The sequence below is a fragment of the Paraburkholderia sp. 22099 genome (assembly GCF_052045835.1).
In the GTDB taxonomy this organism is placed as follows: Bacteria; Pseudomonadota; Gammaproteobacteria; order Burkholderiales; family Burkholderiaceae; genus Paraburkholderia; species Paraburkholderia terricola.
The window spans coordinates 1-56990 of the sequence record NZ_JBQEPU010000014.1; the positions used below are offsets into that span (position 1 = coordinate 1).

General features: G+C 62.2%; 51 protein-coding genes and 2 pseudogenes (1 of these 53 running past the window's edge). 30 read left to right on the forward strand and 23 right to left on the reverse strand.

The window, feature by feature from the left end:
• The coding region (locus ACTJLC_RS14990) for an NAD-dependent epimerase/dehydratase family protein (protein ID WP_440844515.1) at window positions 1–117 on the reverse strand (117 nt) is incomplete at its 3' end.
• A gap of 560 nt (window positions 118–677) precedes the next feature.
• Between ACTJLC_RS14990 and ACTJLC_RS14995 the strand changes: the two genes are divergently transcribed.
• Both ACTJLC_RS14995 and ACTJLC_RS15000 read left to right on the forward strand, forming a co-directional pair.
• Entirely contained in the window at window positions 678–1604 is a 927-nt protein-coding gene (locus tag ACTJLC_RS14995) for a GlxA family transcriptional regulator (protein ID WP_310133914.1), read from the forward strand.
• Between the two features lie 274 nt (window positions 1605–1878).
• Window positions 1879–2289, forward strand: coding sequence for a hypothetical protein (locus tag ACTJLC_RS15000; RefSeq protein ID WP_244745635.1), 411 nt, complete (start codon window positions 1879–1881; stop codon window positions 2287–2289).
• Between the two features lie 186 nt (window positions 2290–2475).
• On the opposite strand, the gene ACTJLC_RS15005 is transcribed toward ACTJLC_RS15000, so the two are convergent.
• The 3 genes from ACTJLC_RS15005 to galU form a co-directional block, all read right to left on the reverse strand.
• A complete protein-coding gene (locus ACTJLC_RS15005) occupies window positions 2476–2850 on the reverse strand; it encodes a hypothetical protein (RefSeq protein WP_244745636.1) in 375 nt (124 codons plus the stop codon).
• 198 nt (window positions 2851–3048) lie between these two features.
• On the reverse strand, window positions 3049–3576 hold the full coding sequence (locus ACTJLC_RS15010) for a hypothetical protein (protein ID WP_440844419.1): 528 nt from the start codon (window positions 3574–3576) through the stop codon (window positions 3049–3051).
• Window positions 3577–3656: 80 nt separating this feature from the next.
• Window positions 3657–4538 carry a UTP--glucose-1-phosphate uridylyltransferase GalU gene (gene galU / locus ACTJLC_RS15015; RefSeq protein ID WP_244745640.1) on the reverse strand — a complete coding sequence of 294 codons (882 nt, stop codon included), beginning with the start codon at window positions 4536–4538 and terminating at the stop codon, window positions 3657–3659.
• Window positions 4539–5521: 983 nt separating this feature from the next.
• Between galU and ACTJLC_RS15020 the strand changes: the two genes are divergently transcribed.
• From ACTJLC_RS15020 to ACTJLC_RS15035, 4 genes are all read left to right on the forward strand, one after another.
• On the forward strand, window positions 5522–5944 hold the full coding sequence (locus tag ACTJLC_RS15020; protein ID WP_310134029.1) for a DUF2844 domain-containing protein: 423 nt from the start codon (window positions 5522–5524) through the stop codon (window positions 5942–5944).
• Window positions 5945–5954: 10 nt separating this feature from the next.
• Window positions 5955–7235 (forward strand): DUF3443 domain-containing protein, encoded by a 1281-nt coding sequence (locus tag ACTJLC_RS15025; protein ID WP_310133919.1) that lies wholly within the window; start codon window positions 5955–5957, stop codon window positions 7233–7235.
• Between the two features lie 820 nt (window positions 7236–8055).
• Complete coding sequence (locus ACTJLC_RS15030; protein ID WP_310133921.1) at window positions 8056–10308, forward strand: YjbH domain-containing protein; 2253 nt, start codon at window positions 8056–8058, stop codon at window positions 10306–10308.
• A gap of 136 nt (window positions 10309–10444) precedes the next feature.
• Window positions 10445–11176: a hypothetical protein gene (locus tag ACTJLC_RS15035; protein ID WP_083082023.1), complete on the forward strand. Its 732-nt coding sequence runs from the start codon at window positions 10445–10447 to the stop codon at window positions 11174–11176.
• Between the two features lie 74 nt (window positions 11177–11250).
• Here ACTJLC_RS15035 and ACTJLC_RS15040 read toward each other — a convergent pair whose 3' ends face one another.
• A complete protein-coding gene (locus ACTJLC_RS15040; RefSeq protein WP_310122204.1) occupies window positions 11251–11769 on the reverse strand; it encodes a hypothetical protein in 519 nt (172 codons plus the stop codon).
• Window positions 11770–11905: 136 nt separating this feature from the next.
• The gene (locus ACTJLC_RS15045) at window positions 11906–12349 is read right to left on the reverse strand and encodes a VirK family protein (RefSeq protein WP_186814004.1); all 444 of its coding nucleotides are present in this window, start codon (window positions 12347–12349) and stop codon (window positions 11906–11908) included.
• 323 nt (window positions 12350–12672) lie between these two features.
• Here ACTJLC_RS15045 and mqo point away from each other — a divergent pair, with 323 nt between their 5' ends.
• The 4 genes from mqo (at window position 12673) to ACTJLC_RS15065 (ending at window position 17622) form a co-directional block, all read left to right on the forward strand.
• Complete coding sequence (gene mqo / locus ACTJLC_RS15050; RefSeq protein WP_310133924.1) at window positions 12673–14388, forward strand: malate dehydrogenase (quinone); 1716 nt, start codon at window positions 12673–12675, stop codon at window positions 14386–14388.
• Between the two features lie 27 nt (window positions 14389–14415).
• The gene (locus tag ACTJLC_RS15055) at window positions 14416–14916 is read left to right on the forward strand and encodes a lipocalin-like domain-containing protein (protein ID WP_310133926.1); all 501 of its coding nucleotides are present in this window, start codon (window positions 14416–14418) and stop codon (window positions 14914–14916) included.
• 313 nt (window positions 14917–15229) lie between these two features.
• On the forward strand, window positions 15230–15520 hold the full coding sequence (locus tag ACTJLC_RS15060) for a hypothetical protein (RefSeq protein WP_310133929.1): 291 nt from the start codon (window positions 15230–15232) through the stop codon (window positions 15518–15520).
• Between the two features lie 167 nt (window positions 15521–15687).
• Window positions 15688–17622 (forward strand): putative bifunctional diguanylate cyclase/phosphodiesterase, encoded by a 1935-nt coding sequence (locus ACTJLC_RS15065; RefSeq protein ID WP_310122213.1) that lies wholly within the window; start codon window positions 15688–15690, stop codon window positions 17620–17622.
• Window positions 17623–17634: 12 nt separating this feature from the next.
• On the opposite strand, the gene ACTJLC_RS15070 is transcribed toward ACTJLC_RS15065, so the two are convergent.
• On the reverse strand, window positions 17635–18258 hold the full coding sequence (locus ACTJLC_RS15070) for a TetR/AcrR family transcriptional regulator (protein ID WP_073428781.1): 624 nt from the start codon (window positions 18256–18258) through the stop codon (window positions 17635–17637).
• Window positions 18259–18404: 146 nt separating this feature from the next.
• Between ACTJLC_RS15070 and ACTJLC_RS15075 the strand changes: the two genes are divergently transcribed.
• Complete coding sequence (locus ACTJLC_RS15075) at window positions 18405–18824, forward strand: hypothetical protein (protein ID WP_310133931.1); 420 nt, start codon at window positions 18405–18407, stop codon at window positions 18822–18824.
• 19 nt (window positions 18825–18843) lie between these two features.
• On the opposite strand, the gene ACTJLC_RS15080 is transcribed toward ACTJLC_RS15075, so the two are convergent.
• Window positions 18844–19803 carry a LysR family transcriptional regulator gene (locus ACTJLC_RS15080; RefSeq protein WP_083082034.1) on the reverse strand — a complete coding sequence of 320 codons (960 nt, stop codon included), beginning with the start codon at window positions 19801–19803 and terminating at the stop codon, window positions 18844–18846.
• 152 nt (window positions 19804–19955) lie between these two features.
• Between ACTJLC_RS15080 and ACTJLC_RS15085 the strand changes: the two genes are divergently transcribed.
• The 4 genes from ACTJLC_RS15085 to ACTJLC_RS15100 all read left to right on the forward strand — a co-directional run bounded on the left by ACTJLC_RS15085 (window position 19956) and on the right by ACTJLC_RS15100 (window position 25837).
• On the forward strand, window positions 19956–21698 hold the full coding sequence (locus tag ACTJLC_RS15085; protein ID WP_244745666.1) for an IlvD/Edd family dehydratase: 1743 nt from the start codon (window positions 19956–19958) through the stop codon (window positions 21696–21698).
• Between the two features lie 181 nt (window positions 21699–21879).
• Window positions 21880–23232, forward strand: a complete 1353-nt coding sequence (locus ACTJLC_RS15090; RefSeq protein WP_083083035.1) for an MFS transporter — start codon at window positions 21880–21882, stop codon at window positions 23230–23232.
• Window positions 23233–23495: 263 nt separating this feature from the next.
• Window positions 23496–25187 (forward strand): purple acid phosphatase family protein, encoded by a 1692-nt coding sequence (locus ACTJLC_RS15095; protein WP_440844425.1) that lies wholly within the window; start codon window positions 23496–23498, stop codon window positions 25185–25187.
• Window positions 25188–25396: 209 nt separating this feature from the next.
• Complete coding sequence (locus tag ACTJLC_RS15100; RefSeq protein ID WP_083082040.1) at window positions 25397–25837, forward strand: hypothetical protein; 441 nt, start codon at window positions 25397–25399, stop codon at window positions 25835–25837.
• Between the two features lie 231 nt (window positions 25838–26068).
• Here ACTJLC_RS15100 and ACTJLC_RS15105 read toward each other — a convergent pair whose 3' ends face one another.
• Both ACTJLC_RS15105 and ACTJLC_RS15110 read right to left on the reverse strand, forming a co-directional pair.
• A complete protein-coding gene (locus ACTJLC_RS15105) occupies window positions 26069–26503 on the reverse strand; it encodes a YeeE/YedE family protein (protein WP_154872353.1) in 435 nt (144 codons plus the stop codon).
• 1 nt (window position 26504) lies between these two features.
• On the reverse strand, window positions 26505–26939 hold the full coding sequence (locus tag ACTJLC_RS15110; RefSeq protein ID WP_310133938.1) for a YeeE/YedE family protein: 435 nt from the start codon (window positions 26937–26939) through the stop codon (window positions 26505–26507).
• Window positions 26940–27130: 191 nt separating this feature from the next.
• On the opposite strand from ACTJLC_RS15110, the gene ACTJLC_RS15115 reads away from it, so the two are divergent.
• Window positions 27131–27724 carry a nucleoside 2-deoxyribosyltransferase gene (locus ACTJLC_RS15115; protein WP_310122225.1) on the forward strand — a complete coding sequence of 198 codons (594 nt, stop codon included), beginning with the start codon at window positions 27131–27133 and terminating at the stop codon, window positions 27722–27724.
• On the opposite strand, the gene ACTJLC_RS15120 is transcribed toward ACTJLC_RS15115, so the two are convergent.
• The 7 genes and pseudogenes from ACTJLC_RS15120 to ACTJLC_RS15150 form a co-directional block, all read right to left on the reverse strand.
• On the reverse strand, window positions 27702–28463 hold the full coding sequence (locus ACTJLC_RS15120) for an enoyl-CoA hydratase (protein WP_310133940.1): 762 nt from the start codon (window positions 28461–28463) through the stop codon (window positions 27702–27704). The genes ACTJLC_RS15115 and ACTJLC_RS15120 overlap by 23 nt on opposite strands.
• The gene (locus ACTJLC_RS15125) at window positions 28460–29626 is read right to left on the reverse strand and encodes a CaiB/BaiF CoA transferase family protein (protein WP_440844429.1); all 1167 of its coding nucleotides are present in this window, start codon (window positions 29624–29626) and stop codon (window positions 28460–28462) included. Before ACTJLC_RS15125 ends, ACTJLC_RS15120 begins: the two co-directional genes overlap by 4 nt.
• 164 nt (window positions 29627–29790) lie before the next feature.
• Window positions 29791–30680, reverse strand: a pseudogene (locus ACTJLC_RS15130) (LysR family transcriptional regulator).
• 276 nt (window positions 30681–30956) lie between these two features.
• Window positions 30957–31427, reverse strand: a complete 471-nt coding sequence (locus ACTJLC_RS15135) for a hypothetical protein (protein ID WP_073428769.1) — start codon at window positions 31425–31427, stop codon at window positions 30957–30959.
• A gap of 693 nt (window positions 31428–32120) precedes the next feature.
• On the reverse strand, window positions 32121–32972 hold the full coding sequence (locus tag ACTJLC_RS15140; RefSeq protein WP_440844431.1) for a carbohydrate ABC transporter permease: 852 nt from the start codon (window positions 32970–32972) through the stop codon (window positions 32121–32123).
• The gene (locus ACTJLC_RS15145; protein ID WP_310122236.1) at window positions 32969–33859 is read right to left on the reverse strand and encodes a carbohydrate ABC transporter permease; all 891 of its coding nucleotides are present in this window, start codon (window positions 33857–33859) and stop codon (window positions 32969–32971) included. Before ACTJLC_RS15145 ends, ACTJLC_RS15140 begins: the two co-directional genes overlap by 4 nt.
• Before the next feature lie 163 nt (window positions 33860–34022).
• A complete protein-coding gene (locus ACTJLC_RS15150; protein ID WP_310122238.1) occupies window positions 34023–35255 on the reverse strand; it encodes an ABC transporter substrate-binding protein in 1233 nt (410 codons plus the stop codon).
• Between the two features lie 484 nt (window positions 35256–35739).
• On the opposite strand from ACTJLC_RS15150, the gene ACTJLC_RS15155 reads away from it, so the two are divergent.
• The 3 genes from ACTJLC_RS15155 (at window position 35740) to ACTJLC_RS15165 (ending at window position 38617) form a co-directional block, all read left to right on the forward strand.
• A complete protein-coding gene (locus ACTJLC_RS15155) occupies window positions 35740–36513 on the forward strand; it encodes an SDR family oxidoreductase (protein WP_440844434.1) in 774 nt (257 codons plus the stop codon).
• 63 nt (window positions 36514–36576) lie between these two features.
• Window positions 36577–37659, forward strand: coding sequence for an ABC transporter ATP-binding protein (locus ACTJLC_RS15160; RefSeq protein WP_083082061.1), 1083 nt, complete (start codon window positions 36577–36579; stop codon window positions 37657–37659).
• A 94-nt stretch (window positions 37660–37753) separates the two neighbouring features.
• A complete protein-coding gene (locus ACTJLC_RS15165) occupies window positions 37754–38617 on the forward strand; it encodes a MurR/RpiR family transcriptional regulator (RefSeq protein ID WP_073428761.1) in 864 nt (287 codons plus the stop codon).
• A 133-nt stretch (window positions 38618–38750) separates the two neighbouring features.
• On the opposite strand, the gene ACTJLC_RS15170 is transcribed toward ACTJLC_RS15165, so the two are convergent.
• Both ACTJLC_RS15170 and ACTJLC_RS15175 read right to left on the reverse strand, forming a co-directional pair.
• Window positions 38751–39653: an IclR family transcriptional regulator gene (locus tag ACTJLC_RS15170; RefSeq protein ID WP_440844436.1), complete on the reverse strand. Its 903-nt coding sequence runs from the start codon at window positions 39651–39653 to the stop codon at window positions 38751–38753.
• Window positions 39650–40549: an IclR family transcriptional regulator gene (locus ACTJLC_RS15175; RefSeq protein WP_440844438.1), complete on the reverse strand. Its 900-nt coding sequence runs from the start codon at window positions 40547–40549 to the stop codon at window positions 39650–39652. The genes ACTJLC_RS15170 and ACTJLC_RS15175 overlap by 4 nt, the downstream gene beginning before the upstream one ends.
• A 235-nt stretch (window positions 40550–40784) precedes the next feature.
• Here ACTJLC_RS15175 and ACTJLC_RS15180 point away from each other — a divergent pair, with 235 nt between their 5' ends.
• The 5 genes from ACTJLC_RS15180 (at window position 40785) to ACTJLC_RS15200 (ending at window position 46067) form a co-directional block, all read left to right on the forward strand.
• On the forward strand, window positions 40785–41744 hold the full coding sequence (locus tag ACTJLC_RS15180) for an MBL fold metallo-hydrolase (protein ID WP_083082097.1): 960 nt from the start codon (window positions 40785–40787) through the stop codon (window positions 41742–41744).
• A gap of 41 nt (window positions 41745–41785) precedes the next feature.
• Window positions 41786–43495: an FAD-dependent oxidoreductase gene (locus ACTJLC_RS15185; protein ID WP_440844441.1), complete on the forward strand. Its 1710-nt coding sequence runs from the start codon at window positions 41786–41788 to the stop codon at window positions 43493–43495.
• A gap of 44 nt (window positions 43496–43539) precedes the next feature.
• Window positions 43540–43776 (forward strand): DUF2783 domain-containing protein, encoded by a 237-nt coding sequence (locus ACTJLC_RS15190; protein ID WP_083082100.1) that lies wholly within the window; start codon window positions 43540–43542, stop codon window positions 43774–43776.
• Window positions 43777–43959: 183 nt separating this feature from the next.
• Entirely contained in the window at window positions 43960–45288 is a 1329-nt protein-coding gene (locus tag ACTJLC_RS15195; RefSeq protein ID WP_440844443.1) for an MFS transporter, read from the forward strand.
• A gap of 83 nt (window positions 45289–45371) precedes the next feature.
• On the forward strand, window positions 45372–46067 hold the full coding sequence (locus tag ACTJLC_RS15200; RefSeq protein ID WP_310122254.1) for a 4'-phosphopantetheinyl transferase family protein: 696 nt from the start codon (window positions 45372–45374) through the stop codon (window positions 46065–46067).
• On the opposite strand, the gene ACTJLC_RS15205 is transcribed toward ACTJLC_RS15200, so the two are convergent.
• Together ACTJLC_RS15205 and ACTJLC_RS15210 are read right to left on the reverse strand one after the other, a co-directional pair.
• The gene (locus ACTJLC_RS15205) at window positions 46064–46936 is read right to left on the reverse strand and encodes a hypothetical protein (RefSeq protein ID WP_440844446.1); all 873 of its coding nucleotides are present in this window, start codon (window positions 46934–46936) and stop codon (window positions 46064–46066) included. The two genes, ACTJLC_RS15200 and ACTJLC_RS15205, sit on opposite strands and share 4 nt — an antisense overlap.
• A gap of 12 nt (window positions 46937–46948) precedes the next feature.
• Entirely contained in the window at window positions 46949–47428 is a 480-nt protein-coding gene (locus tag ACTJLC_RS15210; RefSeq protein ID WP_440844448.1) for a hypothetical protein, read from the reverse strand.
• A 404-nt stretch (window positions 47429–47832) separates the two neighbouring features.
• Between ACTJLC_RS15210 and ACTJLC_RS15215 the strand changes: the two are divergent.
• Window positions 47833–49070, forward strand: a pseudogene (locus ACTJLC_RS15215) (YbfB/YjiJ family MFS transporter).
• Window positions 49071–49079: 9 nt separating this feature from the next.
• Here the strand turns inward: ACTJLC_RS15215 and ACTJLC_RS15220 are convergent.
• Entirely contained in the window at window positions 49080–49553 is a 474-nt protein-coding gene (locus ACTJLC_RS15220; RefSeq protein ID WP_440844450.1) for an Lrp/AsnC family transcriptional regulator, read from the reverse strand.
• Window positions 49554–50155: 602 nt separating this feature from the next.
• Window positions 50156–51211 carry a LacI family DNA-binding transcriptional regulator gene (locus tag ACTJLC_RS15225; RefSeq protein ID WP_440844452.1) on the reverse strand — a complete coding sequence of 352 codons (1056 nt, stop codon included), beginning with the start codon at window positions 51209–51211 and terminating at the stop codon, window positions 50156–50158.
• Between the two features lie 194 nt (window positions 51212–51405).
• Between ACTJLC_RS15225 and ACTJLC_RS15230 the strand changes: the two genes are divergently transcribed.
• The 5 genes from ACTJLC_RS15230 to ACTJLC_RS15250 form a co-directional block, all read left to right on the forward strand.
• Window positions 51406–52431: a TRAP transporter substrate-binding protein gene (locus ACTJLC_RS15230; protein WP_440844454.1), complete on the forward strand. Its 1026-nt coding sequence runs from the start codon at window positions 51406–51408 to the stop codon at window positions 52429–52431.
• A 79-nt stretch (window positions 52432–52510) separates the two neighbouring features.
• Window positions 52511–54397 (forward strand): TRAP transporter large permease, encoded by a 1887-nt coding sequence (locus ACTJLC_RS15235; protein ID WP_440844456.1) that lies wholly within the window; start codon window positions 52511–52513, stop codon window positions 54395–54397.
• A 93-nt stretch (window positions 54398–54490) separates the two neighbouring features.
• Window positions 54491–55030, forward strand: coding sequence for a VOC family protein (locus ACTJLC_RS15240; protein ID WP_440844458.1), 540 nt, complete (start codon window positions 54491–54493; stop codon window positions 55028–55030).
• Complete coding sequence (locus tag ACTJLC_RS15245) at window positions 55027–56325, forward strand: ribulose-bisphosphate carboxylase large subunit family protein (RefSeq protein ID WP_440844460.1); 1299 nt, start codon at window positions 55027–55029, stop codon at window positions 56323–56325. The genes ACTJLC_RS15240 and ACTJLC_RS15245 overlap by 4 nt, the downstream gene beginning before the upstream one ends.
• Window positions 56322–56990, forward strand: the 5' portion of a protein-coding gene (locus tag ACTJLC_RS15250) for a four-carbon acid sugar kinase family protein (protein WP_440844462.1). 732 nt of this gene lie beyond the right edge of the window; only the first 669 of its 1401 coding nucleotides appear in the window; its start codon is at window positions 56322–56324; the stop codon falls past the right edge of the window. The genes ACTJLC_RS15245 and ACTJLC_RS15250 overlap by 4 nt, the downstream gene beginning before the upstream one ends.

The following is a 56990-nucleotide window of genomic DNA, read 5'->3' on the forward strand; positions in this document are numbered from 1 at the left end:
CAGATTGCCGGCGTAGGTCAGCTTGTCCACATTCAGCACCGCTTCGTCCGACGCGTTGAGCCAGTCGAGCACGAAATTGGCGCCGATAAAGCCGGCACCGCCCGTTACCAGGATCATGAGGCTTCCTTTGGACGCTTACGTCCGTATTCGTTTGCTTCTCTGGAACGTCTTGGCATGACTTGTTCACCGATTAAAAAAGCGCTTCGAGGTTGCTACTCTGCGTTTGGAGTTCGATATTCAAGCTGAAGCGCTAATGCACAAAAGTAGCTCGTTGCTGCCCAAGGTGATGCAGGGCGGAATCCGCCGTATCCCTATGTGGCTGCTCGTTGAGCATGCATCATTACCAATCGATAGTCACTGTAGGGAGATGTGGCGAAGAACGACCAGATAATTTCATTTTTCGACAACGCCGGATTGAACTGCCCCGGTTATTGGAAAGCTGTCAACGCTCAAGGGTATGGAATCACGAAGGTTGCATGCACCGTCTGAACTGGCGTCTACTGGGCATATATCGGCCGGCTCAGCATTCTTATCATCACGCTTTCCTATCTCCGCCAAAGTGTTGGCGTATCAAGCCGCAAAAATCGGAGTTCGGCATGAGGTGTGTAGGATTGGTCAACCGTAAAAAACTAATAGAGACAGTTGGAACAATAGACTAGTCTTCGATGGACAGTTTGATGAAAAACTATTCGAGAGACTATCGTCGCTATGCGACGCAGCCTCGCGGCTTGACTGACGAACACACCGTTAGGCGTGTCGGACTTACGCTATTTAACGGCTTTTCGTTACCGGAAACCGCCTTGGTATTGGAAGCTTTCCATTGTGCGAATGCGATCATCAAGGCTGATGGAATCGATGGGTTGCGCTTCGATGTCTATCTGTTATCGGTTGCGGGAGGCAAAATTGCCAGTTCGTCAGCGGTCTCGGTCTGGACCGACAGTGTCGATTCGCATGTTCAGGCAGGCGATTTTTACGCACTGTTTGTCGCTGATGGCGCCGGCGTACAAAATGCGCAACAGGATGACCGCCTGATCACCTGGCTGCAGAGAGTCCATTCTCGTAGCGAACGAATATTCTCCATCTCTGGGGGACTGCAACTCCAAGCGGCAGGTTTCCACCCAGGCGACAGCGACCCACTCCAAGCCGCGCTCTCACTAATTGGGAATGATCTCGGCGTTGAAGCCGCGCGTCAAATCGCCCAGCGACTCGAGCAGCGGCTCGAGGACCAGTCGCTCGCAATAGTGCGCAAAGATACCTCGATCATTGTCAGTGACCAGATCCGGGCATCGGCGCGCTGGTTGGAAATGAACGCCTACCGTCCGATTGCGATGGAAGAGGTCGCCCAGGTAGCCTCGATGAGCGAACGGAACTTCTTGCGGCGCTTCAAACTGGAAATGGGCAAGGCCCCTTCGGACTATCTCCTGTTGGTGCGCTTATCCAGATGCTGCCATCTACTCGCCGAAACGGATCTACCAGTCGACAAGGTCGCGCGGCGTTGTGGAATCAGCAGCGGCGGCCGTCTCTCCAAGGTTCTGCGCAAACATCTCGGCGTAACGCCCATTGAATACCGCGCAAGCAGGCGCAAATCAACTGATTCGAAATGACCTCTCTTTCCGTTCAGGGTATGCCGGCTAATGGTGAACCGCCCGGCATGCGGCGCTTAAATGACTTCCATCGGGTTAATTGCCGCTCCACTGCATAGCGCACCCTCTTGTCCAGATTTGAAATTACTTAACAATTTCAAAAATCGCATTCATGTAGACTTGCCCGCGCGACGCGCATTCATCCTGATGGGCGTTACCCGTCAATCAGCCGACTGGTCCCTCATTAACACCTGTCTTCGCTACGCTGGGCGAACCTACCTGCCCATTCGCTTACATGAGAATCGCCGTCCTCGAAACCGATATTGTGGCGCTAGATCACGCGCTCGAAGTACTGTCATCCGCAGGGCATTTCCCTTTCGGTGCGCTATGCGACAAAACGCTTCGGGTGCTACTCGCAGAAGTGTCTGTCGATCTGGTCATACTCGATTGGGCGAATCCCGATGCGCTCCGATACGATACTTTGCGCGTTCTGTGCGGGCATGAACCCGCGATACCCGTCATTCTGTGCGCGATGTCGCATACACAACAGCACGTGATTAACGCCGGGCTAATGAGTGGCGCGAACATCTGCCTGGAAAAGCCGATCGGCGGCGCGCGGTCGCTTGCGCACATTCATGCGTTGGAACTCATCGGGCGGTCGTTTCTTCCACAGTCCTGTTCCGCACAACCCGCGTATCAGCATTAAATGACATGCCGGTATGCGCAAAAAAAGGCCGACACAAAGTGTCGGCCGAAAAACCTCCGGCTTTTCCGAGGTCATTGCCGGAAGCCAAAGAAGATATTCGCCGATAACCGCTACGTGAATCCGACATCCTTTTGTACCACCCCGCCAAAGTGAATTGCTGAGTCGCCTTATCCCCTGTATCGGCTGTCAGGCTGCGCTCGATTTGCCTGGGAATGAGAGCGTGACATGGGCCATGCAAGCGCTGTAGACCTCGACGACGGCAGGCGATTTATAGTCGAGGCGAGGATAATCGGCAAACGCGTCTGCCAAGGCTTTGACGTCAAATCGTATCTTCGACACTCGTATCACATGCGCCGCCAGTTCTTGTGCCCTGCTGGCCAGCGCTACGCGCTGCAGCAGATTCAACTCGCCGTTGACATGCATCCATAGATGCGTTGATTCGACCACGTGCTGCGTCGTGAGCCACTTTCCAATCAGACGGTGCCTCAGCAATTGAGACACGACCAGATAGGTCAGCAGATCGACGCGCGCATTAATGTCGGGATAACTTGACCAGGGCATCGGAAATGTGGAGAGAGGCGAAGTTCCGCGCGTTGCGCACAACGAGCATGCTTAGGCTGGAAGAGCGCACAAAAATGGTCACCCGTTTCGCGAGGCGGCCGCAGAGGACATCATCATGAGATCGGATAATCCTCAAAGCATATGATCCTCGCTCCAATTTATCCGTTCCGTCAAAACCGTGGCGGATTCCGCTGAGTGCTACTCGCCAGCCGAGGGGTTTCGAGCACTCGCGAGCGCGATGCGGCTCACGCCATCATGTTTGCTCATACGCGGAAACACCAGCGTCCTGATGATCTCGTGAAGCGTGTCTTCTTCCGAGAGCGGCCCGGCCATTGCCCATAGGCCGTGGCGCGGCGTGGGCAGGCGGCGGGCATCGCCGGAAAAGAGGGCGACGTGCAACGCAGGTCCGCCTTGCGCGCGGCGGATTGCCCGATTTGCGCCGACACAATTCCAACAAAACGGACTGAGCGCGTCGGCGGACGATCTCACGAGATGGATCATCATGTCGGCGCCCTCGCCATCCCGATCGTGCACGATCTGCCACGATAGGCGTGCGCCCAAAGTCGGGAGATTCCCGATCCAGCGTTCCACTTCATGTTCGGTAAATCCCCACAATCGCAAGCCGACTCGAAGCTTCGAATGCGTGGCACGCAACACGTCGCCGTGTGAGCGAGAGCTTGTGCTGACCGCGCGAGTGAGGGGTCTAAACGTGCTGTCGTGGCTCATGATGGGCATTGGTTAGATCGCCGCGTCCGGGGATTCGTGAAGCGGACCGACGCTCGGGTGAGAGTGGATGCGAACGCGCGTCAGCAAGCGAATTCAACCGAAAGTGCGCGCAGATACGCGTCGAAGTCCGCCGACACTTCCGGATGACGCAGCGCGAATTCCACCGTCGCCTTCAGGTAGCCGAGCTTGCTGCCGCAGTCGAAACGCGTGCCGTGGTACTTGTACGCCAGCACCTGTTCATCGGCGAGCAGCGACTGAATCGCGTCCGTCAGCTGCAATTCGCCGCCGGCGCCGGGCTTGACCGAGCGAAGGTGTTTGAAGATACGTGGCTTGAGCACGTAGCGTCCCACCACGCCGAGATTCGACGGCGCCACGCTCGGCTCCGGCTTTTCGACGATGCCCGACATCTTGATGATCGACTTTTCCCACTCCTTGCCGTCGACAATGCCGTACGACCTGGTTTCGTGCGCCGGAATCTCTTCCACCCCAATCACCGAGCTGTGATAGTGATCGAATACCTCGATCATCTGCGTCATCACGGGCGGCTTGCCGTATAGCAGATCGTCCGCGAGAATCACGGCGAACGGGTTGTCGCCCACCAGCTTTTCCGCGCACAGCACCGCGTGGCCGAGACCCAGCGCTTCTGCCTGACGCACGTAGAAGCAATCGACATGGCTCGGCTTGATGCTGCGCACCAGTTCGAGCAGCTTGTCTTTGCCGCGCGCCTCGAGTTCCGCCTCGATCTCATACGACTTGTCGAAATGGTCTTCGATCGCGCGCTTGCTGCGGCCCGTCACGAAGATCATTTCGGTGATGCCGGCCGCCATCGCCTCTTCCACCGCGTATTGGATCAGCGGCTTGTCGACGATCGGCAGCATCTCTTTCGGGCTCGCCTTCGTGGCAGGGAGGAACCGGGTGCCGAGACCCGCGACTGGGAATACCGCCTTGGTAACTTTAAGCATGAGCGATTCCGGTGTTCGTCATAGCGACGCAAAAAAAGGAGCCTGAGCTGTGGAGAAGGCGGGCGGTAGTTCGAAGTTGATCCAGGTGCGCTCGCGCGAGCCAATCAGATCATCTTTTGGCATGCCCGAGAGCCAGCATAAGAGAGGACGCCACTGCCTGACGCGAGGTGGCGGAAGAAGCCCCGTTTTTGTCTAAAGCGAATACATGTCCGCTTTTTCTTTCGCAAGAAGGGCCGCGCCGTTGCGCGAAAAAAAAGCCTGCCACCCGAGGGAGCGGCAGGCCAGAAAGATCGAGGGTGGGGTTGCCTCCGGGAGGCGTCCCTCGAAGACCGAAGCGGAGTTTAGTCTAACGAAGCGGCCGGCGGATGGCGGTGGCGGATTGGATCAAGCTGTTGACCGAACCGGACCCGACATGTGTTGGTGAAAGCGTTTCGCTGGCGCAAGCGGCCCGTCGACGAAGCTCGCGGAATCAAAAAGACCTGCGTCCGCGTAAAGGGTCCATGCGGTATCTCCAACCAGATCGCGGATGTTGGCGACGTCAGCGGCCCCCATCCCGTCTCAATGTTGAAACAGGTTTTGCGGCACGTCACTTCCTGTTCGTTTCCGCCTCGCCGCGCCTGAACATTCGACGGACCCGCGCGTCAGCGCTCGTGCGCGCTGGAGGTGCGACTGTCAGCAGCGCCATGCCCCCCTTTGAAAGACGCGCATTTCCAACCAGATCGTCCCCCACGCGTGTAACGGTTGCGAAACATCGGGAGCCTTTCCAGCATTCGCCGGCAGCAGTGGAACAACGCTGTTTGTCGCGTGGCAAGCGTTTGCGCCCTGATGGCACAGTCGTTGCAGTATGAGATTCACGATCAAACCATGAAAGACCGACAGGTGGTTTGCATTAGATATTAATTAAAGAGGGTGAGAACGGCCGATCAGGCTGTTTTCAGGGGGGACTCGTGAAAACGATATATCGGACTGGCATTGCTTGCGCAATGCTTGTGGCGACTTGCGCCTTGTCTTTATCCGCGCACGCCACGCTTGGCGAGAAGGTCAGCAGCGTAGGCAGCGACCAGGTTCGAATGCGTGCCACCGCACACAGCGTCACTTCGCAGGCCGCCTACACCGTGCATTTGATTACGCTGCCGTCCGGCACCGTGGTGCGCGAGTATGTCGCGGGGAACGGAATCGTATTCGGCGTCGCCTGGGAAGGACCGACCTTGCCTGATCTGAAGGCCACGCTGGGTGAAGCTTTCGATCGATACGTCGCCGCCACCGCGATGCGCCGGACAACCCCGCTCGCCGTCTCGAGCGATGCCCTGGTGGTCTTCTCGGCCGGCCATTTACGTGCATTCGCGGGCTACGCGTATTTGCCGCAAGCGGTCCCGGCTGGCGTCGACGCCAGCGTCATTCAATAGCGGGGCAATCATGCGCGATCCGGATTCGCTCCTTGGCTCAGGTCCGCTTCTCAAGTTGCTCGCGGCCACATTGCTCGCGGTGTTAATAGCAGGATGCGGGGGAGGCGGCGGCAGCGGCGGGAGCAGCAATTCATCCAGCGCAACGGCGCCAGCGCAGTCGCTCACGAGTACGCCGCCCGCGTCACAACTGCCGGCGTCTAACACCACCGCGGTGACCGTCGATTTCGGCGTGATCGGTGTGCCGAATATGCCCTTCGTCAGCGTCACGCTGTGCGTGCCGGGCACGACGCAGTGTCAAACCATCGATCACGTCCAGGTCGACACCGGCTCGTCGGGGCTGCGCGTGTTCGCCTCGCAACTTCCGCCCTCGTTGGTGCTGCCGCGGCAGAAGGACGGTGCGGGCAATCTGCTCGCCGAATGCATGCAGTTCTTCGATGGTTATACGTGGGGTTCAGTACAGCTTGCCGATGTACTGATCGGCGGTGAAAAAGCGGCGTCGCTGCCCATTCAGGTAATCGACCCGAACTACGGCGCGATACCATCCGACTGCAGCAGTCTCGGCGCGTCACGCAACTTACCCGTGAGTCTCGCAGCCAACGGAGTGCTCGGCATTGGCGTGTTCAAGCGCGATTGCGGGTCGGCTTGCGTGCGCAGTGCCGTGCCGGCGACCTATTACGGCTGCGTGGAAAACACTTGCACGTCGATCGCCGTCGCCGAAAACCTGCAGGTTGGCAATCCGATTCCCTACTTCGCGACCAATAACAACGGTTCGATCTTGACGTTGCCGGCTGCGTCGCCGAGCGGCGAAACCTCGCTTACCGGGCAACTGGTGTTCGGCATTGGTACGCAGAGCAATAACGGCTTGGGCAGTGCGCAGGTGATCGGGCTCAGTCCGTCCAACGGCACGTTCAGAACGGTGTTGAATGGCACGAGCTATTCGAGGGGCATGATGGACAGCGGCTCGAACGGGCTATTCTTTCAAACCAGCGCGCTGCCTGTCTGTGCGAGTCCGAACGACTTGTATTATTGCCCCTTATCCACCCAGCAATTAAGCGCGATGATTGAAGGTGTAAATGGCACGACGAGCGCTGTCTCGTTTGCCGTCGGCAATGCCGCGGAGCTCAAGCTGAGTCGCGGCGGCAATTCAGTGATGCCGCTGCTCGCCGGTCCGGCATTCGTCTCTTCGACGATCTTCGTTTGGGGCATGCCATTCTTCTACGGGCGTAGCGTCTATGCCGCTGTCGAGCAACAACCGACGCCCGGCGGAGCGGGTCCCTATATCGCGTATTGAGAGACGCCGCGATCATCTGGCGTCTTGCGGCGGATCGATCATTCAATGCCGATACCCGGTTGGCTCGATTGAATACCTTCAAGAACTAAAAAAAGCCAATTAGCATTCCACCGATTACCTGTACACGCGACGCAACGATGCGTCGCCCTCACGCATGACTGCATTCGCCAACATTGGGTCTCATTCGGACATGCGGTGTCGAAAGTTTTAATTGTTCTATAGGATCGACTCTGATGACGAAAGCGCTTCAGTGTGAAGTTCCAGACAGTTAAACGATAAAGATGTGATGCGGGCGGCAGATCGGGAAGCAGGGACGAGTGGCGGGCGGCGCTTGAATCTTTTTGCAGAAGCGCTTCGTTGCAATCGTGCAATCGTGCGTGAAGCAAGTCTGCGGTGGTGAGCAGGTGTTGCGGGCCGATGGGCTGCCGCCGCGCTCAACGCAAGGCAATTGCGAATCGAAAAGGGCGGCGTGCCGATACGAAGACCGCCTTGCCGCTGCTCGCCGTCATTAGATGCGCCGGGACGCTCATGGCGACCTTCCACCTTGCCAGCAGGGTCTGCCCGACACCGCTCATGCGGATTCCGTTGGTGCTTCATGCGGGCACCGCATCTTCCCAGCCCGTACAGCATTTGTCTATTTGCAGAGCAACAGTCGCGCGAGGCTGGGTTGCACGCTTTCATGCGTGCTGACGAAATTCTCTGATTCGTCGAGCGAAGCTGATTGTGTGGAGAAGTCCAGGGAGTCGATCGGTCCTGTCATGTGATCCCTGTTTGGTTAAACCATCCGTCAACGGCTTCATCACAAAAGGGACTGTGGACATTGCGCGCATATCGACCTCAATTCGCGCCGCAAGCGCTGGCACTCGGCGCGGCACTGGCATTTTCGGCGTCGGCGCATGCTGTCGACCCGGCACTGAACTCGCTCGGCCAGGCAGGCGGCCTGGTGATTCCGTATGCGTTCCCATTGCCGGAGGGAGTCGGCGAAGGACAGTTCAACAACTACATCGATCCCCGGTACGGTGCGCGCGCGACGGGTTCCCAGATCTACTGGGGTGCGGTCGGACTCTTTCCGTATGTCGAGGTGGCCGGTGGGCTGGCGAACTATCCGGCGGAGGTGTCGTCGCGATTCGCGGGACAGGACCATATCGTCCTTCGTCATTTGATGGCCGATGTCAAATTGACCGTGCCGAAGTTCTTCAAATATCAACCGGCCATTGCGTTCGGCATGACCGACGTCGGCGGCCAAACCCATTTCTTTCGCTCGAAGTATGGCGCGGTATCGCAACCCTTTGGGCCGCTCAACCTGACAGTCGGCTATGGACAAGGCGACCGGCTCGATGGCCCGTTTGGCGGCGCCCAGTTGTCGCTTTGGCACACGGGGCTCTCGCTGCTGGCGGAACACGACTCGAAGACGCCCTACGTAGGCATGCGCTATCAGTCGCCCCGCATCAGTTGGCTGGCGGATGCCAACGTGATTGCCACGATAATGCGCGCGGTCAGATCGACAGACGGCGTGTCGCCGCGCACGTCGATCTCGGTCGGGATTCAGATACCGTTCGGCAAGCGGTTCAGTTCGGAGCGCTGCGCAGACGGTCTGTGCGACGGAACCAGCGCTCCGGTTCAACAGGCGCAAACGGACCCAGGCGCGAGCGAAGCGATCGCGTCGCATGACGTGCAGCCGCATTACGAGCCAGAGACGGCGGACCAGGCACATCCGCTTGCGGGAGAGGCGGTTCCATTTGCGCCGCCGTCGCGATCCTACGCGTCTGTCGTCATGGCGAATGCAGCGGCTGCGGTGTCCGCTAAGGACGCGCCGGCTATCTCCGAGCCGCTGGACGCTTCCGCGCTCGATTCGATTGCCGCGCAGCTCTTTGCGGCAGGCCTCGAACGCGTGCGCGTGGGGATCAGCGGCCGGGATCTCATCGTCGAATACGAGAACCACCGGTACAACCAGAACGAGGCTGACGCGCTTGGCATCGTGCTGGGCGTGGCGAGCATCAATGCACCGCATGGCATCGAGCGAATACGCGCGGTCGTCAAGAAGGCCAATGAGCCGCTCGCCGATATCGCCGTCGATCGTGAAGCGTACCAGCAGTTCCTCACCGGTGGATCGCCCACGGCGGCAAGCGCATCGATGACGATGCGAACGCGACCGACTTATGACGCGGACTCGATTGCATGGCACGGCGACGATCGGCGTCACGGGCTCACGCGCATTCAGATCTCGCCCGTGACGAGTTATCTCTATGGCACCGAGTACGGCAACTTCGATATTTCGTTCGGGGCGAATATTCAAGGATTCGTGCCGCTCTGGCGGGGCGCTGAACTGTACGCAAGTTACATCGCACCGTTGTACAACACGAAGAACATGGACAACGGCCGGGTGTTCAGCCAATACCGTCTGCGCGGCGGGCTGGCCACCGCGGCGTTGGCACAGAGTTTCTGGATCATGCCGGGGGTGCTGAACGTGGCCGCCGTAGGCCGGTTCAACTACCGGTACGTCGGCATCGAGAACGAAACGACTGCATTCGTCCCCGGCCGCCCGGACCTCGTGCGACTACGTCTCGCGTATCTACGCCAGCAACCGGGTGAAGATTCGCTGCCGCACCAGGAAAACGCAATGCTCACCTACCGATGGGTTCAGCCATCGTGGAACCTATGGATCGAGGCCGGGGTGGCGCGCTATGTGGGGGGCGACAAGGGTCCCCTGATCACGCTGACCCGCTGGTTCGACGATGTCTCCGTGAGTGTGCATGGCGAACACAGCGGCCGGGCCAGCTTCGTGGGTGCAAGCATCAGCTTCCCGCTCACGCCGCGTCAAGGTATGAAGCCGGGCATTACCCAGGTCGATGGGCCCCAGTCGTTTGCATTGGATTTCCGCACGCGCGTTGGATCGACCAACTACCTCTCGCCTGGTGTCACGCAGAACCTCGGTTTTCCCTATAGCACCGGGCAATTGCTGCTGAACCAGGGACGTTTTAGCGCGGCCTATTTTTCGACGCAGATGTATCGCATGCGTGACGCGTACGTCCGTTATGCGCGACCGGACGACAGGCCGTCGAAGCAGGATTGACATGGCGAGCCAACCGGTTCTTCCACTGCCACAGAAAGCGCCGCGGGTTGTTTGCGAAGCCAGTTTGCAGGAAGTAGCGACAGTGCAGGCTTATCCGCCTGTGAAATTGTGAGTGACTTTCTCTCGGAGAGAAACCATGAAGCTAGTTAACACCCGCGCGTGGCGCGCGTTGCAGCTTGGATCGATTGTGCTTGCGAGCGGCGTGCTCGTTGCATGTGGAGGCGGCGGCGATTCGCCGACTGCCACGATCAAGGGAACGGCGGCGGTCGGCGATCCGGTGGCAAACGGGGCGATCCGGATAAGCTGCAAGAACGGCTCCAGTAACGTGAATTCCGATTCGAACGGAGCATTTTCGAGTACCTTCCACTTCGACGGTCCATGTCTGCTGACGGTCACAAGTGGCTCGATCTCCCTCAATTCATTTGCCATCGCCGCGGGCACTTATAACATCACGCCGCTTACCCAACTACTCCTGACCTACCTGGCCGGACAGCTCGGCACGACGCTCAATGGTTTGATTAGCGGCATTACGACCAATTCGACTTACCAGAGCGCACTGACGAATAGCACGGTAATAACGAATGCCGAGAACGCGGTGGCGCAACTGATAAAGAGTCTGTATGGCGTGACGCTGTCCACGAATTCGTTCTTGACTGTGTCGTTCACGCCGGGCCAACCTGGGGCGGACGCGGATCTCGACGCGCTGCTGGCCGCCGGAGCGATTACGAATAATGGTCAGCCCGTCGCGTCGCTTGCCACCGCGGCGCTTGCCGCTGGCGCGGCAGCACCCATTTCGGGCGGCGGCGGCTCACCTACGCCGACTGGCGGTACGGGTGGCACGGGCGGCACAGGCGGAACGGGGACGTAGCCAGCTTCCTCGGCGGAGGCCGGCAGGTTCATTCCGATTGGACTCGTTCAATCAGGAGGGCCTGCGGGTGACGTTTATTGTGCGTCGAAAGGCAGCACAAAGCCGACGCCGCCTTGTCCTGCCATGTCGAAGTACAGCCTCCCGGGCGGATGCCTATCCACGATCCCGAACGCGCCAGTGGGATTAAAGAAGATCGTATGGGCCACGAGGCGGATGCATATCGATCCGTCCGGATAATGCACGGCTGACTCGTCAGTCAATTCTGGCACGCTCCAGTTGTCGAGACTCGCCCGTGCCATTGCCTTGATGATTTCGTCGCGCGCCTCCTCTGAACTCGATGGCGAAGGATTGATCTGGCCGAGTTCGTGGCGCAAGCGATGAAGCCGCTGCCGCGTCTGCAGTGCGCGCATGAGCTTTGGCCGGTCCATCGAGGACGGCTTGCGGTGCGCGGCTGTCGACTTCAAGTCGTCCAAACCTTGACCGATCCTTGCCTTGAGATGCGTTGACGACCGTGTAGCCGTTTCCTCGGGGTTTTCTGCTGTTAGAGAATCAGTCAGCGCCGGGGTGCCGCTTCCCGCCAATACCTTCGACATGGTGAATTCTTAGCTACCGTTGCATACGCTATGGCGCGGCCCCTACGCGGCCACGCGAAGGAGGCGGCGAAGCCGGGCCGCTTCCCAGGGCGTTCGGGCGCCGCGAACGGGCCCGAAACGCACATCGTCGAACCGCCTAGTGACGTTCCGCGAAAAACGCGACGCCTTGATTAACCGCGCACGCGTAGTTGATCTCCGGCATTAGCCGGCTATACGACGGCAGCGAAAACAGATCGGTCGAAAAGGCGATGGTCTGGTCGGGCTTCACGCGATAGCGGATGAATTGCCAGATCGGCTGACCGCTGGAATCGACCGTGGCGTGCTCGTCGGCAAAGCTGAGGGTGCCGTCCGGGGTGATTCGGAAGGCATTGATCTTCAGGCCGCCGCGCGTGGTGCCGGGAGAAGTCGTGGTGCCTGTAGGGGCGCACTTCGTCAGGTCGACCGTTACCGATACGTCAGCGCCCCGGTTCAGGGCGTTTTCCACATCGTCCAGGCTGGATAGCTGGACGGTCTGCCCGGCATGCGCAGAGAGAGTGGGAGCGATGAGCGACAGCACAACAAGCAGCTTCTTCAAGTTCAAGATAAGGACCTCGCAATCGGAATGGATGAAACGAATTGGCGATGATTCGGCTGTAAACGAACTTCTTTGGCCCGGGTAGAGAGGATGGGCATCGCCGAAGAGTTTACGGTGCGCTTCATCGTCGGGTGTCACGTTAAACAGAACCGGTGTCCTCGCAAACGAAGAAACGGGCCATAAAAGTCGGCGGTTCGTTCCAGCGGCCGGCCGGAATCTGCGAGACCGTTTTCTGTTTCGTCACCGGCTCACTCGTTTCGTCCCGTCGGGGCCGAGCATCTCATCCATGCCGCTACGATGCGCAACTCATCATTAAGAGAGAGTGCGTCATGGGTAGCCGATTCCACAGTAACTTGCCGTCGATACGAGTACTTTTATCGGGGCTCGTTATTTCCGTGGCGGCACTGTCCGCGCATGCCGCCGAGATCAAAAAGGTCGACGTGCTGCTGGTCGGCGGCGGCATCATGAGTTCGACGCTCGGCATCTGGCTTCATGAACTCGAACCCGAATGGTCGATGATGATGGTCGAGCGACTCGACGGCGTGGCGCAGGAAAGCTCGAACGGTTGGAACAATGCGGGCACTGGACATTCGGCGCTCGCCGAGCTCAACTACACGCCGGAGAAACCGGACGGCGAGATCGACATTTCGAAAGCCGTCGAAATCAACGAGGCGTTTCAGGTATCGCGGCAGTTCTGGTCATGGCAAGTCACCAACGGCGTACTCCGAAACCCCCATTCGTTCATCAATTCGACGCCGCATATGAGCTTTGTATGGGGCGACGACAATGTGCGTTACCTCAGGAAGCGCTACGACGCGCTGCAGGCAAGTCCGCTATTTCGCGGGATGAAGTATTCCGAAGACGTCGAGCAGATCAAGCAGTGGGTGCCGCTGATGATGGAAGGCCGCGATCCGCAGCAGAAGGTCGCGGCGACCTGGTCCCCGGTGGGTACAGACGTGAACTTCGGCGAGATCACGCGTCAGTTCGTCGGCTACCTGCAAAGCCAGCCTAATTTCAGTCTGTCGCTGTCCAGCGAGGTTCGAAGCATTACGCGCAACGGTGACGGCAGTTGGCGGGTGTCGTATGTGACAACCCATTCCGATGGCCCGCAACACGACGTCGACGCGAAATTTGTGTTCATCGGCGCAGGCGGCGGTGCGCTGAAACTGCTACAGGCATCCGGCATTCCCGAGGCCAGGGACTATGCCGGGTTCCCCGTCGGTGGCTCGTTCCTAGTGACGGAAAATCCCGAGGTCGTGAATCGGCACCTGGCGAAGGCCTACGGCAAGGCGTCCGTGGGTTCGCCGCCGATGTCGGTTCCTCACCTCGACACACGGATCATCGACGGCAAGAAAATCATTCTGTTCGGCCCCTTCGCGACCTTCTCGACGAAGTTCCTGAAGAATGGCTCATACCTCGATCTTCTGAAAAGCACTAACACGAACAACGTCATGCCGATGGCGCACGTAGGCATCGATGAATTTCCACTCGTCGAATACCTGGCGGGCCAGCTCATGCTCTCGGACGAAGACCGCTTCAATGCGTTGAAGGCGTACTTTCCTCTGGCGAAGAAGGAAGACTGGCGCCTATGGCAAGCAGGACAGCGCGTGCAGATCATCAAGCGCGATAGCGCGAAAGGCGGTGTGCTGAAACTCGGTACAGAGATCGTCAGTTCGAAAGACGGCAGCATTGCCGGCCTGCTCGGCGCGTCGCCTGGCGCATCGACTGCGGCGCCGATCATGCTCGGCGTGCTGGAGCAGGTGTTCAAGGACAAGGTGGCCACGCCGTCATGGCAGGCCAGGATTCGTCAGATCGTCCCGAGCTACGGCACGAAACTCAATGACAGTCCGGCGAAGGTCCATGAGGAATGGACGTACACCAGCGCCGTGTTGCAACTCGCGCCACCGCCTGCGATCGGCGTCGCGGCGAAGCCCGCTTCAAAGCCCGCTTCAAAGCCGGATTCAAAGCCCGATTCAACACCCGCCTTAAAGCCCGATCCCGCGGCACCGCACGCCGCCAAGGCCGCAACTGACGTGGCGCTATAAACCACAGCAAGCGTTCATAAAAGGTAAATGATGAAATCATGGTCGATGGCGGCTGTCGCCGTCCTTATCTCCATCGCCGGTGCGTCCGGCGCGGCGCGGGCAGAACCCTCCACACTGTCGGGCTCGTGGCATCTGATTTCCTACGAGGTTGAATCGAAGGACACCGGCGGCAAGATCCCGGCGATGGGCGAGCATCCGAGCGGTCGAGTGATTTTCGCGGCCGACCATCGTGTCGCGTTCGTATTGACCGGCGACGGTCGCAAGGCAGGCAAGAGCGACGCGGAGAAGGCGGCCCTCCTGAACAGCCTCGTGGCCTACACCGGCGTCGAGCGTACCGAGAACAATCAGTGGTGCACCAACGTCGAGGCGGCCTGGAACCCCGAGTGGGTCGGCACGACGCAGTGTCGTGAATTCCATCTCGCCGGCGACCGCCTGGAAGTGCTGACGCCGTGGCGGCAGATGCCGAACTGGCCCGGCACGACACGGTCGATTATTACTTTCGAGCGCGACAGATCGATCACGCCATGATCGGTTGTAGTAAAGCAGCGGCGCCGTCTCCGCCTTCGCCGCACGACGCATTCCGATGAGCAACGAGTCAACGGCCCCTCACTTTATTTGCGTCCTTGTTCGATCGTTTGATTATCGGATGGTCGAGCGCGGACCGCTATTCATTAGCCGCCCCCGTGACCGCGCTTGACACGTCTTTCTGACAGGCGCAGCGTTAATGCTGCATTGCAATAACCAAAATTCAAGTCGAAGCCGGCACATCGGAACGGGTCAATGGCAGGGGGCGCTCACGGGTCGAAGACCTAATTTTTCAAAGTCTCCTGCGAGGCGAATCATGTTCAAAACCGCGGTGCTTTCTAGCATCTTCGTTGTATTGGCGGCTCCGACGCTGAGCTATTCACAGGCAGTAGTCACCGAGTCGCGCGTCATTGCCGTCACGGTCAGTGACTCGCGGCCGGCGGGCGTCGACGACGACATGCCTGGTCGGCCGACCATCTCATCTCCGGCCGCGCGAGCGGTACATATCGACTACGAAAGCGCATGCGATGGCCGTATGCACCGAGTGCAAATCGACATGCGCGGTTCCATAGACGGCGGCGCAAGATGCGGAGCCTTTCCAGGCTGAAGCCATTTTTGCAGGGCGGTCGAACCACTGCCCTGCAATTCCGCATTCATCGTGGTGCGTGAAGTCCCTTAGCATCTTCGCGGAGCGAAACCCACCTCAGGTCTAGTGTTTACGTAATAATTGCTGCGCACCATTTCGACTCACTAACCGTCAAAGATGCGCAGGTCATGGCTTTCAGCGAACCAAGGTCTCCATTTTTCAAGTGGGTCGTTTCTTCCGCCCAGCATCTGAGCGCGGACAACCGGCAAATATTGCTGGCCAATCTATTCACGCGAACCGCGTCCATCGTCTTCGCGTCGATTTGCGAAATCAGCGTCTGCGTTACCGCTTACTACCTTTATCCCACTGCGCTTTATGCGGCGTGGGGCAGCGCCGTTGTCGCGTTGCTGACAGCGCGTCTGCTGTTGATCTGGCTATGCTGCCGGCGCAGCGCCGAAGGGCGGCCCACGCCCACGTCCGCGTTTCTGTTCGCGAGCCTCTTGTGGAGCGCGCTATTCGGCTACGGCGCTTTTTTGTGCAATACCAGCGGAGACCAGACGCTCTTTCTACTCGGCAACGTTTGCGCGGTGGGCGTGATCGGCGGGCTAGCTGGACGCAATGCGGGCATACCGCGGCTCGTGTTGCTGCAGATCAGCTTCATTCTCGGGCTATTAGGTTTAGGTGCAGCGCTTTCTCCCGGCTCCGGCAAACTGGTGCTGTTATTTCAGGCGCCCTTTTGCGCCGCCGGTTTTTTTGCGGTCGCACTGCGCAGCAATCGCGACACGGTCGCGTTGCTCCTCGCGCGCGAAAACAGTCATCGCCTTGCCCGCCAGGACAGCCTGACCGGCCTGCCCAATCGCGCGCGCATCAATGAACTGCTGCTGGAGCGCACGGAAGCGGACCCGTTGCGCCAGAACCAATCGTTTGCCGTTCTGCTGATCGATCTCGACGGTTTCAAGGCCATCAATGACAGTCTCGGCCACGCCGCGGGCGATCGGATTCTTCAGGAAGTCGCGATTCGATTGCGCGACGTCCTGCCGGAAGGCGATGTGGTCGGACGCCTGGCGGGCGATGAATTCGTGGCGATTTGCGGCACGACTGGCGAGGCCCGCGACATACGTTTGTTGGGCGATCGCGTCGTGAAAGAACTGGCGCGCCCATTCACGTTGAGCGACGCGCTGGTGCATATCGGCGCGAGCGTGGGCGTCTCGCGCTATCCCGAACATGCACGAACAGGCCCGCAACTGCTGATTTGCGCCGATCGCGCGTTGTACGCGGTCAAGCGTAGCGGCAAGAGCGCGTTCACCCTCTTCGACGCCGAGAAGCACGTATCCGACGAAAGCCTGAGCCTTTTGCGAAGCGATCTGGAGGGCGCGCTGAGGTCGTTGACCGGTTTGCGCATGGAGTATCAGCCGATCGTCGATCTCGGCAACGGTGCGATTTCCGGCCGCGAGGCGCTGATGCGGTGGACGCACCCGACTCGCGGCGAACTCGCACCGTCGGCGTTCATTCCCACCGCCGAACGTACCGGGCTCATCCTCGCATTGGGCGAATGGGCGCTGTTGCAGTCATGCAAGGAAGCGGCGACATGGCGCGACCGCGTGCCGGTCGCCGTCAACGTATCGCCGGTGCAGTTGCGCGAGGAAACGTTCGCATCGAGCGTGGCTGCGATTCTTCGCAAGACGAGGCTCTCGCCTACGCGCCTGAATATCGAGGTCACGGAAACCGTGCTGTTGAGCGACGATACCGTCACACGCCGCAACGTCGCGAGGCTGCGCGCGTTGGGCATCGGACTCGCGCTCGACGATTTCGGCACCGGTTTTTCGACCATGTCGACGCTGGTGCGTTTCTCGTTCGACAAGCTGAAGATCGACAGCTCGTTCGTCAAGGAGTCCGCGCATCGACGCGAATCCGCCGCGGTGGTGCGCGGGATCGTGGCCCTCGCGCGAGAAATCGGCATGCCCACCACGGCCGAAGGCATCGAGACACAGGAGCAACTGGATTTCGTGCGCGCGTGCGGATGCACGCATGCTCAGGGTTTCCTTCTCGGCAGGCCGGTACGCAGCAGCGAGATTGCGCAGATCGAGGAAAAAATCGCCGCCCATTCCGCCAATAAGGCGTGAGCGGCGGCGAACCTACAGGCTGCTTTTCTTCACGGCACGCGGCGCGCGTGCGGCACGCGGCTTCGTTTTGGTTTCGGCAGCCGCGGGCCATTGGCTGTCGTCGAGCAGGCGATCGAACAGACGGCCGCGCTCTTTCTCCGAAAGCGGGCTAAGCCCCAACAGCGTCGTAAACACGAGACCGCGGGCCGCCGACCAGCGCAGCAGCGCCAGATCGGGATCGGCCGCCTCGGCCTTGATCCGCTTGACCTTCTGTGCGCTCATTTCCTTCGTGACGGACAACAGCGTGGGGTCCTCGACCAGCGCGGCGAGAACGGCAAAGCCGCCGGCCTGGGGATTCTCGGCGGCTTCGCGCATGGTCGCGATCTCGGCGGCGAGATTGGCCTCGGGCGTCGTGTCGCCGGCTTGCGCGAGGTAGCGCTGCGAGAAGTTTTCGAAATGCGCGATGTCGTGCTCGAGCAGCGCCTTCAGCACGTCCGTCTTGGTGCGGAACTGATGCATCAACCCGCCCTTGCTAATGCCGCTCTCGCGCGACATCGCGTCGAACGTGAGCTGACCCGGACCGTCGCGAGCGATGATGGTGAGCGCCGCCTGAAGCGCCGCTCGGCGGGAGCGTTCGGAACGAGTGGGGTTGTCCATGAAGTGTGTGGTGCGTGGTGCGATGTGCGCGGTTGACGTTGTAGTGATCGACAGTCTTCTGCCGGGCCGCGATGTCGGTTACTCTTTATTTTACAGTCCATGAGCGTGCCGACTGCAGGTCGCTCGATTCCGACACGGAGGTAGGCATGGAGCCCACATGGCAATTCCAGTTGAGGATCACCGTCTCGCCCGAACTGGCGGACGCCGTGCGCAGCGAGCCTGCGAACCCGCCGCACGCGGCGCTTCGCGGGATTCTACGCAGGCATGACGCGACGTTGAAATGCCAGTTCGACGCGTTCGCCGACTACGTGAGCGAAGCCGAAAGACTGGGCACCGAAAACTTTCCGCTGCATCAATGGACGCGGGCGACCATCGAGAATCCCGAGAAAAAGGCGAAGTACTTGCAGTCCTTTACCGTCTACGTGAATGGCGAGGAAGTTTACGACAAGGAAGTCGCGGACGTCATCGAAGCCGAATTGCTCGCGTTGACGGGCGAGGGCGCGATTCGAAGCGTATCGAGGTTCGATTCCAATCCGGCGAATAATCCGCAGCCGCCCCAACGTTAAGGTCCGCGCCAGGGTCCGCTTACATCGACCTTTCGGCGCCCTTGTACAACTCGCCCGCCGCCCGCTTCAATCCGCGCACGACCTGCGCCGCCGCCGGCGACAACAGCTTGCCGGTGCGCGTGATGATGCCGAAGTCGTCCATTCGCAGCGGCATGCGCAGCGGCAGGATCGACAGCATGCCGTGCCCGGCATAGTAGTGAGCGACTTCGGCGGCCAGCACCGCGACCATGTCGCTTTGTTCCAGCAGACTCGTGACGACCAGCAGCGCCGCGCTCTCCACCACATCGGATGGGGGCGCCAGGCTTTCCCGCTGAAACATCAACTCGAAGCGATGCCGCAGCACGCTCTGCGCGGGCGGCACGACCCACGACGCGCCGGCCACGTCGGACAAGGCCAGCGACGCCGCGCCGAGCAAAGGATGCCCCGGCCGCACCACCGCGCAAACCTGTTCGTCGGCGAGCGGTTCGTAGCGCAAGTGCAGCTTGTCGTGCTCGGCGGAAAGCCGGCCGATCACCAGATCGAGCTTGTCTTGCGCGAGGCTTTCGAGCAGCACGTTGCTGTTCTCCATCTCGACGCTCACGCTCAGGCCCGGATGCTCCAGCTTGATTTGCGCGATCGCCGCCGGCAGCAGGCTGACGGCCGGCGAGGTGATCGTGCCGACCGCGACGCGCCCGAGTTGGCCCGACTTCAACGCGAGCACTTCCTCGCGCGCCTGATCGAGACTGCCGACCACCGCGCGTGCGTGGCGGATCATCACGTCGCCGTAAAGCGTGGGCCGCATGCCGCGCGGCATGCGCTCGAAGAGCGGCGCGTCGACCATCTCCTCGAGTTCGCGCAGCAGCTTCGACGCGGCCGGCTGCGTCATATTGAGCGTGGCCGCCGCGCGGTGAATGTTGCCTTCCTCGTCGAGCGCGACGAGCAGCAGGAGTTGCCGCGTCTTCAGGCGGGTTCGCACATACCAGGGATTCGATTCGAGCATAGGGTTTACATCAATCCATAAAACGATATCGGTTCGGCTCAAAGTTTCATTAGAAGGATATCAGGCCGATCCGTACACTCGTCATTCCAGAAGCGCCCCACCCACGAATAAGGGGCGGCAGTCGAGCAGGCACCAGCATTCAGGAAGCGAGCATGTCGGATAACACGGATAAGAAACACAAACTGCGCTCCGCGCAATGGTTCGGCACGGCCGACAAGAACGGCTTCATGTACCGAAGCTGGATGAAGAATCAGGGCATTCCCGATCACGCGTTCGATGGCCGTCCGGTGATCGGCATCTGCAATACCTGGTCCGAACTCACGCCGTGCAATGCGCACTTTCGCAAGCTCGCCGAGCACGTGAAGCGCGGCATTTACGAAGCGGGCGGTTTTCCCGTCGAATTCCCGGTGTTCTCGAACGGCGAATCGAACCTGCGGCCCACCGCGATGCTCACGCGCAATCTCGCGGCCATGGACGTGGAGGAAGCGATTCGCGGCAATCCCATTGACGCCGTGGTGCTGCTCACCGGCTGCGACAAGACCACGCCCGCCTTGCTGATGGGCGCGGCAAGCTGCGACGTGCCGGCCATCGTCGTGACGGGCGGGCCGATGCTGAACGGCAAACTCGACGGCAAGAACATCGGCTCGGGCACGGCCGTGTGGCAACTGCACGAATCGCTGAAAGCGGGCGAGATCAATCTGCACCAGTTCCTCTCGGCGGAAGCGGGCATGTCGCGCTCCGCGGGCACCTGCAACACGATGGGCACGGCCTCGACCATGGCCTGCATGGCCGAGGCGCTCGGCACCTCGCTACCGCACAACGCTGCGATTCCCGCCGTCGATTCGCGCCGCTACGTGCTCGCGCATATGTCGGGGATTCGCATTGTCGAGATGGCGCAGGAAGGTTTGACGCTGTCGAAGATCTTGACGCGCGAGGCGTTCATGAACGCGATTCGCGTGAACGCGGCGATCGGCGGCTCGACCAATGCCGTGATCCATCTGAAGGCGATTGCCGGCCGCATCGGCGTGCAACTCGATCTCGACGACTGGGTGCGCGTGGGCCGCAATACGCCGACCATCGTCGACCTGATGCCCTCGGGCCGCTTCCTGATGGAAGAGTTTTATTACGCGGGCGGCTTGCCGGCCGTGCTGCGCCGCCTCGGCGAAGCGGACCTGCTGCCGCATCCGGGCGCGTTGACGGTGAACGGCAAGGCGCTGTGGGACAACGTGAAAGACGCGCCGATCACGGATAGCGAGGTCATTCGCACGCTCGACAATCCGCTGCTCGCGGACGGCGGCATTCGCGTGCTGCGCGGCAATCTCGCGCCGCGCGGCGCGGTGCTCAAGCCCTCGGCCGCGACGCCCGCGCTGTTGAAGCATCGCGGTCGCGCCGTGGTATTCGAGGACTTCGATCACTACAAGGCGCGCATCGTGGACGAGACGCTCGACGTCGACGCGGACTCCGTTCTCGTGATGAAGAACTGCGGGCCGAAAGGCTATCCGGGCATGGCGGAAGTCGGCAACATGGGCCTGCCGCCGAAGCTGCTGCGCCAGGGCGTGAAGGACATGGTGCGCATCTCCGACGCGCGCATGAGCGGCACCGCGTACGGCACGGTCGTGCTGCACGTCACGCCGGAAGCGGCGGCGGGCGGCCCGCTCGCCGCGGTGCAGGACGGCGACTGGATCGAGCTCGATTGCGACGCCGGTTCGTTGCACCTCGACATCAGCGACGCCGAACTCGCGCGCCGTCTCGAACGTCACACGCCGCCGCCGGCGCCCGCTGAAGGCGGCTACCAGCGTCTTTATATCGACCACGTATTGCAGGCGGACGAAGGCTGCGACCTCGACTTCCTGGTCGGCTGCCGGGGCGCCGCCGTGCCGCGCCATTCGCATTGAGATGAGCGCGGTGAGCCCGAAGCGCGAACTGCTGATTCGCGACTAGACGCGACAACGGGTAACGGGTCGCGTGGGGCCGCATGGAAGCCGCGCAAGCGCATTGAAAAAACAGACGCCACGGGCGGCAGTGTTCGACGCTGCCGCCTTGCACGGCGCAATCCGCTCAACAGGAGACATGCTCATGACAACACAAACCGCCCATGCGCAGCACGCGGCGCCCGCTCCCATCGCGGGTGCGCCGTCGAGCGATGCGACGCGCGACGAACAGCGCATCATCGGCCTGCTGACGCGGCGGCTCATTCCGTTCCTCGCGTTGATCTACGTGGTCGCCTATATCGACCGCTCGGTCGTCGGCTTCGCGAAGCTGCACATGAACGCCGCGGTCGGCCTGAGCGACGCGGCTTATGGCTTGGGCGCGGGGCTCTTCTTCATCGGCTATTTCCTGTGCGAAGTGCCGAGCAATCTCGCGCTCGAACGGTACGGCGCGCGCGTGTGGTTCGCCCGCATCCTGGTCACGTGGGGCGTCATCACGATGGCGATGGCGTTCGTGCGCGGCCCGGCGAGTTTCTACACGCTGCGTTTTCTGCTCGGCGCCGCCGAAGCGGGGCTGTATCCCGGCATTCTGTATTTCCTCACGAAGTGGTTTCCGATGCGCCATCGCGCGCGCATCATCGGCTTGCTGGTGCTCGCGCAGCCGATCGCCGGCATCATCGTCGGGCCGATTGCGGGCCTGGTTCTGTCGACGCATGGCGCGCTCGGCATGTCGAACTGGCAGACGCTGTTCGTGTTGAGCGGCTTGCCCGCCGTGCTGCTGTGCGTGCCCACGCTGCGTCTGTTGCCCGAGTCGCCGGCCAATGCGCGCTGGCTCGAACCGGCGGATCGCGCCTGGATCGAACGCGAACTCGCGGTGGACACGGCGTCGTATGCGTTGAAGCCGCATGGCAATCCGCTTGCCGCGCTGAAGGACAAGCGCGTGTTGCTGCTCGCGCTGCTGTTCCTGCCGTTTCCGCTGAGCATCTATGGGCTCTCGCTGTGGCTGCCGACGATCATCAAGGCGTTCGGCGTCAGCGACTCGACCACGGGTTTGCTGTCCGCCGTGCCGTATCTGTTCGCGGTCGCCGGTTTGTTTCTGGTGCCGCGTCATTCGGACCGCAAGGGCGAGCGTTACTGGCACATCGTCGTCGTCTCGACGCTGGCCGCGATCACGATGGCCGCGAGCGCATGGACGCATGTGGCCGCGCTGCAATTCCTGTTCATCTGCTTGACGGCGTTCTCGCTGTATTCGATTCAGGCGGTGGTGTGGGCGCTGCCCGGCCAGTTCCTGACGGGCGCAAGCGCGGCGGTCGGCATCGCGACGATCAATTCGCTCGCGAACCTGGGCGGCTACGTCGGGCCGTATGGCATCGGCCTCATCAAGGACGCGACGGGCAATCTCGCCGCCGGTCTGTACTTCCTGGCGGCGACGCTGCTGTTCGCCGCCGCGATGACCTTCGTCGTGCGCCGCGCGTTGCCGGCGCCGAAGGGATCGATATAACTTTTTGCGCTGTGCGGCCCATGTTCGCGGCGTCTCCGCTCGCCGCGCAAAGGCCGCCCGCAACGCTCTGGTGTCCGCATCGCTCGACTCGCCTCGCTTTGCTTGAGCGGTTGGGCCGTTTCATCCGCTTGTCATGGCTTCGCGACTAGGATCAACGGTCACATCCGTCGCGCACGAGCAGAGCGGTGCACTCGCGGTCCATTTTGCACGGTGCAGCCGACGTACGCGTCGACCTCCTTCCACCACCGTACAAAACACCAGACATGTCGAACAGAAAAACCGATAAGGCTTCGGCGGCCGATCAGGGCGCCAGCATCGTTTCGCGTCGCGGGTTCTTGAAGCTGGCCGGCGCATCCAGTCTCGCCACCGCCGCGGGCACGCTTTCCTCAACGGCGCGGGCCGCCGGCGGCGCACCCGACGGCACGCCCGAGCAGGTCCATCTCACCTGGGGCAACGATCCGACGCGCGAGGTCACCGTGTCGTGGGCGTCGCCGGCGCAGGCGGTGAATCCGCACGTGCGCATCGGCGCGGTGGGCGAGGCGAAACGCACTGTGCATGGCGTTCAAAGCACGTATACCGATGGCCTCAACGGCGAGGTCGTGTTCACGTATCACGCGCGTCTGCACGATCTGAAGCCCGATACGAGCTACGAGTACGAGGTGACGGCCGAGAACGCAGGCAACGCGGCGCAACCTTTCACGGCGAGTTTCCGCACCGCGCCGCGCGGGCGCGCGCCGTTCCGCTGGACGAGCTACGGCGATCTCGCGACGCCCAATACCGGCTGGGTGCTGTCGTCGCCGCAAAGCCGTTTCGCGGTGCAGGCCGTCGAGCGCTTTCAGCCGCTGTTCCACCTGCTCAACGGCGACCTGTGCTACGCCAATCTGAACCCGGCGCATCAGCCGGAGGTGTGGCGCGACTTCGGCAACAACTGTCAGACGTCCGCGTCGAACCGCCCGTGGATGCCGTGCCCCGGCAATCACGAAATCGAATTCCACAACGGCGAACAAGGGTTCGCGTCGTATCTCGCGCGCTACACGCTGCCCGACAATCACACGCGTTTTCAGGGGCGCTGGTACAGCTTCCGCGTGAGCTCGGTGCTGTTCATTTCGCTTGATGCCGACGATGTCGTCTATCAGGACGCGGCGGCTTTCGTGGCCGGCCCGAGTCCGCTGGTGCCGGCCGCGAGCACCGGCAATCCGCCGATTCAACCGGGCACGTCGCTGTACGTGCGCGGCTATAGCGACGGCGAGCAAACGCGCTGGCTCGAAAGGACACTGCGCCGCGCGGCCGAAGACGAGGAGGTGGACTGGATCGTCGTGCAGATGCACCAGGACGCGCTGAGTTCATCGAAAACCGGCAACGGTTCGGACAAGGGCATCCGCGAAGCCTGGCTGCCGCTGTTCGACCGCTACGGCGTCGATCTCGTGTTGTGCGGCCACGATCACGACTACGAGCGCAGCTATCCCGTGCGCGGCTGCCATCACAACAAGGGCACCGATATCGCCACGGGAAGGCCGATCGATACGTTGCAGCCGAAGCCGGTGATGTCGGCGGTGTCGCCGGGGGCGTCCACATTCGATACGAGCCACGGCACGATCCACCTGATTCTCGGCGGTGGCGGCACCAGCGCGCCGCTCGACGTGTACGGCGTGAATATCGGCACGGGGATGCCGCAAGCGCGGATTTTCACGCGGCCCAACCGCCCGGCTCCCGGCACGACGGCGGGCACCTTCGTGCGTGCCAGTGCGGACGCGGTGGAAGACGCGATCTGGTCGGCGCAACGCGATACCGGAACCGGCTACGGCATTGCGGTGTTCGATCATGATCCGGGGCAGCCAGGCGGTGAGACGACGATCACGATGAACTACTACCACGCGCCCGGCGCGGATCAGACGCCGACGCAGAGCTATGAACTGTTCGAAACGATCGAGTTGAAGAAGAAGCGGCGGCGCTGAAGTCTGGTCGAAGCGCTGCGGGCCGCTGCCGCTGCGTCAAGGCGGCGGCCCGCCGATGCCCCGAACCGGGCGCCAGGCAGGGCGCGAGCCGATCTGGTCGCCCGATCATTTTTGTTACACCTCTTACGGACCCAGACGCGGCAAGTTACAGAGGGCTTTCGAATGGCCGGTTATACTCGGCGCCATCCTAAAAAACGAAAGACCTAACTATGTCGAACAAACTCATCCAGATGGTTGCGATTGCAGCGCTCACCGCTGCGGCATCGATGTCGGCCGTGGCCGGCGATTTGAACAATGCGCTTGGCGGCGCGGTCGGCGGTGTCGCTGGCGCCGCGCTGGGCGGCGCGGTGGGCGGCAGCACGGGCGCTGTCATCGGCGGTGCGGTGGGCGGCGGCGCCGGTGGCGCGGTCACCTCGAATCGCCGCGAACGCACGGGCGCCATCATCGGCGGCGCACTGGGCGGCGGCGCGGGCACGGCGGCAGGCAATGCGATGGGCGGCCGCACGGGTGGCCTGGTCGGCGCAGCCGTGGGCGGCGGCGCGGGCTCGGCGCTCGGCGGCAACATCTCGCGCTCGAACTCATACGCGGACGACTATTCGCGCGGCAGCCGTTCGGGCAAGCGCCGTCACAAGCATCGCCACTACGATTAAGCAGCACGTGAAGGCGGCGCGGTTGGCTCGAGGGCAAACCTCGGGCTCGCTGCAAATGTTCAGCAAGTTGGGGCGAACGCGCTGCCGTTACCGAATTCCGAATTCCGCATTCGCAGCGGACCGTTTTCGTTTGAAAAGAATTCAGCGGAACGATGCGTTGGTTGCGATGAACTATCTCCCGATAGTTGACGCGTCGCGGCCATCCCACGGCGGCGGCGCTTCGAACGGTACTCAGGCCGGTTTCTCTGTTCCGGCGAAGCGTCTCTCAAGCAGAGAAAAAATCTGCATCCCAACCAGCATGGCGGCGACGAACAGCACCGCCTTGGGCTCGCCACTGCCCGCGCTCACAAGCGCGGGGCCAGGGCAGAAACCCGCCAGCCCCCAACCCGCGCCGAACAGTGCGCTGCCCGCAAGCAGACGACGGTCGATACGCGTTGCCTTCGGCAACGACATCGGCGCACCCAACACACTGCGCTTGAGCCGGCGCGCAATCGCGAAACCCACCACGCCGATAGCGATCGCACCGCCCATGACGAACGCCAATGACGGATCCCAGTTGCCGGCGAGGTCGAGAAAGCCCAGCACCTTCGCGGGATTGGCCATGCCCGAAACGATCAGTCCGACGCCGAATATCAGTCCAGCGAGCAGCGCGTTGAGAATCAGCATGTCAAAACCCCAGCAGATGACGGGTGACGAAAACGGTGAGGAAGCCCGCGGCCATGAACGTGGCGGTGGCGGCAAGCGATCGCACCGATCCGCGTGAGAGGCCGCATACGCCATGACCGCTGGTGCAACCGGACGCATAGCGCGTGCCGATGCCGACGAGCAGACCGGCCACGATCAGCACGGGCGGCGATGCCGCGATGGTGACCGCCGGTAGCGACGCGAAAAACTTGAATGCCCAAGGTGCGGCGAATAGTCCGAGCACGAATGCGGCACGCCACAAGCGATCACGAGACGTCGTGTCGAGCAGACCGCCCAGAATCCCGCTGATACCTGCAACGCGGCCGTTGCCGAGTACGAGCAGCGCCGCCGAGAAACCGATCAGTAAGCCGCCGACGAGGGAAGGAAATGGCGTGAAGTGGGCGAGGTCGATGTTCATTTCTGGCGTCGTTTGAATTGGCCGCTGGAGAGGCTGGAAAGCAATCTAGTGTATTCCAATGTGCCGGTGCGAACGGGCGATATCGGTCATAGTCAACGTGGCGTCGGCTGCGCGCGTGCGCTCCTATAATCGGTGTCTTCGAAGGGACCGCCTGCCGCCGGTCTCGATCATCCCTCAAGGAGACGTGGAAGATGCCACGAGCCTATTGCGCCGGCCCGCTCTTCAATGCCGCCGAGCGCGCGGAAATGGATTCGATCGCCCGCACGCTGGAAGCCGCGGGTTATGCGACCTTCCTTCCGCATCGCGACGGCCTGGAGTTCGCGAGACTGAAGCCGGAACTGGAGAAACTCGGCGCGTCGGCTGACGAAGCCGCGCGCATTCTCGACCGTGCGATTTTCAGTCTCGACACGTATCAGTTGCTTAGGCGCTGCGATGTGGTCGTCGCCAATCTGAACGGACGCGTGGCCGACGAGGGCACGGTGGTCGAGGCGTCGCTCGCCTGGCATGCGGGCAAGCCGCTCGTGCTCTTCAAGGCCGACGCGCGGTCGATGCTCGGTGGTTCCGACAATCCCATGCTGACCGGCTTGGGCGAGTTCGACGTGATCGATCGACTGTCGGCGTTGCCGCAAGCCGTTGATGAAGCCATTGCGCGGGATCGCGCGCGCAGAGTCGAGGAAACGTTGAGCAGAGGCGCCGAAATTGCATCGCTTCGCGAGGGCGGCGATGACATGACCGCGCTCGCGAAGACCTTGTACGGCGCTTTCAGGAACGCGATCCCGACGTGAAGGCGATCACGGCGTCCTTGAACCGGGCGCTGCCGTAAACCTCTTCGATCAGATCTTCGTCATCGAGCCGCTGTTCAACGACGATGCGGCGCACGCTTTCCTTCACGGCCTTTTGCGTGACCGGCGAAAGCGCGATGAGCCGCTGCGCGAGCGCATGAGCGGCGTCTTGCAATGCGTCTTGCGGGCACACGTCATAGACAAAGCCGCATGCCGACGCCTCTTGCGCCGTGAGGTAATCGGCGAGCAACAACATCTTCTTGACGCGCGGCACGCCGAGCGCCGCCTGCAAGCGTGCGATGTTGCGCGACGACAGCGTGTTGGAGAGCGTCTTTGCGATCGGCGCGCCGAAGCGCGAGGCGTCGGTGCAAAGGCGGAAGTCGCACGCGGTCGCAAGTGCGAGGCCGCCGCCGACAGCCCATCCGTCGATCACGGCGATCGTCGGAATCGCAATGCGTTCGACCGTATCGATCACGCGTTCGACGAACGCCTCGTAGGCGACGCCATCGCGTCCGTCGCGGAAGTTTTTGAAGTACGCGATGTCGGTGCCGGAAATAAAAGACTTGCCGCCCGCGCCGCGAAACAGAAGGCAGCGCACGTCGCGGGTTTGTTCGCACTCGCCGATCGACGCGAGTAGCGACTCGTACATGTCGAGCGTCATCGCGTTATGCCGCTCGGGGCGGTCGATTACGATCTCCGCCGCGCCTGACGGATGCAGTGTGAGTTTCACCAGGTCGCTCATGATGCCGTCCCGTTGATTTCGGCGAAGATCTCGTCGTTGTGCTCGCCCAATAGCGGCGGATGACGATGCACTTGCGGCGGCGTGCCGAGCAGTTTGACGGCAAAGCCGATGTTCTTCACCTTGCCTTCGTTGGGATGGTCGATCTCCATGCACATGCCGCGGTGCCTGGCGTGCTCGCTTTCGAACGCCTCGGGATAGGACAGAATCGGGCCAGCCGGAATGCCGGTGGCGAGCATCGCGTCGACCCAGTCGGCGCTGTCGCGCCTGGCGAATTCGTGCTCCAGTACTTCGATCATTGCTTCGCGATTCTTCAGGCGCAACGACACGGTTGCATAGTCCGCGTGATGGATGAGGTCCGGGCGCTCAAGCAGTTCGCACAGCTTCGTCCAGAGCTTCTGATTCGTCGCGCCCATCACGAAGTAGCCGTCGCGCGCCTTGACCGCCTGATAGGGCGCGCTCATCTTGTTGCTGGTGCCGAGCGGCGTCGGCGGCACGCCGGTGCCCCAGTAATCCGACATGTCCCAGATCGAGAAGGCCATGACCGAATCGAACAGCGACGCGTCGATGTGCTGACCCTCGCCCGTTTTCTGCGCGCCGATATACGCCGACAACAGACCGTACACCGCGAACAGCGCGCAGCCGATGTCCGCGACGGGCACGCCGGCCTTGACGGGTTTGCCGGCCTTGTAGCCGGTCACGCTCATGACGCCGGACATGGCTTGCGCCATGAGGTCGAAGCCGGGGCGCGAGGCCCACGGCCCGCTTTGTCCGAAGCCGGAAATGCTGACGTAGACGATCTTCGGGTTGATTGCCTTGATCGTTTCGTAATCGATACGCAGACGCTGCACCACGCCGGGCCGATAGTTTTCGATGATGACGTCAGCGGTCCTGGCGAGCTTGTAGAAGAGTTCGCGATCTTTGTCGCTCTTGAGGTCCAACGTCACCGAGCGCTTGTTGCGGTTCAGGTTCAGGAAGCCCAGGCTGTCGGGCCCCTTCATCTTGAAGCCCATTGCGCCGCGCGTCTGATCGCCTTCGGGCGGCTCCACCTTGATGACGTCCGCGCCCAGGTCCGCCAGCAGCATGCAGGCGAACGGGCCCGCCATGACCTGGCTCACGTCCAGCACGCGGATGCCTTGCAGCGGCAGATGCGTCGATTCGCTCATTGCGGGGTTCCTCCGTAGGGCAGTGAGTTTCGTGAACCGGTCGACCACGCTCTGGACGTGGTCACCGGCTCTTTGCCTCACTGTCCGCTAGTGACGGGGTCGCCGCAAGAATGGCTGGGTCATGTCTGGTTTCGTGGCTCGCGAAACCGGAGGGGTCTTGTTGACTACGCGGGTTTGCCGAGCAATTCGGCGACGACGTTGCGCAGCGTCTGTTCCTGCGCGTGCCCCTCGACGAAGGAGAGGACGTAGCCGCGCTGGTGCCAGTCGCCCTGGAGTTCCGACGCTGCAAGCGCTTTCTCGGGATGGAAACTGCTTAAGACGTCGGGCGGCATCAAGCCGACGCCGAGGCCATGACGCACCATCGCGAGCATGGTGTCGAAGCCGCTGACGGTGAAATTGTCGGGGAACAGCCGCCCGCGGCTGCGATACGCGCGTTGCACTGCGGATAGAACCGCCGAGCCTTTGCCGAGGCTCACGATGGGAAGGTCGAGGATGTCGTCGATGCCGACCGGGTCGTCGTGAAACTGGAAATGCGCGCGGCTATAGACCAGCACCAGGCGGTCTTCCTTGTACGGCGATTTGGCGAGATCGAGAAAGCCGCTTTTCTTTTCGTAGATGCCCACGTCGATTACTTTGTCGCGCAGCAGTTGCTGCACGATCTTGCTGTTCTCCTCGACGATCTTCAACGTGATGCCGGATACTTGCGCTGAATGTCGGCAATCTCGCGCGCCAGAAACTGGATGACGACGGCCTTCGGCGCGCCGATGATGATGCGCCCGTCGAGGCCATGATTGAGCGCTTGTGCGTCGCCTTCGAGGCGGTCGATGAGGTTGTCGATTTGCCGGATGTATTGCAGCAGCTTCGCGCCCGATTCCGTGACTTCGACGCCGTGCGGCACGCGCTTGAATAGCTTGGCGCCGAGTTGTTCTTCCAGGTCCGACACGCGGCGGGAGGCGGCCGCTACCGCGAGGCCGAGCTTGTCGGCGGCGCGGGAGATGCTACCTTCTTCCACGATGGCGAGGATCAGTCGGACGGTGGTGGTGTCGAATTTCAACGGGGCTCCGGGCGTGGCTTTTCGGGCTTGGGCGTTGGGTGGTTTTGTTGCGGCGCTGGACGCGCCGGGTGTTGTTTCGCGATGCCGCGTTTTGCACATGATAGCCGGGGGTGGAGTTGGGCTGAGTGCGTGGGCATTGGTGAGCCCGCGTCGATAAAGGGGGTATCGATCCGCGGGCTGTTTTGCGGTTTTCTCGCCGGCTCGAGGTCTGGACGGATTGGCGTTTGTCGCTTCTCTTTCGTTTGTTTGTCCGGGACGTTGGGCGCGGGTGGTGAGTTAGTGCTTGAGTCGGATCGGCTGACGCGCGATGTCCGCGCTCACGCTCGACGCGCTTTTGACTTTGACGGGCGTGCGTTTGCGTGGCGTGGTTTTGGCCGGCGCCGGGGTTTCCGCCGCTATCTTCGATGCGTCCGCGAGTAGGCGCGTGGCCTGGCCGGCCGTGATGCGCGTGTGAGCGATGCCCTTGGCGTCCAGGGCGATGACCTGAAAAAGTTCGCGGTCGCAGGCAAGTTCCTGCTGGTATTGCTCGCCTGTTTGGACGAGTAATTCGAGCATGGTTCGCTGGCGGCGACGTTCGTCGCTGGTGATTGCCGGGTTTTTACAGAGCGTGGCCGCGAGGGCGACTAGCGTTTCCAGTTTGCTCATCTGCCGGTCGCATAAGTCGAAGGCGGATAGGGCGAGCTTTTCGTATTGGAGTGCGTCGACTGGCGGGCGTGATGCGGGTTGTTGTTTTGTGGTTTTGGTCATGATGCGATCTCCCTTTTTGACTTGCTTTGGGGTGCCCGACACTCGCTTTAAGGTGGTGAGCGGGCACGTGATGGGATTGGAAGACCGGTGCTGCACCAAACCGGCGAACCTCGCGGCTCCCCCACCACGGCCCGCCCATTGGAATATAGACGTGCAGGGATAGACGCACACCCGCCTGAACGGGTGTGCGGGTACAGAGACAGGCTTCCAAACCCGACCCTTGGTGTTTTCCGAGGGCTTGGTGATTATAAGCAGGGTGAGAGGGTAATGTTCAACTGGGTGGGACAAATGGTTGAGGTTGGCTAATTGGATAAGGATTTGATTGGAGGCGGGCTCGCGTCAAAAGCACGGCATGCTCGGATGCCGTATTTCTTAAATAATCCCAGTTAGTTCTCAAGTTTCTAAGAAAAGGTATGCTGCGCGTCCTATTGGCCTCGGCTAACTGTGCCGGTCTTTTGGGCATCACGAGGATCAGCCCGATTCTGGATTGGTTATACAGCGAGAACGGCTATCGGCTACTCGCGCCGCTTTTCCGCCTATTCGGCGCCGTGGGCGTTGAAGGGCATGAAAAACGTAATAGTGGGCGTGCTGCTCGTGGCGAGTTTCATCATCGCGTTGTTCATCGCATGGATCCTCATTGCCTTGCGAAAGTGCTGAAAAACGCGAGACCTTCAACCACGGCAATAAAGATCCCTACTTCACCCCTCCCAACGCCAACCCCTTAACCAAATACCTCTGCAACCACGCAAACACTACCGAAACCGGCAAAGTCGCACAAAGCGTGGCGGCCATCACAAGATGCCACTCGACAACATACTTCCCCGCGACCATATCAGTCACTTGCACGGTAAGCGTCTTATTCTCCGGCGACCGAATCAACGTATAAACAACAGCAAACTCATTCCACGCATTGATAAAAGTAAAGATCGCTGTAACGACAATCGCAGGCACGGCCAACGGCAAGAACACCTTGAAAACAGCCCTCGTCCTCCCGCACCCCTCGAGCCAAGCCGCTTCCTCGAGATCTCGCGGCACAGTCTGAAAGTAAGAAGACAACATCCAAACAGCAAACGCGATATTAAAAGCCGCATAAGAAACGATAACCCCAATCTTGGAGTCAACCAGATTTCCATCGCCATAAGGAATCATCGCGGCAAGCCGGAACAGGCCCACCACCAGCAAGATCGGCGACAACATCTGCGTCACCAGAAGAAACTGTCGATACAACCCCCGCCCGCGAAACGGAAACCGCGCCAACGCATAAGCCGACGGCAAACTCACCGCCAGCGCAAGCAACGTCGACAGCAAACTGATCACGGTGCTGTTCCGCAAAGCCACACCAAAGTTGGCGGCCTTCCACATATCGACAAAATTGCTCCACTGCCAATGCACCGGCAACCACCGCGCCGGATAAACAAAGATCTCCGAAGCCGGCTTCAACGCAGTAAACAACATCACGGCAAACGGAAACAACACCACCACAATCAGCGGCGACAACGCCAACCAGCACCACAGCGAGCGCTTCGTCTTCAAACTGAGGCTCATGTCGGATCTCCTTCTTTCGCGGGCTGCAAGCGCAGATAGGCGATCGAAAAAACGAACAGCATGACGAGCATGATCAGCGACACCGCCGCAGCTTCGCCGGGACGCCCCAGCCGGAATCCTAGCTCATACAGATACGTGACGAGAATATGCGTGCTGTTATCCGGCCCGCCTTGCGTCATCACCCAGATAATCGGAAACGAGTTGAACACATAGATCACGTTCAACAGAATCGCCATGTTGATGAACGGCCGCAACAGCGGCATCGTCAGCTTGCGAAACTGCTGCCAGGCGCTCGCGCCATCCATGCGCGCCGCTTCGTAAATATCGCCCGGCACCGACGACAACCCGCCCAGCAGAATCGTCACCGTAAAGGGAATCGACACCAGAATGCCCACCGCGATCTCCACGGGAAACGCGAGCTCCGGCGTCGCCAGCCAATGGATCGGCCCGCTGATCAACCCCAAGCGCTGCAACGTCACGTTGACCATGCCGTAGTCATCGTTGAAGGACCAGCGCCACACCACGGCGGTCATTGTCAGCGAGACGGACCACGGCAGCATCACGATCGTGCGCGCCACGCCGCGTCCATGGAAATCCTGATTCAGCACCAGCGCAACCGGCACCGAAATCAACACCGTGCCGCCCACCACGAACACGGTCCAGACAATCGTCCGGCGAGCCGCCGAGAGAAACGTGGGATCGGTAAAGACGGTGTAGAAGTTTTGCAGACCGGTGAAGCCGCGAATCGCGCCGAACCTCGACACCTCGTGCAGCGATTGCCACACGATGTTGAAAATCGGATAGCTGATGATGAACAGCGCCAACACCAGGCTCGGCGCAATCAGCAACCAGGGCGCTTGCAGGCGCGAAGAAGCGGAACGGCTCATGCGTGCTCGATCGTAAGAGGCGTGCGTCAATCAGCGCACGCGACGGGATGGGCCGGATACTGCATTCGTGCAATACGAGCGAAACGCGCGCCGCCTTCGCAACGGCGGCGCGCGTTTCGTGTTCAGCAACTTACAAAGAAATCACCGCGCAAACACACAGCGATCAATGACCGAGCGACTTGTTCGCTTGCGTGGCCGCCGCGTTCAACGCATCCGCCGGTTTCGCCTTGCCCAGGTAGACCGATTGCATCGCATCGGTCACGGCCTTCGCGGTGTCTTCCCAGCCGGTCACGGTCGGTGCGAAGCGGGCCGTCGGCAGCAACGCGACGAAAGCCTTGGTGTCAGGATCGTTGAACGCCGGATCGCTCGATTCCGCCTTGGTGGTCGGCAGGAAGCCTTCGGTCGTCGTGAACTCCACGCGCGGTTCCTTCGTGAACAGATAGTCGAGGAACTTCCACGCGGACTTTTTCACCTTCGAGTTCTTGAACATCACGATCGAGTCCGTCACCGCATAGGTGGCGTGCGTCGTGCCCATCGGAATCGGATCGATGCCGTACTTCAGGTTCGGCGCTTCCTTCTTGATCTGCTTCGCGAGGAACGGCGCGGAGATCATCATCGCGACGCGGCCCTGCTTGAACAGGTTCTGCACGTCCTCGCGGCTGAAGCCGGTCACGCCCGGTTGCGTCAGACCCTGATCGATCATCGTCTTATAGAGCGTGGCCGCCTTGATGCCGGCCGCCGAATTGAACGCGGCCTTGCTGTCCTTGCCGACGACGTCGCCGCCGTTGGTCCACAGCGCGTAGTAATAGTAGACGTCCGTTTCGATTTCCTTGCCTTGCAGGCCGAAGCCGGCAACGCCTTGAGCCTTCAGTTTCTTCGACGCTTCTATCACGTCGTTCCAGGTTTTCGGGCCGTCGGGATAGCCGACCTTCGCGAGCAGGTCTTTGTTGTAGTAGAGCGCGCGCGCGGATGCGGCGATCGGCAAGCCGTACACCTTGCCGTTGATTTCGCCCGGTGCGAGGAACGGGCCGATGAAGCGGCCCTTGAAGCTCGCGTCCATGTAGCCGTCGAGCGGTTCGGCGACGTCGTCCTTCACGAAGTCGAGCAGCCAGCGCGTGCCGACGATCGCGAGGTCGGCGTTGGCGCCACCGGAAATGTCGGTTTGGAGTTTCTGTTGCAGCGTGTCCCAGTTCACGTCTTCGATCTTGATGGTCGTGCCGGGATTGGCCTTCTCGAAGTTGCGGGCCATTTTTTCGAAGTACGGCGCGGTGGCGTCGCTGTAATGCGCGACGGTGACGCGGACCGTGTCGGCATGAGCCGCCACGGCGAAACCTGCAAACGCGAGCGCCACGGCAACTTTGCCTAGCGCGAGGGAAGCACGGGCATGCAACGACATTCTCTCTCTCCTGTGTCGATCGGAGTTAGCGCTTTAGCGCTTATTCCGGTCCCAACCAGCGGTGTCGATCGGAGTTAGCGCTTGAGCGCTTACTCCGGTCCCAACCAACGGTGTCGATCGGAGTTAGCGCTTGAGCGCTTACTCCGGTCCCAACCAACGGTGTCGATCGGAGTTAGTGCTTTAACGCTTACGCCGGTCCATCCAACGATGGTTGGGGGTGGTCCGCTGCCGTCGCCGGCCGCTGCGGTTGAATTGTTTGAAAAAATCCTACAGGACGCAAAATAGCTTGTCACGTAGGGTCTGCGATATTTCTTCTCAGCCGTGTTTGTGCATAAGATGCTCTAAACCAAGGGGTATTCTGTATTGCGCGAAGTCACGGATACCCAATCTTCGGGATGGCTAGGCAACCGCATTGAAAGTCAGTGTGTAATAAATTTACAGGCCAGATGCGATCCCCGGCAGCGAATCAGGAGCGAGGGCAGACATGAATCGTGTGGTGTTGGTCACGGGCGCTTGCGGCGGCATCGGCAGCGTGTTGTGCAGGCGTTTCGTGGAGCAGGGCGATACGGTGCTCGCGCTCGACATCGACGCGGTCGCGCTTCACGGCTTGGCCGCGCAACTCGGCGCGGCGCACGTCACGCCGATCACAGCCGATCTCGGCGACGCCGCCGCGGTGCAGCAAGCGGTGGTCGACGCGGTCAAGTCGCGCGGTCCGGTGGACGTGCTGGTCGCCAACGCGGGCGCCGCGGAAGGGCTCACGCTCGCCACAACCGATGCCGCGAGCTGGCAACGCGACATTCATTTGAATCTGAACGGCACGTATCACACGGTGGAAGCGGTGCGCGCGTCGATGATCGAGCGGCGCCAGGGCGCGCTCGTGCTGATCGGCTCGGTGAACGGCATGGCCGCGCTCGGTCATCCGGCGTATAGCGCGGCGAAGGCCGGGCTCATCAGTTACACAAAGGCGCTCGCGGTTGAACTCGGCCGCTACGGGATTCGCGCGAATATCGTCTGTCCGGGCACGGTGAAGACGCAAGCGTGGCAGGCGCGCGTCGATCGAAACCCGCAAGTGTTCGAGGATCTGAAGAAGTGGTATCCGTTGCGCGACTTCGCGACGCCTGACGATATCGCGGATGCGGTGTTGTTCCTTGCGTCGCCGATGGCGCGGGTGATTACCGGCGTCGCGTTGCCGGTCGACGGCGGCCTGATGGCGGGCAATCGTCTGATGGCGGAAGAACTGACGCTCGAATCGCTGTAAGAGGTTTGAGCACGTCGAACCCCGCGCGAAGTGGAACCAACGAAGCACGACGATGAGGACAGCATGGCAGCAGTGCAACTGAGCGGCATCTTCAAACGCTATGGCGACACGCAAGTGGTGCACGGCATCGATCTGCATATCGACGACGGCGAGTTCGTCGTGCTCGTCGGTCCGTCGGGCTGCGGCAAGAGCACGCTGATGCGCATGGTGGCGGGGCTCGAGGAAATCAGCGGCGGCGATCTGATGATCGGCGGCACGCGTGCGAATACGCTGCCGCCGCAGCAGCGCAATATCTCGATGGTGTTTCAGAGCTACGCGCTTTATCCGCATCTTTCGGTCTACGAGAACATTGCTTTCGGGCCGCGGATTCGCAAGGAAGCGGCGGCGAATTTCAAGCCGCGCATTGAAGCCGCCGCGAAGATGCTGAACCTCGGCGGTTATCTGGACCGCTTGCCGCGTGCGCTTTCCGGTGGTCAGCGGCAACGTGTGGCAATGGGGCGCGCGGTGGTGCGCGAACCGTCGCTGTTCCTGTTCGACGAACCGCTGTCCAATCTCGACGCGAAATTGCGCGTGCAGATGCGCACGGAAATCAAGGCACTGCATCAGCGGTTGAAGAACACGGTGATCTACGTCACGCACGACCAGATCGAAGCGATGACGATGGCCGATCGCATCGTCGTGATGAACGCGGGGCGGATCGAGCAGATCGGGCGTCCGTTGGAACTGTATGACCATCCGGCGAACCTGTTCGTCGCGAGCTTTCTTGGTTCGCCGTCGATGAATTTCGCCGAAGGCGTGCTGGAGCGTCGCGCGCAAGGGCAGGGCCTCGCGTTGAAACTGAACGACGGCGGCGAGATCGTGCTGGAGGGCGCGCCCGCGTCGGCGGTGGTCGGCGCGAAGGTCACGCTCGGAGTGCGGCCCGAACACATCGAGACCATGACGCAAACGCCGGACGCCACGATGGCAGTGGAAGTCGTCGAGCCGACTGGCGCCGAGACCCACTTGTACGGGAAAATAGGCGGCGGCATGTGGTGCGTCACGACTCGCCAGCGCTCGAAAGTCGAGCCCGGTCAGCGCGTCACGCTGCGTCTGCCGGCCGAGCATATTCATCTGTTCGATACGCAGAGTGGACGCAGGCTGGTCTGAACCGCGCGTTGCCGCTCGAGCATGATTCGAGCCGAATGAAAGTGATTGAAGCTGCGACGCGACGCGGATTCATTTAACCCATAAGGAACACCGGGTGTCCGCACCGAACTTGATTCCTCACATCCGCAGCGCACTGGCTAATCTGCGGCCCGCCGAGCGCAAGGTCGCCGAGATGGTGCTGAGCGATGTCGACTTCGCGATGCGCGCGAGCATCACTGAACTCGCGCAGCGCGCGGAGGTTTCCGAGCCTTCCGTTACGCGGTTTTGTCGCGCGATCGGTGCGCATGGTTTGCGCGACTTCAAGATGCAACTGGCGCAGAGCGTGGCGGGCGGGGTGCCGTATGCGTCCACGGCGGTCGCGCGTGACGACGATGTGAAGACGTTGATCGACAAGGTCGGCGAGGCTGCCGTCGATGGAATCACGCATGCGCAAGCTGCGCTCGATCCGGCGGTGGTCGAGAGTGCGATTGCGGCGTTGTCGAGCGCGCGGCGGGTGTTTTTCTTTGGCGTCGGCTCGGGGTCGGGGCTCGTTGCGCAGGATGCGGCGTTGAGGTTCTTGCGGCTCGATATCGCGTCGACGGCTTTTACCGATGGTCATTTGCAGCGGCTTTATGCGGGGCTGATGGAGCCGGGCGATGTGGCTTTTGCGATTTCGCATTCGGGGCGCAGCGTCGAGGTGAATGAAAGCATTCAGATCGCCAAAGAGCGTGGGGCGACCACGATTGCGCTGACTAATGTCGGTTCGCGGTTGGCGTGGCTGGTCGATATTCCGCTGTTATTGCGCGTGCCGAGTCCGATTGATCCGAACACGCCGGGCGTGTCGCGGCTCGTGCATTTGTGCATCATGGATGCGCTGGCTATCGGCGTCGCGCTTAAAGCGGGTCCCAAAACCCTGGAGAAGATGCGGCATGCGAAAGCGCGGTTGGCGTCGCATGAGCCGGAGGCGGCGGGGGATTGATGCGGTGAGTGGCGTTTAGTCGGTTGTTCGGAATGAGCGAGCCAGCCGTGTGAGAAGAGTGCGGTTTACGCCATTCGATTGTTCGACTGCCAAAACGATTGTTTCCGCCAGCCGCCGCCTGCCTGGCAAGCGTTCACCCCGCCCCCGCCATCCACCCAAACCGCCGCGACAACCTCAACGCCGCCGCCCGCAACGTTTGCGCTGGCGCACCGGCCAGCCCGCTATCGAAGCTGCCGCTCGGCCCCATCAGCGCGAGCACGAGGCAAATGCTGCCGGTATGGTCGAACACCGGCGCGGCCAGCGTATCGATACCAGGCACAGGTCGGCTGAGAGCAGTATCGATGCCGTCCGCGCGGATCTGCACAAGGCGCTGCGCGTAAGCTTTGCTCAACTGCGGCAGCGGTGGCGCGGCGTTCTTACGACCCGCGCCTTTCAGCGCGGCCGGATCGTCAAGCACCTTCCCCACGAAAACCTCGGCAGCCTGAGCCCCCGCCAGCCGCAAATGATCCTGCGCCAACAGCCCAACGCGCACATCGTCCGCGACATAGGCCGCGAACACGCGTCCAATCGCCGTATTCACCAGCGACATCACGGTGCCGACCCGCAAGCTCACATGCAGCGGCCGCGCCGATTCCTCGAGCCGCACGACGGTTGGCCCGAGCGGACCGAGCACCGCCATCGCGACGCTCATCCCCGTCGACGCCGCCAGTTCCACCACTTCCGGCTCGGCCTCCCGCGTCGGCGACAAGCGTTGCAAGCCGATCAACCCAAGCTCCAGCGCAAGCGGCCCCGCCTGGAAACAGCCCGCCGCATCGCGATCGAGCAAGCCGATTTTCAGCAGACTCACCAGATGCGGAAACGCCTTCGCCGGCGGCATGCCCGCAGCGGCCGCCAGGTCGCGCAAGGTCAAGGGCCGCGCGGCCGCGACCAGCGCCGCGAGCAGCTCGCCCGTGCTATCGAGCGATTGAATGCCGCGCTGCGGTTTCGTATCCGTGGAAGCGGCGGCGGTGTGCGAAGTGTCGAGAGTATCAGTCACGATGCGGAAGTAGCCAACAAGGAAGGCGCTGCCGCCAACTCGGCGCCGATGTCATGAGCCGCGGCGAGCAACGCGCGAGCGATCGCACCATCGGCGGCGACGTCCATCGCGCCGGTCGAGCCGATCACGGTCAACGCGAGGGATAAGCGGCTGTCGGTATCCAGCACCGGCGCACTCAAACTGCTGATGCCCGGACTCGGCGCATTCACGCTGGTTTCCAGCCCGCGCGTGCGAATCGCGGCCAGCGTGGCCTCGAAAGCGGCGCGTTCATTGGCCGGCATCATGGCCGCGATCTTTCCCGACGACGCCCCGCCCGACTGATTCGCCCACATCGCCTCAACCGCCTCGCGCGGCAGATAAGCGCAAAACACGCGACCCGTCGACGTGGCCGGCAGCGACATCACCGTGCCCACATGCAGATTCACGTGCAACGGAAACCCCGCATGTTCATAGCGAACGATGGTCGGCCCTTGCGGTCCCGCAATGCAAATCGCGACGCTCAAGCCGATCGCTTCGGCCAACGCCGCCACGCGCGGCACGGCGGCGCGAAACGCCGGCTGACTCTCCAGATGCAGCAAACCGAGCCGCAAGGAAAGCGGCCCCGGTTCGTATCGGCCGGATAACTCATCGCGTTTGATCAGACCTAAGCGGCTCAAACTCACCAGATACGCATGCGCCTGCCCCGGCGCGATCTGTGCGGCGGCGGCGAGATCCGACAACGCCAGCGGACCGCGCGCCTGCGCGAGCGCCAGCAACACGCGGCCACCGACCTCGACGCTCTGAATGCCGCGCTGCGTCTTGCCGCCGTCCGCCGTCTCGTTGCCGCCGGCGTTTTTGCCGGTGGCTGGTTTCGCTGCTTTGCTCACACCCGAGCTCGTCTGTGAAAAAGGGTTCATGTTAACCGAAGGCGTGCGTCTTCCTGTCCTCATCTTAGTCCTCGATGAATTTGCGTATGGCAATACGCTTCGCTATTGACAAATAAACGGACGCAGCCATAAGATGCATTCACCCCGACATACCGGCGCAGTCACAGAGTCAAAACGGGGCGAGACAATCCTCCAATACCGCAGCCAGCGCAGTCGCGCGCGGTCGGCCGTCTCGCCTCATATCCAATTCTCGAGGGAGACAAGCATGGCAAAGGCATTCGCATCCCAGGCCGATCTGGAAGTCAAGAAAGTCACGTGGACGCAACTGTCCGAGAACGCCTACGCGTACACCGCCGAGGGCGATCCGAATTCCGGCGTGATCATCGGCGACGACGGCGTGCTGATCGTCGACACCACCGCCACGCCGGCGATGGCGCAAGACCTCATCGCCCGCATCCGCAGCGTCACGGATAAACCGATCAAATACGTCGTGCTCTCGCATTACCACGCGGTGCGCGTGCTCGGCGCCTCCGCGTATTTCAAGGAAGGCGCGCAAGAGGTGATCGCGAGCCGCGGCACCTACGAAATGATCGTCGAGCGCGGCGAAGCGGATATGAAGTCGGAAATCGAACGCTTCCCGCGTTTGTTCGCCGGCGTCGAAACGGTGCCCGGTTTGACGTGGCCGACGCTCGTGTTCGAAAAGGAAATGACGCTGTTCCTCGGCAAGCTCGAAGTGCGCATCGCGCATCTGGGCGCCGGTCATACGAAGGGCGATACGGTGGTGTGGCTGCCGTCGCAGAAGGTGCTGTTCTCCGGTGACCTGGTGGAATACGACGCGGCGTGTTATTGCGGCGACGCACAGCTCGAACAATGGCCGGCTACGCTCGAAGCGCTGCGCGCGCTGAAAGCGGACAAGCTGGTGCCGGGCCGCGGCCCCGCGCTGACCACGCCGGAAGACGTCGACAAAGGCCTCGATTACACGAAGGACTTCGTCACCACGCTGCTGCAACAGGGCCGTGAAGCCGTCGAACAGAAGCTCGATCTGAAGGCCGCGATGGCGCACACGCGCAAGGCGATGGATCCGAAGTTCGGCCATGTGTTCATCTATGAGCATTGCCTGCCGTTCGACGTCTCGCGTGCGTTCGACGAAGCCAGCGGCATCACGCATCCGCGCATCTGGACCGCGCAGCGCGACAAGGAAATGTGGGACGCGCTGCAAGCCTGATAAGAAAAGCGCACCAGAGTAGAGAAGGACGGAGACACAACATGAGCACCAACTACCAGACGCTGTCGTTCGAATACAAGCCGTGCCGCGAGCAGTCCGAGCGCGGCGGCGCGGACCAGGCGGCCTATCCCGTGATCGTGGTCGGCGCGGGCCCGGTGGGTCTCGCCACCGCGATCGACCTCGCGCAGCAGGGCGTGCCGGTCGTGCTGGTCGACGACGATTGCTCGCTGTCCACCGGCTCGCGGGCGATCTGTTTCTCGAAGCGCTCGCTCGATATCTTCGATCGCCTGGGCTGCGGTCAGCGCATGGTGGACAAGGGCATTAGCTGGAATGTCGGCAAAGTGTTCCTGAAAGACGAACTGGTGTACACGTTCAATCTGCAACCGGAGGCGGGTCACAATCGGCCCGCGTTCATCAACCTTCAACAGTATTACGTCGAAGGTTTCCTGCTCGAACGCGCGCAGGAAATGCCGAACATCGAGATCCGCTGGAAGAGCAAGGTTGTCGGTGTAGCGCAGAACGGCGCGCCGGGTGCTCGAGACGCGGGCGTGACGCTGACTGTCGACACACCCGACGGTCCATATGATCTGCGCGGCCGTTATGTCGTCGCCGCCGACGGTTCGCGCAGTCCAATCCGCAATCTGCTGGGACTCGACAGCAAGGGCGTCACGTTCAAAGACCGCTTCCTGATTGCCGACGTCAAAATGGAAGCGGACTTTCCGACCGAGCGCTGGTTCTGGTTCGATCCGCCGTTTCATCCGAATCAGTCGGTCTTGTTGCATCGTCAACCGGACAATGTGTGGCGGATCGATTTCCAGCTCGGCTGGGACGCCGACCCTGTGCTGGAAAAAACGCCGGAGCGCGTGATTCCGCGCGTGCGCGCCTTGCTCGGACCGGACGCGAAGTTCGAACTGGAATGGGTGAGCGTCTATACGTTTTCGTGCTTGCGCATGGAGCGTTTCCGGCACGGCAACGTGCTGTTCGCGGGCGATTCCGCGCATGGCGTGTCGCCGTTCGGCGCGCGCGGCGCGAATAGCGGCGTGCAGGATGCCGAAAATCTCGCCTGGAAACTGGCGATGGTGCTCGAAGGCAAAGCGCCGGACACCTTGCTCGATACCTATGCAAGCGAGCGCGAATTCGCCGCCGACGAGAACATCCGCAACTCCACGCGCTCAACCGATTTCATTACGCCGAAAAGCCCGGTGAGCCGCGTGTTCCGCGACGCCGTGCTGAAGCTCTCGCGCCATCATCCGTTTGCGCGGCAGTTGACGAATAGCGGCCGGCTCTCCGTGCCGGCGGTGTTGCGCGATTCCCCGCTGAATACCGCGGACAGCGACAGCTTCGAAGGCGCGATGGTGCCGGGCGCGTCGTGCGTCGATGCGCCTGTGCAGCAGGAAGGACAACCGGCGTGGCTGTTGCAGCAACTCGGCCAGCAGTTCACCGGCGTGTTGTTCCGCGGTGAGCAAGGCATCGATCACGCGACGCAGGCCGCGTTGGATGCGTTGCACGCGAGTCCGATTCCGTTGAAGCTCGTTGTAGTGACGAGCGGCAATGCAAAGGCCGCGTCCTCCACCGGCGTGCAAATCGTGCACGACGCCGAAGGTCTTGCAAGCGCGCGCTACGACGCGAAACCCGGCACGTTCTATCTGATCCGCCCGGACCAGCACGTCTGCGCGCGTTGGCGGCAACTCGACGTGGACGCCGTGGCGCATGCATTGAAGCGCGCATTGTGCGTCGAAGGCACCGCCTGAAAACAGCACGCAAAAGCACGAATAGAAAATAGCAGGAGACGAACATGGCACTGAACACGCGACCCAATCTCGAACGCCCCGACGATTTCTACGAGGCGCTGATCGACATGCATCGCGATCTGGACGACGCGCAGAGCCAGTCGGCCAATGCGCAACTGATCCTGTTGCTCGCCAACCATATCGGCGATCACGCGACGCTGCTCGAAGCCATGCGTTACGCGCACGAAGGCGCGGCAGACACGTCGCCGCGCGGCGGCGAAGCGCATCCCTTGGCGGCGTAAACCGGCAACGTAGCGACCAGGAGCGCAAGCACGCGCGTGGCTATTCCAAAGCTCACGCGCATTCCACCGCGGCAGCGCTGCGCATCCGCGCCAACGCCTGCCGTTCCAGCAGAAGACACAACGCGGCGCATCAAGACGCCGGACCCAGCGGGTCCGTTGGACCCTCACGTTTGGAGATAACCGATGAGCCAATCCCTCGCCCCCGCGCTCAAGCCGGGCGCATCCGCTGCTGCGCACGACGATCTGCTGTATCGCAAGGTCTCGCTGCGGATCATTCCGTTTCTATTCGTCTGCTACGTGGTGTCGTTTCTCGACCGCATCAATATCGGCTTCGCGCAATTGCAGATGAAGCACGACCTCGGTTTTAGCGACGCAATGTACGGTCTCGGCGCGGCGGTGTTCTACGTCGGCTACGTCCTCTGTGAAGTGCCGAGCAATTTGCTGCTCGCGCGTTTCGGCGCGCGCCGCACGTTCACGCGGATCATGCTGCTGTGGGGCGTCGCGTCGGTCGGCATGATGCTGGTGTCGAAGCCCGCGCACTTCTATTTGCTGCGCTTCATGCTGGGCGTATTCGAAGCGGGCTTCTTTCCCGGCATCGTGCTGTATCTGACTTACTGGTATCCGGCGCGCAGGCGTGCGGCGGTGCTGTCGATCTTCTTCGCGGGCGTCGCGGTGGCCGGCGTGCTCGGCGGACTGGTGTCCGGCTGGATCATGCGCGACATGGGCGGCGTGTGGGGCATGTTCGGCTGGCAGTGGATGTTCATCATCGAAGGTGCGCCCGCCATCGTGCTGGGTCTGATCGCGGCGTTCTATCTGGTGGACGGCCCGCAGCACGCAAGCTGGCTCAACGCCGACGAAAAAGCGCAACTGATCGCGCAACGCGACGAAGACCGCCGGCCCTTCTCCGACGCGCATTCGTCGCGTGCGCTCATGCAGGCGCTGCGCAATCCGCGGGTTTATCTGTTCGCGTTCATCTATTTCTCGCTGACGTGTGCGTCGTTGACGCTGAGCTTCTGGATGCCGCTGATGATTCGCGACTTCGGCATTCACGACGTATTGGCGATCAGCCTGTATAGCGTGGTTCCGAACGCTGTCGGCGCGGTGGGGCTGATTCTGATTGCGCGTCACTCGGATCGCCGCGGCGAACGCCGCCGCCATTTTGCGGCGTGCACGATCGGCGGTGGCATCGCACTCTCGCTGTTGACGCTGCATCTGAGCAGCTTCCCGGCGATGCTCGCGATTCTCTCGCTGGCCGCGGTGTTGATCTTCGCCGCGCTGCCGATCTTCTGGACGGTGCCGTCGAGCTATCTGTCGGGCACCGTGGCCGCGGCCGGGATTGCGTTGATCAGCAGCATCGGCATTACGAGCGGCATCGTGAGCCCTTGGGTGATCGGTCTCATCAAGACGCACACCGGCAGCATGGATAACGCGCTTTATGTGTTGACCGCGTTGCTGTTCGTCAGCGGCGCTGCATTGCTGATCGGCGTGCCGAAGGAGATGAAGCGCATCTAAAGATCGAGTGGCTTCGGGCGTCAGTTCGGGTAGAGTCGCGATTATTGCCTTGCGAGCGCGTGTATCACGTCCGAACCTTTGCGATGTATTCGATCGAAGCTGTTCCATTGCCGCACGAGGGCCCGTCCGACATGATGTTGTGGCGGGTCGATTTCGCTTTCGCCGCGTCGCTGGATGACGCGGCCTTCGCGCCGCTCAGCGGCGACGAGCGCGCGCGTGCCGGCAACTTCCGCCGCCATGAGGATGCGTTGCGCTTTGCGAGCGTTCGCGTCGCGCTGCGTGAGCAACTTGCGCCGCGGCTCGGCATCGCGGCTAACGCCGTCCGTTTTACGCCCGATGCAAACCACCGTCCCCGTCTCGCGGATTCCAATGCGTACGACTTCAACGTATCGCATGCGGGCGCGCATGGGCTCATCGCGATGTCGGCGGTTCGGCGCGTCGGCGTGGACATCGAGCAGCGCAGCGATGAATTCGATTGGCGTTCGATTGCGTCGTTGACGCTCGCGCCGGACGAGGCCGCATGGATCGAGCGTCTGGACATGAGCCAGCAGATCGACGCCTTTTACGACGCCTGGGTCGCGAAAGAAGCGCTCGTGAAAACGACGGGCGTGGGCGTCACGCGCGGGTTGCAGCATTTGACGGTGTTGCCGCGCGAGCGTACTCAAGTGACGCTGCGCAACCGGATTGCGGACGACATGCGCGAGATCGCCGCATGCTGGATCGCGGCGCCGGATGGATATGCCGCGTGCGTGGCGTGGTCGACGAAAACGCGCGGCTAGGCGCTCGCCGGATCGAACGCCGAAGCCTTCGGCCAGCCAAAGGTATGCACCTGCGTGACTGGTTGCGCGAGCGCGACCGCCGCGCGAATCTTGCCGGGCATCGGCAGATCGAGCACATGCCAGCGGCCATGCTCCGCGAGATCGAACGCGTGCGCTGTGGCATCGCTCAGGAGCAGGTCCGCATCCAGATCGACGGGCGCATGGCGCAACGCATTGCACAGGCTGCTGTAGCGCACGTGTCGGCGTGAGGCTTCGGGCAGCTCGCCAATCGCCTTGCCAGGCGACGGCGCGATCACGCTCAGTCCCAGCGCCGTCGACGCAATGCCGACGACGATCCAGATACCGCCATACGCAATATCGATGACGATGCCGCGGCCATCATGCGGATGACGCGCGCGCAGCTTCTCTTCGCCGTCGTCCAGGAGATCGATGCTGCGAGGCTCGCAGTCGAACAGATTCCCGACGATCCAGCGCGCCACCACGCGCGCGACGATAAAGCGTTTGCGCAGCGCGGCGTTCGGATGCAGCCGCGCGCGCTCGCGCTCGGTCTTCGAGAGCCAACTGTCGCCTTCCTGCACCGGCACGGGCAGCCATTCACAGCGGAATCGCCACAAATGCAGCTCGCCCGCGTGCGGCGCGGCAAGGCTGCGCGGATAGTGGCGCGTCAGCGGGTGCGATACGAATGCGGGCGCGGCCGCGGAGGCGATGACGCGAGCGATTCGCGCGGGCTGCGCGATGCGTTCGATGCTGGCATCGGCGGACGCCTCGTCCACGTCGGCCGCGCGTGGGTTGCCGCTGTCGGCGTCCCGCGCATGCTTCGACACGGGCGGCGCCGCGGACGCTAATTCCGATTCCAGTTCCAACGGCATGCGCTCCGCTCCTCAATGCATATACGTGACGCGGCGCGCTTGCACGTCGAGTTCCACGCCGGCGTCGAGCAGATCGATCGCGAACCAGCGGATCAGCTTCAACACGCCGCTGACGGCAGGCCCAGGCAGCCACTCGCTCAGCATGCGCAACGCGGCTCCGCTATGCGTTTTTTGCAGCAGCGCGATGGTTTGCAGAATCACGGCTTCGTCCTTGCCGAGGTCGCTCGCGCAGCGGCAGCGCATGTCGAGCGGACGATACGACACATGCATCAGCGAACGCATCAGCAGGTCGAAGTGTTCGATGCCGTCTTGCCGCAAGCCCGCGCCGCTCAGAATGTCGCGCCAGTGCACGCCGCCGCGCGCGGTTTCGCAAGCCGGCCGAAGCCATGTGCGTACCGCGCTGAGGACCGTGCGGTCGGGGGCGTTGGTGCTGTCGGCCGGATGATCGTCGATCAGTTCGGGACGGCTGCTGTAGTGAGAGCGGAAGTTCATCGATGCTCCTGAATGGACACGGTCCAATGCGTCGCGCCGGCCTGAGCGGATGAGTGCCGCGTCGCAGGCCAGCGCTTGTTGCGTGCGACGGATAGGCGATGACGCGGCCTCTGTTCAACTGCTTGCGGCTACCGCTGCAATTGCGCGGCGTAGGCGTTCGGCCTCGGCGCGGCTGACGTTCGGCGTGGTCATGAATTCGTGTGTTCGGTTTGCGGCAAGGGCTTCATGATGGAGTAATTTGCGTCTAGATGCAAATCATTCTCATTTGGAGGGTGTTCGACGGCTCGTTGCCCTGCAACTAACTGTCAGCCCCGCCAGGCGTCCACGGATATGATGACGAAGCGGCCGTTCCACACGCCCGCCGCAATCGGTCTGCAGACAATCGTTGTCTATCGCGCCAGCCAATGCCGACAAAATCAATCGACACCGCATCGACCTCCACCGCCATCGAAACGGCCCAACGTCTGCCGACGCTGGCGCTCGCCGCCGCGCTATCGCTCGGCAGCGCGATCGCGCTCGGGTTCGCCCGCTTCGCGTACGCACTGCTGTTGCCGTCGATGAAACTCGACCTCGGCTGGAGCTTCGCCGAAGCCGGCGCGATGAACACGGCCAATGCGCTCGGCTATCTGCTCGGCGGGGGCTGGCTTTTCCACGGCTTGCGCGCCGCTGGTCGGCCGGCGCATTATTCGGCGCCGGTTGCATCGCCACGGCGTTGCTGATGGCGTGCAGCGGCCTGCTCGCCGATACGCATTCGCTGCTCGCCTTGCGCGTGATCACCGGCGCAAGCAGCGCGGCGATTTTCATTAGCGGCGGCGTGCTGGCGGCGCGGCTCGCATCGGCGAGACCACGCGATGCGGGGTTCGTCCTCGGCTTGTATTACGGCGGCACGGGATGGGGCATCGTGGCTTCATCGCTGCTCGTACCGCTGACGATCTTCAACGTCGCGCACGGCTGGCAGTTCGCCTGGTTCGCGCTGGCCGCGGCGTGCATGGCGTTCTCGATCGTGGCGATAGGCGCGGCCAAAAAAATCGAAAGCGTGCACGCGACAGTGCATACGGCAGCGCGGTCGGCCAACGCCGCGGATGCGCCGCGTTGGCCGCGCTTCATTGCGGCGCTCGCGGGCTACACGTTGTTCGGCGTCGGCTATATCGGCTACATGACCTTCATCGTGGCGCTCCTGCGCAACGCGGGCATGAGCGCGTCGGTCGTGACCGGCTTCTATCTGCTGCTCGGCGTGGCGACGGTGGTCTCGGCACGCGTATGGTCGGGCTTGCTGGACCGCATGCGCGGCGGCCAGGCGCTCGCGCTGCTCAACGCACTGCTCGCGATAGCGACGCTGTTGCCCGCGCTGTTCGCGCAGCCGTGGGTGGCGTTCGTCTCGGGCGTGCTGTTCGGCGCGACGTTTCTCTCGGCCGTTGCATCGACCACGGCTTTCGTGCGCCACAATCTGCCCGCGAGTCACTGGGCCAAGGGCATTAGCGCATTCACGATCGTGTTCGCGTTCGGACAGATCGTCGGGCCGATGGTGATCGGTTGGGTATCGGATGGCGCGGGCCTCGCGCGCGGTTTGATCTATTCCGCGCTGCTGCTCGCGGCCGGCGCGGTGCTCGCCGCGTGTCAAAAGCCGTTGCGTGAAGTGTGAGCCGTCATTTCAAACCTGCACCGAAGGAATGCTCTTCATGCAGCGCAGCGCGAACATCGAGCGGCTGTGACGAATGCCGGCGATCTTGTAGAGCTTCTCGCGCAGAAAGCGCTCATAGCCCGCTGTGCCGTCGACCGCCACTTTCACCAGATAGTCGTAGTCGCCCGAGACGAGATACGCTTCGAGCACTTCAGTCAGCGTCGCCAGTTCGGCGCCGAAGCGGGCGAGGGCGTCATCGTCGTGGCGATCGAGCGTGACCTCCAGCAGCACCACGTCCGCGAAACCGAGCTTCTGCTGATCGAGCAACGCGACATAGCCGCGGATATACCCCTCGGTTTCCAGTTGACGCGTGCGATTCCAGCACGCGGTGGTCGACATGCCGACCAGTTCCGCGAGTTCGGCATTGCTCAGGCGCGCGTTCTTCTGCAGCTCGCGCATGATCTTTCGATCCTGGTTATCCAGTGGACGATTACGGGCGCTCATGGCATTTTCGGAAGCTTGTTCTGATAAACGCCATTCTAGCGGAAGATCATTCCAATACCCGCCGATGCGTCAACTGCTTTAAGAAGCCTATCCAGCCCGCGTCCAGGTATATTTTCAGGGTGCATTCGTGCTCGGAACAACCAACTGGTCCGCAAGGCGACAAGCCTGCGGCGTCGCGGCCACAAGCCGCGCTCCGGTGTTCTCGCTGCTTTTACCCAAGGCGGCACGCGGGCGAATTCCGGCATCGACCCTCGCCTGAAGACGGCGCTCGCCGGGCATGGACGCATGTTCCTCGCCGCTGTATGCGGAAGGAAACAGGAGAAGAAACGCCCGCATGCGGACGTCGAGAAATGCGCGGCGACGTAAAGACGTGGCGCCGCGCCAGGACCCTCTTCGGACCCACTGCGTGGGTCGAGCGTTAATGGAAAATGAGGTACAGGATCACCAGTACGATCAGCGGAACGCCGAGAAGCCAGCCGAGTAGATAAGGCATGATGGTTCTCCTTGTGGAAGTTTGAAGACGCTCGTAATTCAGCATCTGTCGTGCCCGACATAGGCGCGCCCACAAACCCTTCTCGTACAAGAAGAGAGAGCCTCGCACCTCAAGGCAAATTCTCCCGTAGAACAATACTGAATTGCACCGGCTTCACATCGCTCATTGCATCGCGTTTGTCCCGCACGTTGCGGAAAATCCGCAGACAATTTCCCACCATCGCTTGCGGCGTTTGCGTGATCAACGCGTCCATCGTTCCGTCGATCAATAGCGCTCGCGTATCGGGCGTCAAGCCGTGACCGACGAACAGAATCTTCTGCTCGGAACGCGCTTCGACAATTGCGCGCGCAACGCCATCCGATCCCCCGCCGCTGTTGTAAATGCCGGCGAGATCGGGATGCTGCTCCAATAGCTTGCGCGTCTGCATGTAGTTGCGCTCGCTGTCGTCGTGTCCTTCGCGCAGTCCGATCACGCGCACTTGCGGAAAGGTCGATTCGATCAGATGCAGAAAGCCGATCTCGCGTTCTTCATGCCCGCGATAGTTGAGGCTGCCAGCAAGCATCGCAATCTTGCCGCTCGGCCGCGGCCCCATGAAACGCCCCAGCAGCAACGCGGCCGTGCGTCCGGCGGAACGATTGTCGATGTCCACATAAGCGAGCCGCCGCGCATTCGATAGATCCGAAATCAACGTGATCGCCGGCACGCCCTGGTCCGCGAGCGCATTCACCGCGTCGCGCACCACGGGATGCTCGAGCGCCATGAACACCACGCCGTCCGCGCGTTGTCCGTAATGCAGCAGACGGTCGGCCAGTTCCTTCGGATTGAAACTCTCGACGTAATGCACCCGGCACTTCATGTCCAACGCGTTCCACTGAGCGTGAGCGAAGTCGATATAGTCGCCGAGCATGCGCAAGTAGCGATTGGTGCCGGCAGGCAGCAGAAACGCTATACGCATCGGTTTGGAAGCGGACGCGGCAGGCGCGCCAGGCGCGAGCAGATAGCCGAGTTGCGCGGCCGCGTGCATCACGCGTTGCGCGGTGACGGCGCGCACGCCTTCGCGGCCATTGAGCACACGATCCACGGTGGCGGTCGACACACCGGCGGCGCGCGCAATGTCGGGAATGCGGGCGCGCGCGGCGGCGGTGAGGTGAAGCGGTTCGGACATGGCAGTCCTTCGCAGGGGAGTCCATCAAAAAACATCAAGTTCGCGGTTTGACAGCGGTTGCCGCGCACGCCTAGTCTTGCAGCTATCACGCGACGACTCAACACCAGCGACAGGAAATCAAGGCGTTGTTCAAAGCGATGAGGGTTTTTGATGGATTCGACAGTCACATCAATTATAAGCAAGGAGACACTCAAATGACCAACCTCGCGAGACGCACGCTGCTGCGTGCCGCGGCCGCCGTACCGGTGGCGGGCGCGCTGGGCTTTCCGTCGATCGTGCGCGCCGCGTCCGGCTCCGAGTTCGTGTTCAAGTACGGCAACAACTTGCCCCTCACGCATCCATTGAACGTGCGCGCGCAGGAAGCGGCGAATCAGATCAAGGAAGCGTCCAAAGGGCGCATGGAGATCCGCATATTCCCCAACAACCAGTTGGGCGGCGATACCGACATGCTCGCGCAGGTGCGCAGCGGCGGCATCGAGATGTTCACGCCGTCGGCGCTGGTAGTGTCGACGCTCGCGCCATCCGTTGCGATCAACGCGGTCGGCTTCGCGTTCAGCGACTACAACCAGGTATGGAGCGCGATGGACGGCAAGCTCGGCGCCTATGTGCGCGCGGCGATGCAAAAAGCCGGTCTCGAATCGTTCGAGAAGATGTGGGACAACGGCTTCCGTCAGACCACCACCAGCAACGGCCCGATCACGAGCGCGCAGAACATGCGCGGCCTGAAGATTCGCGTGCCGGTGAGCCCGCTCAGCATCGACATGTTCAAGGGTCTCGGCGCCGCGCCGACCAGCTTGCAATTCAGCGAAGTGTATTCGTCGCTGCAAACGCATATCGTCGATGCGCAGGAAAACCCGCTGCCGATCGTGCAAGTCGCGAAGCTCTATGAAGTGCAGAAGTACTGTTCGCTGACCAATCACATGTGGGACGGCTACTGGTTCGTGCTGAACCCGCGCGCCTGGCAACGCTTGCCGAAAGACCTGCAAGGCATTGCCAGCGACGCCTTCAATCAAGGCGCGTTGAAACAGCGCGAGGACGTGCGCAAGCTCAACGACGCGGCTATCGCCGATCTGCAAGGCAAGGGCCTTGCGATCAACCGCACCGCGCCGGATACGTTCCGCGCGGCGCTGCGTCAAGCGGGTTTTTACGCGCAATGGAAAGGCAAGTTCGGCAATGAGGCGTGGGACCTGCTCGAACAATCGGTCGGCAAGCTCGCTTGAGTTCGGCTTACGCCCGCGAGCACGAGCGGTGAATGCGCAAGAGACGAAGCGCGGCGGCCCGTCGCGAGGAGACTTCAGGATGTCGAATCACGCATTGAATCCAGCGGACGCAGCGGTTGCGCTGCCCGCGGCGAGCACGCCGCGCCGCTGGCTGAGCAGCTTCGATCGCGGTTTGATCGCGCTGGTGGAAGCCTGCGCGGCGGCGCTGCTCGCGGTGGAAATGATCGTGATGCTCGCTGGCGTGGTGAGCCGTTACGCGCTGCATCAGCCGCTGGTGTGGTCGGATGAACTGGCGGGGATTCTGTTCCTGTGGCTCGCCATGCTCGGCGCGGTGCTGGCGTTGCGGCGCGGCGAACATATGCGAATGACGGCGCTGGTCAGCCGCTTGTCGCCGCGGCGGCGCGCATTCGTCGATACGCTGGCGATCGCGGCGTCGATTGCGTTGCTCGCGCTGTTGATCGTGCCCGCGTACAACTACGCGTCCGGTGAGGCGGCGATCGTCACGCCCGCCTTGCAGATCAGCAACGCGTGGCGCGCGCTCGCGTTGCCGGTCGGCGCCGCGCTCATGCTGCTGGTCGGCTTGATTCGTCTCGCGCAGGTGAGCCGCGCGCGCGACGTCGTGATCGTGCTTGCGATTGCCGCGCTATTGGGTCTCGTCGCCGTATTCGCCGGGCCGTGGTTCCAGAGCCTTGGCAAGATCAATCTCGTGATCTTCTTCGTCGGCGTGGTGGCGATCGGCATTTTTTCGGGCGTGCCGATCGGGTTTTCTTTCGCGCTGGCCACGTTCGGCTATCTCGGCCTCTCGACTTTCACGCCGCTCGAAGTGGTGGTCGGCCGCATGGACGAGGGCATGTCGCATCTCGTGCTGCTGGCCGTGCCGCTCTTCGTGTTCCTCGGCTTGCTGATCGAAATGACCGGCATGGCGCGCGCGATGATCGAATTCCTCGCGAGCCTCGTCGGTCACGTACAGGGCGGTTTGTCGTTCGTGCTGATCGGCGCGATGTATCTGGTGTCGGGCATCTCCGGTTCGAAAGTGGCGGACATGGCGGCGATTGCGCCGGTGCTGTTCCCGGAGATGAAAAAACGCGGCGCGTCGGAAGGCGATCTCGTCGCGCTGCTCGCCACCACCGGCGCGCAAAGCGAAACGATTCCGCCGAGCATCGTGCTGATCACGATCGGCTCGGTCACGGGCGTGTCGATCGCCGCGCTCTTCACCGCGGGCATGCTGCCGGGCGCCGTGCTCGCGCTGATCCTGTGCGTGGTGGTGTGGTGGCGCTATCGCAACGAAGACCTGAGCGGCGCGCAGCGTTTCAGCAAGCAGCAGATCGCGCGGCTGTTCGTCGTGTCGCTGCCGGCGCTGGCGCTGCCGTTCGTGATTCGCATGGCGGTGGTCGAAGGCGTGGCGACGGCGACCGAAGTATCGACCATCGGCATCGCCTATTCGATGCTGATCGGCCTGCTGGTCTATCGCCGTTTCGAATGGCGGCGGCTCGGCCGCATGCTGGTGGATGCGGCGACTTTGTCGGGCGCGATTCTGTTCATCATCGGCTGCGCGACCTCGATGGCGTGGGCGCTCACTCAATCCGGCTTCTCGCAGGACCTCGCGCAATGGATCGCTGCGATGCCCGGCGGCGCGTATGGTTTCCTCGCCGTGTCGATCGTCGTGTTCGTGATGCTCGGCAGCGTGCTCGAAGGGATTCCCGCGATCGTGCTGTTCGGTCCGCTGCTGTTTCCGATCGCGCGGCTCGCGGGCGTGCATGAAGTGCACTACGCGATCGTCGTGATTCTGTCGATGGGCGTGGGGCTTTTCTCGCCGCCGTTCGGCGTCGGCTACTACTCGGCGTGCGCGATCAGCAAGGTCAATCCCGATGCGGGCATTCGCCCTATCGTCGGCTACATGGGCGCGCTGATCGTCGGCCTGATTCTGGTCGCGGCGATTCCCTGGATCTCGATCGGGTTTCTCTAGGCTTTCTTCACAGGTTCGACACTCGGGCGCTGCATTGCCGCCGCGCCGGGGCGTCGCTCGTCCTTTAAAAACTGGCAGCAGCGGGAGAGTTTCATGAGTCGTTTCTTTGGCGAGATTCGTCAGGCCGGGTACGTGGTGCGCGATATCGAGGCCGCGATGGACTACTGGAGCCGCGTGCTCGGCGTGGGCCCGTGGTTCTACAACGAACGCGTGCCGATCGAGAACTACATGTATCGCGGGCAATCGTACGAGGTGCACAACTCCGTGGCGTTGGCGAACTCGGGGCCGTTGCAGGTCGAACTGATCCAGACGCGCAACGACGCACCCTCGATGTACCGCGACTTTCTCGCCGCCGGCAACACCGGCTTGCAGCACAACGCATACTGGACCACCTCGTTCGACGCGGACCTCGCGCGCCTGCGGGAGCAGGGCTTCAAGGTCGCGATGAGCGGCGAGGTGGGCCGCAACGGGCGCTTTGTCTATTTCGACACCGAGGATCATCCGGGTACCGTCATCGAACTCTCGGAGATCGCCGGGCCGAAAGGCAGGCTGTTCGACATGATCTACGCGGCGTCGCGCGATTGGAACGGCCGTGAGCCGGTGCGCCGCTTTCCTGATCTGAACGCGCTATGAACGCCACGCTGCAACGGAACACCATTCACGACGACACGCTCGAAGCCGACTATCTGATCGAGACGCCGCTCGATCCCGCCCGCGTTGCCGACGTGATGGCGGGCGAGCAGTCGAGCGGCACGTTCGTGCGGGTCGCCAACGAATCGGATGCGCTGCGCGCACGCAGCCGCGCGAGCGTGCTGCGCATCGAGGAACTCGAACCCGCGTCGCAACCCAGCTTGCCGAGCGCATGGCTCGCGCGCCAGGGTACGCCGGGACCGTGGCGTCGCGCGCGCGTGACGCTGTCGTTTCCGCTCGCCAACATCGGCGCGAATCTGCCGACGCTTGCCGCCACCGTCGCCGGCAATCTGTACGATCTGGGCGAGGTCACCGGCATGCGGCTGCTCTCGCTGCGCTTGCCTGTCGCCTATCGCGCGCGTTTCGAACTGCCGCGTCATGGCGTGGCGGGCACGCGCGTGCTGACCGAAGTGACGGGCGGGCCGATGATCGGCACCATCATCAAGCCGAACGTGGGCTTGAGCGCGGCGGAAACGGCGGCGCTGGTGCGCGAGTTGTGCGAAGCGGGCGTCGATTTCATCAAGGACGATGAAGTCTGCGCGAACCCCGCGCATGCGCCGCTCGCCGAGCGCGTGCGAGCGGTGATGGCGGAAGTGCGCCGCTACCGCGAGCGCAGCGGCCGCCGCGTGATGGTCGCGTTCAATATCACCGACGGACTCGACGCGATGCGCCGTCATGCGGAACTGGTCGAGCGCGAGGGCGGCACCTGCGTGATGGCGAGCATCAACTGGTGCGGCTTTTCCGCGATAGAGGCCCTGCGCCGCGCCACGCCGCTCGTGCTGCACGCGCACCGCAACGGCTACGGGATGATGTCGCGCGATCCGGCGCTCGGCATGTCGTTTCAGGCGTATCAGACGCTATGGCGTTTGACCGGCGTGGATCACATGCACGTGCACGGCCTCGCCGGCAAATTCGCGCAGAGCGACGCCGAAGTGATCGAGTCGGCGCGCGATTGCGCCACGCCGCTCGCGTCGGGTTGCGACGACCCGGTGCTGCCGGCGTTTTCCTCGGGCCAGTGGGCCGGCACCGCGCAAGCCACGTTCGACGCGGTGCGCTCCACCGACTTGCTGTTCATGTCGGGCGGCGGCATCCTCGCGCATCCCGATGGTCCGGCGGCAGGCGTGACGAGCGTGCGTCAGGCATGGGCGGCCGTGCAGGAACACACGCCGTTGCCGGTGTTCGCGGAGCATATGCCGGAACTGCGGCGCGCATTGGCATTTTTCGGCGGGCGAGCGTGAGCGAGGCACAGGTCATCAAAGAGAGCAGCGACTCGCGCCGGTTGCATGGCAACGGTCCGCATTACGCCTTCTATGGCGACGACTTCACAGGCGCGACCGACACGCTCGCGCATCTCGCCCGCGCCGGTCTGCGCACCATGCTGTTCTTCGCGCCACCCGATGCCGCGCGTCTTTCGACGCTAGGCCGTCTCGACGCGCTCGGCGTTGCCGGCGCGGCGCGGACGATGTCGCCGGCTGAACAGCAAGCGGAGCTGTCGCGCGCCGGCGCCGCATTTGCCGCGCTCGGGGTGCGCGTGATGCACTACAAAGTGTGCTCGACATTCGATAGCGCGCCGGAGATCGGCAGCATCGGCGTGGCGATTCGCACGCTGCGCGCGCACTGCGCGAATCCGCTCGTGGCGGTGGTCGGCGGGCAGCCGAATTTGCGGCGCTATTGCGTGTTCGCCGAACTGTTCGCGGCGGCGGGCGCGGACGATCATCAACAGTCGATCTACCGGATCGACCGTCATCCGACGATGAGCCGTCATCCGGTGACGCCGATGCACGAAGCGGACTTGCGTGTGCATTTGCAACGGCAGGGCGTGGAAAACGTGCAATCGGTCGATTGGCGCCGCTACACGGCCGGCGATGCCGCGTTGCAAACCGAGGTGCGGCGTCGGCTCGAA

Coding starts and splice junctions, on each gene's coding strand:
- ACTJLC_RS15005 (WP_244745636.1), bottom strand. CDS start 2,850: ATGCCCTGGTCAAGTTATCCCGACATTAATGCGCGCGTCGATCTGCTG.
- ACTJLC_RS15200 (WP_310122254.1), top strand. CDS start 45,372: ATGTATTCGATCGAAGCTGTTCCATTGCCGCACGAGGGCCCGTCCGAC.
- ACTJLC_RS15040 (WP_310122204.1), bottom strand. CDS start 11,769: ATGTCGAAGGTATTGGCGGGAAGCGGCACCCCGGCGCTGACTGATTCT.
- ACTJLC_RS15120 (WP_310133940.1), bottom strand. CDS start 28,463: ATGAGCGACCTGGTGAAACTCACACTGCATCCGTCAGGCGCGGCGGAG.
- ACTJLC_RS15155 (WP_440844434.1), top strand. CDS start 35,740: ATGAATCGTGTGGTGTTGGTCACGGGCGCTTGCGGCGGCATCGGCAGC.
- galU (WP_244745640.1), bottom strand. CDS start 4,538: ATGCTTAAAGTTACCAAGGCGGTATTCCCAGTCGCGGGTCTCGGCACC.
- ACTJLC_RS15010 (WP_440844419.1), bottom strand. CDS start 3,576: ATGAGCCACGACAGCACGTTTAGACCCCTCACTCGCGCGGTCAGCACA.
- ACTJLC_RS15135 (WP_073428769.1), bottom strand. CDS start 31,427: ATGACCAAAACCACAAAACAACAACCCGCATCACGCCCGCCAGTCGAC.
- ACTJLC_RS15070 (WP_073428781.1), bottom strand. CDS start 18,258: ATGGACAACCCCACTCGTTCCGAACGCTCCCGCCGAGCGGCGCTTCAG.
- ACTJLC_RS15110 (WP_310133938.1), bottom strand. CDS start 26,939: ATGAACATCGACCTCGCCCACTTCACGCCATTTCCTTCCCTCGTCGGC.
- ACTJLC_RS15115 (WP_310122225.1), top strand. CDS start 27,131: ATGCCACGAGCCTATTGCGCCGGCCCGCTCTTCAATGCCGCCGAGCGC.
- ACTJLC_RS15075 (WP_310133931.1), top strand. CDS start 18,405: ATGGAGCCCACATGGCAATTCCAGTTGAGGATCACCGTCTCGCCCGAA.
- ACTJLC_RS15020 (WP_310134029.1), top strand. CDS start 5,522: ATGCTTGTGGCGACTTGCGCCTTGTCTTTATCCGCGCACGCCACGCTT.
- ACTJLC_RS15025 (WP_310133919.1), top strand. CDS start 5,955: ATGCGCGATCCGGATTCGCTCCTTGGCTCAGGTCCGCTTCTCAAGTTG.
- ACTJLC_RS15210 (WP_440844448.1), bottom strand. CDS start 47,428: ATGAACTTCCGCTCTCACTACAGCAGCCGTCCCGAACTGATCGACGAT.
- ACTJLC_RS15060 (WP_310133929.1), top strand. CDS start 15,230: ATGTTCAAAACCGCGGTGCTTTCTAGCATCTTCGTTGTATTGGCGGCT.
- ACTJLC_RS15100 (WP_083082040.1), top strand. CDS start 25,397: ATGTCGAACAAACTCATCCAGATGGTTGCGATTGCAGCGCTCACCGCT.
- ACTJLC_RS15035 (WP_083082023.1), top strand. CDS start 10,445: ATGAAGCTAGTTAACACCCGCGCGTGGCGCGCGTTGCAGCTTGGATCG.
- ACTJLC_RS15220 (WP_440844450.1), bottom strand. CDS start 49,553: ATGAGCGCCCGTAATCGTCCACTGGATAACCAGGATCGAAAGATCATG.
- ACTJLC_RS15190 (WP_083082100.1), top strand. CDS start 43,540: ATGGCACTGAACACGCGACCCAATCTCGAACGCCCCGACGATTTCTAC.
- ACTJLC_RS14995 (WP_310133914.1), top strand. CDS start 678: ATGAAAAACTATTCGAGAGACTATCGTCGCTATGCGACGCAGCCTCGC.
- ACTJLC_RS15225 (WP_440844452.1), bottom strand. CDS start 51,211: ATGTCCGAACCGCTTCACCTCACCGCCGCCGCGCGCGCCCGCATTCCC.
- ACTJLC_RS15090 (WP_083083035.1), top strand. CDS start 21,880: ATGACAACACAAACCGCCCATGCGCAGCACGCGGCGCCCGCTCCCATC.
- ACTJLC_RS15125 (WP_440844429.1), bottom strand. CDS start 29,626: ATGAGCGAATCGACGCATCTGCCGCTGCAAGGCATCCGCGTGCTGGAC.
- ACTJLC_RS15080 (WP_083082034.1), bottom strand. CDS start 19,803: ATGCTCGAATCGAATCCCTGGTATGTGCGAACCCGCCTGAAGACGCGG.
- ACTJLC_RS15240 (WP_440844458.1), top strand. CDS start 54,491: ATGAGTCGTTTCTTTGGCGAGATTCGTCAGGCCGGGTACGTGGTGCGC.
- ACTJLC_RS15160 (WP_083082061.1), top strand. CDS start 36,577: ATGGCAGCAGTGCAACTGAGCGGCATCTTCAAACGCTATGGCGACACG.
- ACTJLC_RS15205 (WP_440844446.1), bottom strand. CDS start 46,936: ATGCCGTTGGAACTGGAATCGGAATTAGCGTCCGCGGCGCCGCCCGTG.
- ACTJLC_RS15055 (WP_310133926.1), top strand. CDS start 14,416: ATGATGAAATCATGGTCGATGGCGGCTGTCGCCGTCCTTATCTCCATC.
- ACTJLC_RS15175 (WP_440844438.1), bottom strand. CDS start 40,549: ATGAACCCTTTTTCACAGACGAGCTCGGGTGTGAGCAAAGCAGCGAAA.
- ACTJLC_RS15095 (WP_440844425.1), top strand. CDS start 23,496: ATGTCGAACAGAAAAACCGATAAGGCTTCGGCGGCCGATCAGGGCGCC.
- mqo (WP_310133924.1), top strand. CDS start 12,673: ATGGGTAGCCGATTCCACAGTAACTTGCCGTCGATACGAGTACTTTTA.
- ACTJLC_RS15195 (WP_440844443.1), top strand. CDS start 43,960: ATGAGCCAATCCCTCGCCCCCGCGCTCAAGCCGGGCGCATCCGCTGCT.
- ACTJLC_RS15235 (WP_440844456.1), top strand. CDS start 52,511: ATGTCGAATCACGCATTGAATCCAGCGGACGCAGCGGTTGCGCTGCCC.
- ACTJLC_RS15150 (WP_310122238.1), bottom strand. CDS start 35,255: ATGTCGTTGCATGCCCGTGCTTCCCTCGCGCTAGGCAAAGTTGCCGTG.
- ACTJLC_RS15085 (WP_244745666.1), top strand. CDS start 19,956: ATGTCGGATAACACGGATAAGAAACACAAACTGCGCTCCGCGCAATGG.
- ACTJLC_RS15245 (WP_440844460.1), top strand. CDS start 55,027: ATGAACGCCACGCTGCAACGGAACACCATTCACGACGACACGCTCGAA.
- ACTJLC_RS15105 (WP_154872353.1), bottom strand. CDS start 26,503: ATGCTGATTCTCAACGCGCTGCTCGCTGGACTGATATTCGGCGTCGGA.
- ACTJLC_RS15065 (WP_310122213.1), top strand. CDS start 15,688: ATGGCTTTCAGCGAACCAAGGTCTCCATTTTTCAAGTGGGTCGTTTCT.
- ACTJLC_RS15230 (WP_440844454.1), top strand. CDS start 51,406: ATGACCAACCTCGCGAGACGCACGCTGCTGCGTGCCGCGGCCGCCGTA.
- ACTJLC_RS15185 (WP_440844441.1), top strand. CDS start 41,786: ATGAGCACCAACTACCAGACGCTGTCGTTCGAATACAAGCCGTGCCGC.
- ACTJLC_RS15180 (WP_083082097.1), top strand. CDS start 40,785: ATGGCAAAGGCATTCGCATCCCAGGCCGATCTGGAAGTCAAGAAAGTC.
- ACTJLC_RS15000 (WP_244745635.1), top strand. CDS start 1,879: ATGAGAATCGCCGTCCTCGAAACCGATATTGTGGCGCTAGATCACGCG.
- ACTJLC_RS15145 (WP_310122236.1), bottom strand. CDS start 33,859: ATGAGCCGTTCCGCTTCTTCGCGCCTGCAAGCGCCCTGGTTGCTGATT.
- ACTJLC_RS15140 (WP_440844431.1), bottom strand. CDS start 32,972: ATGAGCCTCAGTTTGAAGACGAAGCGCTCGCTGTGGTGCTGGTTGGCG.